Annotated in this window: 58 protein-coding genes, 1 tRNA gene, 1 other RNA gene and 2 pseudogenes (2 of these 62 cut by a window edge); 47 read left to right on the top strand and 15 right to left on the bottom strand. The window is 52.6% G+C overall.

Translation table 11 applies throughout. The features are described from left to right. From I2G69_RS03390 to I2G69_RS03400, 3 genes are all read left to right on the top strand, one after another. On the top strand, window positions 1–177 hold the 3' portion of the coding sequence (locus I2G69_RS03390; RefSeq protein ID WP_195560211.1) for a C39 family peptidase. Its footprint begins 348 nt before the window's first position; 177 of the gene's 525 nt are visible here — the last part of the coding sequence; its start codon lies beyond the left edge, outside the window; its stop codon occupies window positions 175–177. A gap of 185 nt (window positions 178–362) precedes the next feature. Beyond that, window positions 363–1262 (top strand): permease, encoded by a 900-nt coding sequence (locus I2G69_RS03395; RefSeq protein WP_195560212.1) that lies wholly within the window; start codon window positions 363–365, stop codon window positions 1260–1262. A gap of 80 nt (window positions 1263–1342) precedes the next feature. Then, window positions 1343–2326, top strand: a complete 984-nt coding sequence (locus I2G69_RS03400; protein WP_243254815.1) for an FAD:protein FMN transferase — start codon at window positions 1343–1345, stop codon at window positions 2324–2326. Window positions 2327–2570: 244 nt separating this feature from the next. On the opposite strand, the gene I2G69_RS03405 is transcribed toward I2G69_RS03400, so the two are convergent. The 5 genes from I2G69_RS03405 to smpB form a co-directional block, all read right to left on the bottom strand. Beyond that, window positions 2571–4304, bottom strand: a complete 1734-nt coding sequence (locus I2G69_RS03405) for an ABC transporter ATP-binding protein (protein WP_195560214.1) — start codon at window positions 4302–4304, stop codon at window positions 2571–2573. Beyond that, window positions 4301–6076 carry an ABC transporter ATP-binding protein gene (locus I2G69_RS03410; protein WP_087232182.1) on the bottom strand — a complete coding sequence of 592 codons (1776 nt, stop codon included), beginning with the start codon at window positions 6074–6076 and terminating at the stop codon, window positions 4301–4303. The genes I2G69_RS03405 and I2G69_RS03410 overlap by 4 nt, the downstream gene beginning before the upstream one ends. Before the next feature lie 108 nt (window positions 6077–6184). After that, window positions 6185–6799 carry a TetR/AcrR family transcriptional regulator gene (locus tag I2G69_RS03415; RefSeq protein WP_237966891.1) on the bottom strand — a complete coding sequence of 205 codons (615 nt, stop codon included), beginning with the start codon at window positions 6797–6799 and terminating at the stop codon, window positions 6185–6187. A 700-nt stretch (window positions 6800–7499) separates the two neighbouring features. Then, window positions 7500–7848, bottom strand: a transfer-messenger RNA (tmRNA) gene (gene ssrA, locus I2G69_RS03420). Between the two features lie 12 nt (window positions 7849–7860). Continuing rightward, window positions 7861–8328 (bottom strand): SsrA-binding protein SmpB, encoded by a 468-nt coding sequence (gene smpB, locus I2G69_RS03425; RefSeq protein ID WP_087232179.1) that lies wholly within the window; start codon window positions 8326–8328, stop codon window positions 7861–7863. 780 nt (window positions 8329–9108) lie between these two features. On the opposite strand from smpB, the gene I2G69_RS03430 reads away from it, so the two are divergent. The 23 genes from I2G69_RS03430 (at window position 9109) to I2G69_RS03540 (ending at window position 27580) form a co-directional block, all read left to right on the top strand. Beyond that, the gene (locus I2G69_RS03430) at window positions 9109–10695 is read left to right on the top strand and encodes a ParB/RepB/Spo0J family partition protein (RefSeq protein ID WP_195560215.1); all 1587 of its coding nucleotides are present in this window, start codon (window positions 9109–9111) and stop codon (window positions 10693–10695) included. Window positions 10696–10990: 295 nt separating this feature from the next. After that, window positions 10991–11332 carry a DUF7768 domain-containing protein gene (locus I2G69_RS03435; protein WP_148320086.1) on the top strand — a complete coding sequence of 114 codons (342 nt, stop codon included), beginning with the start codon at window positions 10991–10993 and terminating at the stop codon, window positions 11330–11332. 1 nt (window position 11333) lies between these two features. Next, complete coding sequence (locus I2G69_RS03440; protein ID WP_195560216.1) at window positions 11334–12047, top strand: antirestriction protein ArdA; 714 nt, start codon at window positions 11334–11336, stop codon at window positions 12045–12047. Window positions 12048–12074: 27 nt separating this feature from the next. Beyond that, window positions 12075–12581: a PcfB family protein gene (locus tag I2G69_RS03445; protein ID WP_195560217.1), complete on the top strand. Its 507-nt coding sequence runs from the start codon at window positions 12075–12077 to the stop codon at window positions 12579–12581. Then, a complete protein-coding gene (locus tag I2G69_RS03450; protein ID WP_195560218.1) occupies window positions 12568–14403 on the top strand; it encodes a VirD4-like conjugal transfer protein, CD1115 family in 1836 nt (611 codons plus the stop codon). The genes I2G69_RS03445 and I2G69_RS03450 overlap by 14 nt, the downstream gene beginning before the upstream one ends. A gap of 96 nt (window positions 14404–14499) precedes the next feature. After that, window positions 14500–14712: a Maff2 family protein gene (locus I2G69_RS03455; protein WP_002578752.1), complete on the top strand. Its 213-nt coding sequence runs from the start codon at window positions 14500–14502 to the stop codon at window positions 14710–14712. An 11-nt stretch (window positions 14713–14723) separates the two neighbouring features. Continuing rightward, a complete protein-coding gene (locus tag I2G69_RS03460; RefSeq protein WP_058966413.1) occupies window positions 14724–15590 on the top strand; it encodes a VirB6/TrbL-like conjugal transfer protein, CD1112 family in 867 nt (288 codons plus the stop codon). Window positions 15591–15604: 14 nt separating this feature from the next. Continuing rightward, on the top strand, window positions 15605–15856 hold the full coding sequence (locus tag I2G69_RS03465; RefSeq protein WP_021659237.1) for a hypothetical protein: 252 nt from the start codon (window positions 15605–15607) through the stop codon (window positions 15854–15856). Continuing rightward, complete coding sequence (locus tag I2G69_RS03470) at window positions 15846–16640, top strand: DNA-methyltransferase (RefSeq protein ID WP_087271439.1); 795 nt, start codon at window positions 15846–15848, stop codon at window positions 16638–16640. The genes I2G69_RS03465 and I2G69_RS03470 overlap by 11 nt, the downstream gene beginning before the upstream one ends. 17 nt (window positions 16641–16657) lie before the next feature. Continuing rightward, a complete protein-coding gene (locus tag I2G69_RS03475; protein WP_195560219.1) occupies window positions 16658–17206 on the top strand; it encodes an MT-A70 family methyltransferase in 549 nt (182 codons plus the stop codon). Beyond that, on the top strand, window positions 17203–18264 hold the full coding sequence (locus tag I2G69_RS03480; protein ID WP_195560220.1) for a DNA cytosine methyltransferase: 1062 nt from the start codon (window positions 17203–17205) through the stop codon (window positions 18262–18264). The genes I2G69_RS03475 and I2G69_RS03480 overlap by 4 nt, the downstream gene beginning before the upstream one ends. A 62-nt stretch (window positions 18265–18326) precedes the next feature. After that, entirely contained in the window at window positions 18327–18722 is a 396-nt protein-coding gene (locus I2G69_RS03485; protein ID WP_195560263.1) for a PrgI family protein, read from the top strand. Continuing rightward, window positions 18670–21039, top strand: a complete 2370-nt coding sequence (locus tag I2G69_RS03490) for a VirB4-like conjugal transfer ATPase, CD1110 family (RefSeq protein ID WP_442858881.1) — start codon at window positions 18670–18672, stop codon at window positions 21037–21039. The genes I2G69_RS03485 and I2G69_RS03490 overlap by 53 nt, the downstream gene beginning before the upstream one ends. Beyond that, a complete protein-coding gene (locus tag I2G69_RS03495; RefSeq protein ID WP_195560221.1) occupies window positions 21020–22765 on the top strand; it encodes a C40 family peptidase in 1746 nt (581 codons plus the stop codon). Before I2G69_RS03490 ends, I2G69_RS03495 begins: the two co-directional genes overlap by 20 nt. 13 nt (window positions 22766–22778) lie before the next feature. Further along, window positions 22779–23033, top strand: coding sequence for a DUF4315 family protein (locus I2G69_RS03500; protein WP_195560222.1), 255 nt, complete (start codon window positions 22779–22781; stop codon window positions 23031–23033). 2 nt (window positions 23034–23035) lie between these two features. Beyond that, window positions 23036–23809, top strand: a complete 774-nt coding sequence (locus I2G69_RS03505; protein WP_195560223.1) for a DUF4366 domain-containing protein — start codon at window positions 23036–23038, stop codon at window positions 23807–23809. Continuing rightward, the gene (locus I2G69_RS03510) at window positions 23806–23982 is read left to right on the top strand and encodes a hypothetical protein (protein WP_007491259.1); all 177 of its coding nucleotides are present in this window, start codon (window positions 23806–23808) and stop codon (window positions 23980–23982) included. Before I2G69_RS03505 ends, I2G69_RS03510 begins: the two co-directional genes overlap by 4 nt. 4 nt (window positions 23983–23986) lie before the next feature. Then, on the top strand, window positions 23987–24340 hold the full coding sequence (locus I2G69_RS03515; protein WP_195560224.1) for a cysteine-rich VLP domain-containing protein: 354 nt from the start codon (window positions 23987–23989) through the stop codon (window positions 24338–24340). A 177-nt stretch (window positions 24341–24517) separates the two neighbouring features. Next, entirely contained in the window at window positions 24518–25117 is a 600-nt protein-coding gene (locus I2G69_RS03520) for a hypothetical protein (protein ID WP_195560225.1), read from the top strand. Between the two features lie 10 nt (window positions 25118–25127). Next, entirely contained in the window at window positions 25128–25292 is a 165-nt protein-coding gene (locus I2G69_RS03525; RefSeq protein ID WP_195560226.1) for a hypothetical protein, read from the top strand. Beyond that, the gene (locus I2G69_RS03530; protein WP_195560227.1) at window positions 25289–25636 is read left to right on the top strand and encodes a plasmid mobilization protein; all 348 of its coding nucleotides are present in this window, start codon (window positions 25289–25291) and stop codon (window positions 25634–25636) included. Before I2G69_RS03525 ends, I2G69_RS03530 begins: the two co-directional genes overlap by 4 nt. Window positions 25637–25795: 159 nt before the next feature. After that, entirely contained in the window at window positions 25796–26086 is a 291-nt protein-coding gene (locus I2G69_RS03535) for a CD1845 family protein (protein WP_195560228.1), read from the top strand. Between the two features lie 147 nt (window positions 26087–26233). Further along, window positions 26234–27580, top strand: coding sequence for a relaxase/mobilization nuclease domain-containing protein (locus I2G69_RS03540; RefSeq protein ID WP_195560229.1), 1347 nt, complete (start codon window positions 26234–26236; stop codon window positions 27578–27580). Window positions 27581–27783: 203 nt separating this feature from the next. Here I2G69_RS03540 and I2G69_RS03545 read toward each other — a convergent pair whose 3' ends face one another. Beyond that, complete coding sequence (locus I2G69_RS03545; protein ID WP_195560230.1) at window positions 27784–28143, bottom strand: XRE family transcriptional regulator; 360 nt, start codon at window positions 28141–28143, stop codon at window positions 27784–27786. Window positions 28144–28338: 195 nt separating this feature from the next. Between I2G69_RS03545 and I2G69_RS03550 the strand changes: the two genes are divergently transcribed. From I2G69_RS03550 to I2G69_RS03610, 13 genes and pseudogenes are all read left to right on the top strand, one after another. After that, on the top strand, window positions 28339–28698 hold the full coding sequence (locus I2G69_RS03550; protein WP_130870228.1) for a BlaI/MecI/CopY family transcriptional regulator: 360 nt from the start codon (window positions 28339–28341) through the stop codon (window positions 28696–28698). A gap of 10 nt (window positions 28699–28708) precedes the next feature. Then, entirely contained in the window at window positions 28709–30163 is a 1455-nt protein-coding gene (locus I2G69_RS03555; protein WP_177364436.1) for a M56 family metallopeptidase, read from the top strand. A gap of 478 nt (window positions 30164–30641) precedes the next feature. After that, window positions 30642–31064, top strand: coding sequence for a sigma factor-like helix-turn-helix DNA-binding protein (locus I2G69_RS03560; RefSeq protein ID WP_006573372.1), 423 nt, complete (start codon window positions 30642–30644; stop codon window positions 31062–31064). 195 nt (window positions 31065–31259) lie between these two features. Beyond that, the gene (locus I2G69_RS03565; protein ID WP_130871112.1) at window positions 31260–31460 is read left to right on the top strand and encodes a hypothetical protein; all 201 of its coding nucleotides are present in this window, start codon (window positions 31260–31262) and stop codon (window positions 31458–31460) included. Between the two features lie 117 nt (window positions 31461–31577). Beyond that, on the top strand, window positions 31578–31844 hold the full coding sequence (locus I2G69_RS03570) for a DUF6870 family protein (RefSeq protein WP_006573369.1): 267 nt from the start codon (window positions 31578–31580) through the stop codon (window positions 31842–31844). Window positions 31845–31947: 103 nt separating this feature from the next. Next, window positions 31948–33645, top strand: a complete 1698-nt coding sequence (locus tag I2G69_RS03575; protein ID WP_195560231.1) for a recombinase family protein — start codon at window positions 31948–31950, stop codon at window positions 33643–33645. A gap of 284 nt (window positions 33646–33929) precedes the next feature. Then, window positions 33930–34113 (top strand): annotated as a pseudogene (locus I2G69_RS14505) (chloramphenicol acetyltransferase); the annotation flags it as partial. A gap of 603 nt (window positions 34114–34716) precedes the next feature. Further along, window positions 34717–36492 (top strand): efflux RND transporter periplasmic adaptor subunit, encoded by a 1776-nt coding sequence (locus I2G69_RS03585; RefSeq protein WP_195560232.1) that lies wholly within the window; start codon window positions 34717–34719, stop codon window positions 36490–36492. Further along, window positions 36485–37213: an ABC transporter ATP-binding protein gene (locus I2G69_RS03590; RefSeq protein ID WP_087232173.1), complete on the top strand. Its 729-nt coding sequence runs from the start codon at window positions 36485–36487 to the stop codon at window positions 37211–37213. The genes I2G69_RS03585 and I2G69_RS03590 overlap by 8 nt, the downstream gene beginning before the upstream one ends. Further along, window positions 37200–38453 carry an ABC transporter permease gene (locus I2G69_RS03595; RefSeq protein WP_087232170.1) on the top strand — a complete coding sequence of 418 codons (1254 nt, stop codon included), beginning with the start codon at window positions 37200–37202 and terminating at the stop codon, window positions 38451–38453. The genes I2G69_RS03590 and I2G69_RS03595 overlap by 14 nt, the downstream gene beginning before the upstream one ends. Before the next feature lie 244 nt (window positions 38454–38697). Continuing rightward, window positions 38698–39366, top strand: coding sequence for a response regulator transcription factor (locus I2G69_RS03600; protein ID WP_087232167.1), 669 nt, complete (start codon window positions 38698–38700; stop codon window positions 39364–39366). After that, on the top strand, window positions 39347–40873 hold the full coding sequence (locus I2G69_RS14145; protein WP_195560233.1) for a sensor histidine kinase: 1527 nt from the start codon (window positions 39347–39349) through the stop codon (window positions 40871–40873). The genes I2G69_RS03600 and I2G69_RS14145 overlap by 20 nt, the downstream gene beginning before the upstream one ends. A 336-nt stretch (window positions 40874–41209) precedes the next feature. Continuing rightward, window positions 41210–41452: a hypothetical protein gene (locus I2G69_RS03610; RefSeq protein ID WP_087232162.1), complete on the top strand. Its 243-nt coding sequence runs from the start codon at window positions 41210–41212 to the stop codon at window positions 41450–41452. Between the two features lie 173 nt (window positions 41453–41625). On the opposite strand, the gene I2G69_RS03615 is transcribed toward I2G69_RS03610, so the two are convergent. Both I2G69_RS03615 and I2G69_RS03620 read right to left on the bottom strand, forming a co-directional pair. After that, window positions 41626–42843 (bottom strand): MFS transporter, encoded by a 1218-nt coding sequence (locus I2G69_RS03615; protein ID WP_087232160.1) that lies wholly within the window; start codon window positions 42841–42843, stop codon window positions 41626–41628. Then, window positions 42833–43690, bottom strand: coding sequence for a helix-turn-helix domain-containing protein (locus I2G69_RS03620; protein ID WP_195560264.1), 858 nt, complete (start codon window positions 43688–43690; stop codon window positions 42833–42835). The genes I2G69_RS03615 and I2G69_RS03620 overlap by 11 nt, the downstream gene beginning before the upstream one ends. Before the next feature lie 428 nt (window positions 43691–44118). Here I2G69_RS03620 and I2G69_RS03625 point away from each other — a divergent pair, with 428 nt between their 5' ends. Next, a complete protein-coding gene (locus I2G69_RS03625; RefSeq protein ID WP_087232154.1) occupies window positions 44119–45009 on the top strand; it encodes a hypothetical protein in 891 nt (296 codons plus the stop codon). Between the two features lie 110 nt (window positions 45010–45119). On the opposite strand, the gene I2G69_RS03630 is transcribed toward I2G69_RS03625, so the two are convergent. Both I2G69_RS03630 and I2G69_RS03635 read right to left on the bottom strand, forming a co-directional pair. Next, the gene (locus I2G69_RS03630; protein WP_087232151.1) at window positions 45120–45911 is read right to left on the bottom strand and encodes a Cof-type HAD-IIB family hydrolase; all 792 of its coding nucleotides are present in this window, start codon (window positions 45909–45911) and stop codon (window positions 45120–45122) included. Window positions 45912–46370: 459 nt separating this feature from the next. Further along, window positions 46371–47216, bottom strand: a complete 846-nt coding sequence (locus I2G69_RS03635; protein ID WP_172749614.1) for a LysR family transcriptional regulator — start codon at window positions 47214–47216, stop codon at window positions 46371–46373. A gap of 166 nt (window positions 47217–47382) precedes the next feature. Between I2G69_RS03635 and I2G69_RS03640 the strand changes: the two genes are divergently transcribed. The 6 genes from I2G69_RS03640 (at window position 47383) to I2G69_RS03665 (ending at window position 52835) form a co-directional block, all read left to right on the top strand. After that, a complete protein-coding gene (locus tag I2G69_RS03640) occupies window positions 47383–48234 on the top strand; it encodes an aldo/keto reductase (protein ID WP_087232146.1) in 852 nt (283 codons plus the stop codon). 187 nt (window positions 48235–48421) lie between these two features. Beyond that, the gene (locus I2G69_RS03645) at window positions 48422–49273 is read left to right on the top strand and encodes an aldo/keto reductase (protein ID WP_195560265.1); all 852 of its coding nucleotides are present in this window, start codon (window positions 48422–48424) and stop codon (window positions 49271–49273) included. Window positions 49274–49390: 117 nt separating this feature from the next. Continuing rightward, window positions 49391–50155, top strand: a complete 765-nt coding sequence (locus I2G69_RS03650) for an EFR1 family ferrodoxin (protein ID WP_191362649.1) — start codon at window positions 49391–49393, stop codon at window positions 50153–50155. A gap of 15 nt (window positions 50156–50170) precedes the next feature. Then, window positions 50171–51022 (top strand): aldo/keto reductase, encoded by an 852-nt coding sequence (locus tag I2G69_RS03655; protein WP_195560234.1) that lies wholly within the window; start codon window positions 50171–50173, stop codon window positions 51020–51022. Between the two features lie 253 nt (window positions 51023–51275). Further along, window positions 51276–51416: a hypothetical protein gene (locus tag I2G69_RS03660; RefSeq protein ID WP_191362651.1), complete on the top strand. Its 141-nt coding sequence runs from the start codon at window positions 51276–51278 to the stop codon at window positions 51414–51416. A gap of 276 nt (window positions 51417–51692) precedes the next feature. Further along, window positions 51693–52835, top strand: a complete 1143-nt coding sequence (locus I2G69_RS03665) for an alpha/beta hydrolase (protein ID WP_191362652.1) — start codon at window positions 51693–51695, stop codon at window positions 52833–52835. Between the two features lie 286 nt (window positions 52836–53121). On the opposite strand, the pseudogene I2G69_RS14385 reads toward I2G69_RS03665, so the two are convergent. Further along, window positions 53122–53247: pseudogene (locus tag I2G69_RS14385) on the bottom strand (hypothetical protein); the annotation flags it as partial. A 657-nt stretch (window positions 53248–53904) separates the two neighbouring features. Continuing rightward, window positions 53905–53980, bottom strand: a tRNA-Ala gene (locus I2G69_RS03675). A gap of 344 nt (window positions 53981–54324) precedes the next feature. On the opposite strand from I2G69_RS03675, the gene I2G69_RS03680 reads away from it, so the two are divergent. After that, window positions 54325–54897, top strand: a complete 573-nt coding sequence (locus I2G69_RS03680; RefSeq protein WP_191362653.1) for a rhomboid family intramembrane serine protease — start codon at window positions 54325–54327, stop codon at window positions 54895–54897. Window positions 54898–54980: 83 nt separating this feature from the next. Here I2G69_RS03680 and I2G69_RS03685 read toward each other — a convergent pair whose 3' ends face one another. The 3 genes in view from I2G69_RS03685 to I2G69_RS03695 are tightly spaced (at most 18 nt apart) and all read right to left on the bottom strand, a layout consistent with a single transcriptional unit that may run on beyond the window. Next, window positions 54981–55727, bottom strand: a complete 747-nt coding sequence (locus I2G69_RS03685; RefSeq protein ID WP_191441947.1) for a DeoR/GlpR family DNA-binding transcription regulator — start codon at window positions 55725–55727, stop codon at window positions 54981–54983. Window positions 55728–55745: 18 nt separating this feature from the next. Beyond that, the gene (locus I2G69_RS03690) at window positions 55746–56642 is read right to left on the bottom strand and encodes a glycyl-radical enzyme activating protein (protein ID WP_191362654.1); all 897 of its coding nucleotides are present in this window, start codon (window positions 56640–56642) and stop codon (window positions 55746–55748) included. Window positions 56643–56654: 12 nt separating this feature from the next. Beyond that, window positions 56655–57671 carry the final stretch of a glycyl radical protein gene (locus I2G69_RS03695; protein ID WP_195560235.1) on the bottom strand. The gene runs 1371 nt beyond the window's last position, so 1017 of the gene's 2388 nt are visible here — the last part of the coding sequence; its start codon lies off the right edge, out of view — the gene reads right to left on this strand; its stop codon occupies window positions 56655–56657.

Genomic DNA, 57671 nt, shown 5'->3' on the forward strand with positions numbered 1-57671 from the left:
GCGGGGGAAGAAGGCGAGCAGTACCGGATTGCCGACCCGATGAATGGTTGGCAGTTGGTTGACAAAGATGTATTCTGGAGCAGCTTTGATGCCATGGGTTTACGGGCGGTGACAGTTGGGACAGAACCTTTTCATAATGCGAATCTTTGCAGAATCCATCATGTCGGAAGTCTATGAAGAAACTGGCTGCTAGATAAAAAATCCTGTCTCACGGATGTGAAATCAAGTAGTTCCAGATGGAAAATAGTGCGGGATATGTCTTTCTAATTATGGATCACGATATGGTGGCCATGATGGCAAGCGCGAATTTCTACGATTTACCTGACCATGAAGACAGGTCATATAGAGGAGGGAAGGCACAGATGGAAGTCCTTAGACGGGAATGGATCTATATTTGGTATTACTTTACTGTCCAGTTGGAGCAGATCTTCGGATGGTGGGTACTGGGAATGGTGATTGGTTCAGCCATTTCCGTTTTTGCCAAAGACTATATTCATCGTGCTTTTCGCTCACTTCATGGCAAGAAACTGGGATTTTTAGGGATTATAGCAGCCAGTGCATTGGGCGTTGCGTCTCCGCTGTGTATGTACGGCACAATCCCTATTGCCGCATCTTTTTCCCGAGGAGGCATGAAAGACAGTTGGTTAGCTGCGTTTATGATGTCCTCCATCCTGCTGAACCCGCAACTCATCATTTACAGTGCGGCACTAGGTGGAACGGTCTTAGCTGTGCGTATTGTTTCCTGCTTTCTCTGCGGTATTACTGCCGGGTGGCTCCTTCATTTTTTTTACAGGGATAAGCCCTTTTTTAACTTTTCTGGATTTGACGAACCGAAAAGCCGGGATACCGATCCAAATCTTTTGATTCGATATCTAAAAAATCTTTGGCGCAATATAAGATCCACTGGGCCTTATTTTTTCATCGGCGTGCTGCTTTCCGCTCTCTTTCAGAGATATGTTCCTGCGGAAACGATGACAATCCTGTTCGGCAAAAACGAAGCACTAGGCGTCCTGATGGCTGCCACCATCGGGGTCCCGCTCTATGCCTGTGGCGGTGGAACCATCCCTTTGCTACAGCAATGGCTGTGGGATGGTATGAGCGTGGGAAGCGCGGCTTCCTTCATGCTCACCGGGCCTTCCACTAAGATCACCAATTTAGGCGCTTTGAAAATTGTTTTAGGGATGAAGCGGTTTCTGTTGTACTTGGCCTATGTGATGGTATTTTCATTCATTACAGGACTGGTTGTAAATCTAATCGTATAAAATTGCCTTGTTACAAAATTGAATCTTAGCGGGAAGGGAAAATAACAATGAGACGATGGATATCTGGTGTGTTAACAGTGATGACGCTTGTGTTGTCGGGCTGTGCTACAGAGATAGAGCCAGTAGAAACCTCTCTTTTTGCGATGAATACATACATGACTTTTACAGTATACGGTGAAAACGCCCAAGATGCTTTAGACGAATCCGTGGAATTGATTCAAACTATGGAGTCCCGCTGGGCCGTTACCGATGATGAAAGTGAAATTTATAGGGCGAATCACAGCGATGGGCGACCGATTTCTGTGAGTGAGGAAACAGCAGCGCTAATTTCTTTTGCGCTAGATATGGCAGAAAAAACAGAGAGCGCATTGGATCCAACCATCTATCCCGTTTTATCGGCATGGGGATTTACTACAGATAGCAAACAGGTTCCCTCTCAAGAGCAGATTGACGCCTTGCTGGAGCGAGTGGACTATAGCGAAATTCAACTGGACGGAACAACCTTGACAATGCCGAAAGGGATGCAGTTGGATTTGGGAGCAGTAGGAAAAGGCTATACTGCGGACTTAGTGGCAGAAGTGCTTCAAACACATGGGGTTCAGTCTGCGCTTATTAATCTTGGCGGGAATATCCAGGCGGTTGGCCCCCGGCCTGATGGCAGCGACTGGCGCATCGGCATTCGTGCCCCTTGGGGGGAAGACAACTTGGGCGTGTTAGAAATCAGTGACGCAGCAGTGGTAACATCCGGTGGCTATGAAAACTATTTTGAAGATAAGGACGGGAATATTTACTGGCACATTCTCGATCCATCTACTGGTTATCCTGCAAACAGTGGTCTGCAGGCTGTTACCATTATTGGAGAAGAGGGCAGGCTGTGCGATGCGCTCTCTACAGCTCTGTTTGTTATGGGGACGGAACAAGCGGAAGCTTATTGGCGAGAAAATGGCGGGTTTGATATGCTGCTGGTCACCGATGAAAACGAGATTCTTTTGACGGAGGGGATCGCAGACAAATTTACTTTGAGCGATGGACGAAAAGAACCTGTTCAGGTATTGGTATCATGAAGAAAAGAGACCGTTTATCTTGGCTGGAAACCCTTGACAGACTGGCATCCTTAATAGCGCCCTGGCGTTACGGCAACCCGATAGGGGAAATCCCGTTTCGTAAACTGCCCGGCAGAACTCCACAGGAAGGCCGGGTTCCAAAAAATCCAGTGTAGCTAATTTCCCATATTGTCACCATCTCCTAACGATCGCTAAATACTGGTACAAATTCGGGCTGATCATCATCCAAGCGGGAGAATCCTTTTTACACCAGTCTCCAGTCCTGGCTTTCCGTCTGCAATTCCACCATACGGGCATAAAGACCATTTTTCTTCTGCAACTCTTTAGGCGCTCCTTCTTCTGCCACAGTGCCTTGTGAGAGTACCACGATCTTGTCTGCGCCTGCCACTGTGCGCATCCTGTGAGCAATCACCAGCACAGTCTTATCCGCAATCAGACGGGATAATGCCGCTTGAATCAAAGTTTCATTTTCTACATCCAGGGAAGCGGTTGCCTCATCCAAAAGAATAATCGGAGCATTTTTCAGAAAAGCTCGGGCGATGGAAATGCGCTGCCGTTCTCCACCGGAAAGTTCACAGCCGTTTTCCCCGATATTGGTGTTCCACCCATCAGGCAGTTTTTCTGCAAATTCGTCCACGTTGGCCAGTTTTGCCGCCGCTATCACCTGCGCATCGGTGGCTTCTTTGTTCCCAATACGGATATTTTCTAAAATCGTATTGTCAAATAAAGTCACATCCTGAAATACAATGGAGAACAGGGACAACAGTGTTTCCGGATCTGTTTTGGAAATGTCCATGCCGCCTACCGTAATTTTGCCGCGACTTACATCCCAAAACCTTGCCGCCAGACGGGAAACAGTTGTTTTACCACCGCCAGATGGCCCCACCAAAGCGGTAACCTCTCCTTGCTTTGCGGTAAAGGAAACGTCTTTCAAAACGGTTTCTCCTGTATTGTAGGCAAACCCTACATGGTCAAAGACAATGTCATAGCCTTTGTTGGAAAGCCGGTTATCGCCTTGTTGAATGGGATGGTCGAGGATTTCATTCATACGGGCGATATTGGTGCGTGTGCTGATCACCGCTGCAAGATTTTGAAGTGCGCCTTGTAGCGGGTCATAAAGTCGCGATACGACTAGTAAAAACAGAAAGAAAGTGATCACATCCAAACTGCCCTGGATCAGCAGTATGGAGCCAACCAGCGCAACCGTAGCAATCCCTAATTTCAATACTAATGATGCGGAGACCACAAAGGCGGCAAGTCCAAATTCGTTGAGAATGGATCGGCGTTCGACTGCGCGGATTTTCTTTTCCAGTCCTTTCAGGTATTCTGCTTCGGCATTGTTGGCTTTCAAGTCCCGTACTGTTTCGATGCACTCCTGAATCCCATCTGCACAGGCCATCTTAACATCCATGGCTTTTTGATTGAGCTTTTCTTGCACTTTTGAGGAAAAGCCTACAATCGCAAAGGCAACCGGCATAACCCACAGCGCCGCCAACGCCATGCGCCAGTCGAAAATAAGTAGGCTGATAGAGATAAGAATTGTGGAAATGATGGAGCCCGCCAGTTCGGGGATAAAATGGGAAAAACTCTGCTCCAAAAAGGTGCAGTCGGCCATAATCGTACTGGTAAGATCGGCCAAATCTTTTTTACCAAAAAAGGACAGCGGGATTTTCCGCAGCCGTTCGGCCAGTGTAATACGCCGTATGCCGCTTTCCGTATAAGTGGCAAAGTAGGTAGCGTTATACTGGATGTAAGTGGTAAGCAGAATAAAACCGATACACACCACACAGCCAATAGCATAAAACGCAATTTTTTCGCTGGAAACACCGCCGTTTAGCAGATCACTTACTAAAGAGAACAATAGTCCCACTGGGAACATAAAGGAAAGATTTTGTAAGACACAGGCCAGACAGCCTTTTACAAGATCTTTCGCTCCCTGTTCGGAAAGAGCGTATCGTTTTTGCAGCCGTTTTATCATTTTGCTACCTCCTTTGCAACTTTCCATTGAACGGAAGTCTGATAGTTCTGCCACATCCGGTTGAAAATGCCGTCCTTCGCCAACAGATTGCTGCTGGTACCGCTTTCAGCAATCTGTCCGTCGCAAATAACATAGATTTTATCCGCTCCTGCTACGGTAGAAAGACGGTGGGCAATCATGATGACTGTTTTGCCTTTAGACAATCTAGAGAAAGCAGCCTGTACCCGTGTTTCGTTGTCCGGATCGGCAAAAGCCGTGGCTTCATCTAAAATAATGATGGGCGCGTTTTTCAGCATGACGCGAGCGATAGCAATTCGTTGCTGCTCCCCGCCGGAAAGATAAACGCCCTTTGTACCGATCACGGTGTCCGCCCCTTGAGGCAGTTTTTCAAGGATATCATCGCACTGAGCATTGTGAAGCGCAGCAAGGATTTCTTCCCGGGTTGCGTCAGGCCTGCCCATGCGCACATTTTCCAGAATAGAAGCTTTGATAAGATGGCTGTTCTGGAATACGAAGGAAACCGTGTTCATCAGTTCCTCTTTGGAAATCTCTTTTACATCGACCCCACCAATCTTTATGCTACCACTCTGTGGATCAAAGAAACGCGAGATCAGATTGGCGAGCGTAGTTTTTCCACCGCCGGATGGGCCGACAAAAGCTACAGTTTGTCCTTGTGGGATGGTGAGGGAAATGCCTTTCAATACCTCTGTTTTTCCGTCATAGCTGAAACGAATATCGTTCAGTTCTACCGAAGCATCTTGTGGATGTTTTGGGCGCTTTGCTTCTTTCAGGGGTTTTAAATTCAAAACGCTGTCGATCCTCTGCAAGGCATCGTTTACAATCATGGCATTTTCACTTTGAAACATGATGCGCGTTAACGTGACCGAAATAATCGGTGTAATAATAATATAAAAAATCAGATCCAACAGGAATTCTGTTGTGATACCGTTTTGGATAAATAGCAGGCCGCCTGCGATCAATGTAGCAAAAACCCCGTTAATGGCCGCTGTATAAAACATCATGGGCGCTCGAAGCTGTTTGGTGTAGGCAATCACCCATACTTTATAGCGGTCAATGGAGTCTTTGAATTTTTTGAAAGAGAAGATGGTCTGTCCAAAGGTTTTGACTACTGGAATACCTCGAACATATTCTACTGCCTCGTTTGACATATCATCTAGTGCGTTTTGGTACTCTTTCATTTTTTCCTGCATCCGTTGTCCGGTCATCGCCATCATAATTAAAAATCCCAGAATCACAGGAACAAGGCTTAAGAGACCAAGTCGCCAGTCAAATACCAGCAGCAATACTAAAAGTCCGCAAGGCGTAGCAATCGCATTGGCCCGGTCGGGAAGTTGATGGGCAAGATAGGTTTCGGTGGCGGCGCTGGATTCGTTGACAATTTTGCGAAGTTTGCCGCTACCAAAGTTCTCTACAAACCCAAGCGGCAGCTTGACGATATGCTCCATAGTTTGCAGCCGTAGGTTGGTGGCAATACGAAACGCCCCCTTATGGGAGCACATCAGTCCCGCTATGTAGATAAGCACGGCGATGACCGAAAACAGAACCGCCATCCAGCCGTTATAAGTCAGATTTTGTGCCCGACTGAAATCCGGAGCAACCCCCAACACTTCCTGAATCACTTTCCAGATGTAATAGAAGGGTACCAAAGCGATGAAGGCACTGATAGCTGAAAGCATCCATGAAGCATAGAGCAGGTATTTGTGTCTGCCTGCAATTTGGAGCAGGCGCGACAGATTAGATTGCTTTTTCAAAAGAATTCCTCCTTTATTGATTTATGATATAGAGAACATATATTTTGTCCTTCTTATATCCATGTTTTAGTTAGTCGTAGCTAACTAAAGGGCAAAAATTACAGGGCTTTACTGCCCCATAATTTTCATCCATCCGGCTGTATAAAAGGCGCGCATTTCCTTTACATAATTTTCTGCGTTATTCAGTGGCATTTCATGGATCACCAGTTCAAAAAAAGTATGAAACATGCCAGTAATCAAAATATGCTCCAGTGTGGGATCAATCTTCGGGGAGGGCCGCCCAAGCTCCTGCAGGACCTTCTGATAGGAGTGCGTTGCTTCCACTTCAATTTCCACCATTTCGTCAATAAGGCCGGAAAATTTTGTTCCTTCCGAGCAGCAGAGAATGAGTTTGCATTCCTCCAGATGCGCATAGGCGTAACGGAGCATATCGTACATACAAAGTCCGGATACTTCGCTCATAACTTCTGGCTGCCGGTGAAGAGGCAAATTTGCAAATTCCTGCTGTGCCTCTTTAAAGCGATTAAGGATATATTCATAATGTTCACCGACCAGAACTTCAAACAGTTCTTCTTTGCTTTTGTAATACCCATAAAAGGCTCCAGTAGTCATGCCTACCGATTTGACAATGTTTCGTAGGGAAGCATCTTTATAGCCTTTTTCCAAAAACTCCGCTTTTGCAGCCTGATGGATGCGTTCTAAAGTTGTTAAGTTTCCGCTTATTGTATTTACCCTCCTTATAACAGCGTTATATATCACTGTTATATTATAACGTGTAAAAAATGATGTCAAGAAGAAAAGAGAATTTTGCGTATTTCACGGATTGATTATTAGAAGAATATTTTTGTAAGCAATAGAGTTAATAAAGATTAGAAATACAATCTTTTCAAAACCCTTGATATTTCAAGGCTTTTTGCCTACCTAATACTCAAATTTAATGGATTTTCCCTGTTTTTGCCCTTACGAGCCGAAACAAGGGGAAGTTTTTTGTTGTTAGGAACCCCCGGCAATGCGGGGGAGTTCACAAAAAGCTTTAGCGTTCCATAGTAAATAAAAACTCCTTTTGATACAAGAAAGATGCGGTCTGCCAACTGCACCAAAGTATCAAAAGGAGGACAAAAGGCATGAAGCCCAATGACAAAAATAGTTTAGCACCTACGATATGGAACTGCAAATATCATATGTAATAGTAAGATAAAACTTAGTGCTATCAATAGAAAGTATGGATTGTCTATGACAATGTGCTTTTTCAAGTGATAATAAGCCATGCAGTTGGATCTTAAACCAACGGATATCACATATGCCAAAACCCGAGGATTAAGGCACATAATACCTTAACCCTCGGGTTTCTGCGTTGCCATCACAACCACACCCTTACGGCAAAACCGTCTTTGAAAAAGCAGGTGTTCGTGTAATGTCCATTTGGTGGAGCTGAGGAGAATCGAACTCCTGTCCGAAAATCACTTGCCCTGGCTTTCTACGAGTATAGCCGATGTTTTGACATTCCCTCTATAGGGCGCCCAAAGGCAGGCTTCCTACGTTAGTAGCCTTTGCGTCATGACGGAGGTAAAGGCGTTCCTTCGTTCACGTTCACCGCTCATCGACGCCTTTATCCGAGCCGCGGTACTCCCGGTAAAGACGGCAGCCTAATTAGGCTGCGTACGCAACAGTATTGTTGTCGTTTAATTTTAAAGTTTGCGGAGTTTTAAGCGTGTCCGCACCGCTACTCGCTTACCAGGGTTCACAACCTCCGTCGAAACCATTGCAGCCCCATATCTACTACTTTATGATCGGTTTTTTTCTTTGAGTGCGCGATCAATGTCACGCTTTGCTGCACGTGCTGCAAGATCTGCGCGTTTATCGTAGAGCTTCTTACCACGACAAAGCCCCACTTGTACTTTGACTAGGGAACCTTTTAAATAGACAGAGAGAGGAATGAGAGAATATCCGTCCTGCTTCACAAGGCCAAACAGCCGCATGATCTCCCGCTTGTGCATCAGAAGTCGGCGCACGCGCATCGGATCTTTGTTAAAAATATTGCCCTGCTCATAAGCACTGATATGCATTCCGTTGACTAGAAGCTCCCCATTAACAACGGAGCACCAAGCGTCTTTGAGATTGCACTGCCCTTTGCGCAGAGACTTTACCTCTGTGCCACACAACTCAATGCCCGCTTCTAAACTTTCTTCCACAAAGTAGTCGTGAAAGGCCTTTTTATTTTGTGCGATGGTTTTCAAAGAAGTATGCGGCATAAAAAAGCCCTCCTTTCCGCTGCCTCCGTGGTCTTATAGCATATCATATTTTTGTTTTGCTGTCAAACAAAAACCTCACTAGAGGCCAAAAGAAAAAGAGAACCCATAGGCAGAATTTCGGCTTTTCAAGCATTGAAATCCGGCGGGAGATCCCATAGAATATTATTTAGATCAGAGTTACCCGTGTTGAAGCTGAAGTGCTTCAGAGGCAATATATAGGAATTCATGCTGTAGTTCTTTGATGAGGCCGCTCCAGGAAGGCTCCTAAAGGACAGGGGAGTCTCTCAGACAGCGACCTAATCACATTAAAGAAAAGTTCAGCAAGACAGCCTTTGAACTCTAATAACATAAGGGGGAACGATTATGCGAGAAATTCGGAAAAAGAGGGCTGTAGCGACGGCATCTGCAAGGGGAAAGGAAGTGAAAATACAGCCATAAGGAGGATTTTTCGTGATACAAAGGATACCAGACCCTAATGTAGTATTTCCAAATTCCTATGGAACAACTTGTTTTTTAAAAAATGTGATTACCGCACCTAATATTTTGGTTGGGGATTACACTTACTAAGGGCCATATAAAATAGGAAAACTGCAAATATAAGGCTTTTCGGAGCCTACAATCCGAAAAATAAAATAAAAGTCTATCACATTACGCTGAAAGCCGTCCGGGTAAAATCTGGGCGGCTTTTTTGCGTGGTGGACTTGGAAAGGAGGAAAATTTTTCGATAGAAAATCAACGCTCATTTTTGTGCAATACACCAAAACTGAAGGAGGTTAGTGAATGGCAGATGACAAACTCAAAACCGGCCCGGAGCCCCCTGGCCCGGATCGTCCCGGTGACGCTCCTGTGAAAGACGCTCTGCCAATCCAGGAGCCCCCGGTTCAGGAAACCGACGCGCCGGGGAAAACGCAAGAGCCCGCCGCGCCTGGTACGGGCCCGGCACTCCAGGCAGAACAGTCTGTTATTCCCGGTATGGGTGAGGACAATCCGGCCCGCTCTGCACTTGGGGAAGTAGTGGTTGATTTTGACAAGATCAACGAGCTTATGTCCCAGCGGCGGGCAGCGGCGCATGGAGCCGTAGACAAATTAAAGGCTCCGGCTACTGATAAGGATGGTAAAGAGGCTCCTATCCTGGAGGAAAAAGCGCCGGAGGCGGATCAGCCGAAAAAGCGCCGGGGCCGTCCCCCGAAAGAGCAGGCTGCGGTGTCTGCGGGAAAAAAGGAGAAAGCGGCGGAGCCCCGCACAGGCCGCCCGTCTAAGGTTGACAAGGCGGCCCGTGAGGAGGCCCCGCCCGCTGTTCGGGACAAAGTGTCCAGAGGTAAGAAAGCCGACAAGGGCAAGGAAACGGGCTCCGGCGGTGCGCCTGCGTCTAAATCCGCTAAGGCGGTAAAGCCGGGCAAGGCCGCTCCCGTCAAGGAGGCGGCAGTCCCGCCGCCGGAGATCAATCTGCCGCCCACGCCTGACGTGCCGCCCCGCCCGGTGGAAGAGGGAAAAATCGTCTATCTGAAAATGGCGGAGCTTCATCCGTTCCATACGTTCCGGGAGCATCCCTACAAGGTGCAGGACGATAAGGCGATGGACGATCTGGTGGGGACGATCAAGGAACACGGCATTATGACACCCGCCACTGTCCGCCCGGAAAAGGATGGCAAGGGCTATGAGATTATCGCGGGCCACCGCCGCCATCATGGTGGTGAGCGGGCCGGGCTGGAGGAAATGCCCTGTATTGTCCGCGAAATGACTGACCTTGAAGCTGTCCGGGAAATGCGTAACAGCAATAAACAGCGCGGTGATCCCCTCCCCAGCGAGCTGGCAAAGCTCCTGGATTTGGAGGTGGAGGCCATCAAGCGCCAGGGGGCCCGCCCGAAAAATGAGAAAGAGGCCGAGGCCCTGGGTAAGCTCTCGGTGGAGATCGTGGGTAAGGATCACGACATGAACTATAAAAAGGTCATGCGGTATATCCGCCTTAATTCCCTGGTGCCGGAGCTTCTGGACAAGGTGGACACAAAGCAGATGGGCTTTATGCCTGCGGTGGAGATCTCGTATATCAGGCCGGAAAACCAGCGGCTGATTGCCGTTTCCATTGATGGGGAGCAGTCCTCCCCCTCGGTGGCCCAGGCGAAGCGGCTCCACGAGCTGGACAAGGAGGGCAAGCTCAACGGCGATGTGATTGACGGTATTTTGAGTGAAGAAAAAAAGGAGGATCGCGGTGTGATTATTTCGACTGCTGAACTGTCTAAGTATTTCGGCAAGGAGGTCACTCCTGCCAAAATGAAGGAGCAGATCATGGCCCTGCTGGACGAGTGGAAAGAGAAACAGCCGCCCGAATTGGCAAAGCCGGACAAGAAAAAGGACTTGGAGAAGTAACCAGGCCCCACTTCTGGACACTTTGTCCAGAGGTAAGCGCCCCGCGCTTGGGATGGGCTCTGTGGTGATATATCCCCCGTCGCCGCCTATATTCCTGCACAGCCGGGAGTGGGCCGTCAAGGGTGCAACGCACCGCCGCTCGCGGCGGCTTGCCCTTGACGGTCTGCCCCGGCTGTGCTACTTCCAGCGGCGCGGCGGGGGTATATATCCTCCAGAGCCGCCCCCTTTCCCTGGATAGGGAAAGGGCGGGGGGATAGGGTCGAACTACCTATTATAAATATCGGAGGTGTTGAAGATGAAACGATCCCTTGCTTATATTACCGCCGCATGGCGCGGCGATCCTGCGGTGGACATGGAGCAGGCGGCGCATTACTGCCGTGTGGTCTACGATGCGGGCTATTCCCCCATCTGCCCCATGCTCTATCTGCCGCTGTTCCTCAATGACGCGGTGCCGGAGGAGCACAAGAACGGCATCGACATGGGCCGTGACCTGCTCCGGCGTTCCCGTGTGCTGGTGGTGTGCGGCCATACCGTCACCGAGTCCATGAAAAATGATATTGCTGTGGCCCAGCGGCTGGGGATCACCGCTACCACCCTTGAGGGCATCCTGACCGTCAAGGGACAGGGCCGCCGCTGATATGGCATCCCTGTTTGAAGCCTACATCACCAACCTGGGAAAATACAACGAGGGAGAGCTGGCCGGTGAAACCTTGAAATTTCCCACTACCACGGAGGAGGTGCAGGCGCTCCTAAAACGCATCGGCGTGGACGGGGTGCGGTACGAGGAATTTTTCATCACCAGCTTTGACGGTGATGTGCTGGGGCTCTATGACTACTTAGGCGAATATGAGAACCTGGACGAGCTCAACCATCTGGCCTGCCTGCTTTCCGAGCTGGATCAAGGCGATTTGGAAAAGTTTGAGGCGGTCATTGACAGCGGCGAACATACTTCCAGCGTGGCTGACCTGATCAATCTGGCGCAAAATCTGGATTGCTACGAGTTTTATCCCGGTGTGGAGAACGATGAAACCCTGGGCCGCATTTATGTGGAGGATATGGAGGCTATTGACATTCCCGATCACCTGCTCCCTTACTTCGACTATGAAGCATACGGACGGGACGTGCGGATCAACGAGGACGGCCACTTTGCCCCCGGCGGCTATGTGCTGAACAACGGCGGCAAATTTATCGAGCACTACCACGGGATCGAGGACATTCCCGCCGAGCACAAGGTTTTCGCGTTCCCGCAGCTCTCGGTGCGGGAGCAGATGGCGGCCTATAAAGAAATTGTTGACGGCTCCTCCCTGGAGGGCTATCGGAAGATTGCCAAAAAGGAGCATGAGGAGCGATAGCGGCACTTCTGGACACTTTGTCCAGAGGTGCTTTTTTCAAGGAAGGGAGGGATACGGCTGATTGATGAGGACGTTTCCAGACGTACCATAGCAGTTTCCATTAAGGCAACAAAGCTCACGGGCCGGGTGCTGGCCCAGGCGTGTCTGGCGGTGGGCCGGAAGATCAAGAAAGCTCACCGGGCCCGCCAGACACCCCACGGCAAACAGACGGTGCGCCAGCTCATGGGCCACGGGGCCGCCACGAACAGCATCGAGGTGGAGTCCCCAAAGGACTTTGACCGGGTGGCCCGGCGCTGGAATGTGGACTATGCCTTTTATAAGACCGGGCCGGACAAATACCTGTTGTTCTTTAAGAGCGGGCAGGCCGACGCCATCACCGCTTGCTTTTCGGAATATTCCCGGCGCGTGTTGAAGCGTTCCAAGTCCCAGCGTGTTCCCATTCGGGAACAGCTCAAAGGGGCTGCCGCTGAACTGGCCCGCCAGCCGTCCCACAAGAAAGAACGTGCAAGGGAGGCGGTGCATGAGGACAGATAGCGTCAAAAAGTATGTGATACCCAATATCCCGTACCTGTTTATTCTGTGGGCCTGCCTAAAGCTGGGGACGGCCTACCGCCTGGCCCCTGGAGCAGACTTTGCTCACAAGCTCATGGGCCTGGGGCAGAGCATCGGCCCGGCCTTTGCCGATTTTGCGCCGGGGCAGGCCCCCTTTGACTGGCTCATCGGTATTGTGGGCGCGGTGGGCTTTCGCCTGCTGATCTACTTCAAAAGCAAGAACGCAAAGAAATTTCGGCGGGATGAGGAATACGGATCGGCCCGTTGGGGCACCGAAAAAGACATCAAGCCCTTTGTCGATCCGAAGTTTGAGAACAACGTCATTTTGACAAAGACGGAGTTTCTCACCATGAATACCCGGCCCAAAAATCCTGCCAACGCCCGCAACCTCAACGCCTGCATCATCGGCTCGTCCGGGTCAGGCAAAACCCGCTTCTGGCTCACGCCCCAGCTACTCCAGGCGCACAGCTCCTATGTGTGCGTCGATCCAAAAGGCGGGGTGCTCTCCCAGGTGGGGGCTTTCCTGCAACGCCGGGGCTATAAGGTCAAGGTGTTCAACAGCATCGACTTTTCAAAATCCATGCACTACAATCCGCTGTCCTACATCCACAATGAGGCGGACATCCTAAAATTCGTGGATACCCTCATAGCGAACACCAAAGGCGAGGGCAAGGAGGGCGATCCGTTCTGGACAAAGGCAGAAACGCTCCTTTATTGTGCGTTGATTGCCTATATCATTTTCGAGGCTCCTGCCGAGGATCGGAACATCAATACCCTGGTGGACATGATTTCCGGCATGGACGTGAAAGAGGATGACGAGTCCTATATGAACGCGGTGGACTATATGTTCAAGGGCCTGGAAAAGCGCAAGCCGGATTGCTTTGCCGTGAAGCAGTACAAGAAATATAAGCTGGCCAGCGGCAAGACCGCGAAAAGCATTTTGATTTCCTGCGGCTCCCGGCTGGCCCCCTTTGACATCCCCCAGCTCCGGGAGATCATGAGCTATGACGAGCTGGAGCTTGACCGCATCGGGGATCGGAAAACGGCGGTTTTCTTCACAATTTCCGACACAACCCCCACTTATAACTTCATTGTTGCCCTGGCCTTTTCGCAGATGTTCAATCTCCTGTGTGAACGGGCCGACAATGTTCACGGGGGCCGCCTGCCCCATCATGTGCGGGTGCTGTGGGACGAGGCGGCCAACACGGGCCAGGTGCCCTCGCTGGAGAAGCTGGTGGCCGTCATCCGTTCCCGTGAGGTAAGCCTGTGCCTGTTCTACCAGCAGTACGCCCAATGCAAGGCCATATACAAGGACAACGCCGAAACGATCCTGGGAAACATGGACAGCGTAATTTTTCTGGGCGGGCGGGAAAGCTCCACCATCAAGGAGATTTCCGAGAACTGGCTGGGAAAGGCCACGATCTCCATGCAGACCGAGGGCCGCTCCCGTGGGCAGTCGGAAAGCTACAACCAAAACACCCAGCGGCTGGGCCGGGAGCTGATGACCCCCAGCGAGCTGGCTACCATGCCGGGCGATAAGTGCATTTTGCAGCTGCGGGGCCTGCCCCCGTTCTTTTCGCCCAAATACGATTTGAAGCAGCACCCGAACTACAAATATACATCGGAGGCTGACAAACAAAAAAACGCCTTTGACCTTGATAAGCTCATCAACCGCCGCAGGCGGCCTGGGCTGAACGAGGCTTGTGAGGTGTACGAGGTAGACGTATCGGACACAGGGCCCGTAAGCGAGGACGAGGACATCCTCAACTACGATGATGTGGACGATCCGGATGCCTATGTATAAAGCACTTCTGGACAAAGTGTCCAGAGGTCGTAACCTGCCGCCTGTATGGGCGGCTTTTTTCATGGCCGGGGAAAACCCCGGAGAAATGGAGGCTATATGCAGTTCTTTTCTTCCGCTATTGATACTTTGCAGACCCTTGTTGTGGCTCTCGGCGCTGGCCTGGGCGTGTGGGGCGTTGTCAATCTCCTGGAGGGGTACGGCTCGGACAATCCTGGTTCCAAAAGCCAGGGCATGAAGCAGCTCATGGCGGGCGGCGGCATCATCCTGCTGGGCACCACCCTGATCCCTCTGCTGTCCGGCCTGTTTTAAGGTAGCGGCTTATGGATTTTCTCACCGACTGGCTCACGGACTGGCTCAAAGAGCTGCTGATTGGCGGGATCATGGGGAACCTGGAGGGGCTCTTTGATTACGTCAATACCCAAGTCGGAGAGATTGCGGTACAGGTGGGGACTACCCCGGCGGCGTGGAACGCCGGGGTATTTTCCCTCATCCGCCAGCTTTCCGAAACGGTGATCTTGCCGATTGCCGGGCTGGTGCTGACCTTTGTTGCCACCTATGAGCTCATTCAGATGCTTTTGGAAAAAAACAATATGCACGAGTTTGACGTGGCGAATATCTACAAATGGATATTCAAAACGGCTTGTGCCATCTTCATTCTCTCAAACACCTTTAACATTGTGATGGCCGTCTTTGACGTGTCGCAGACGGTGATCGCCCAGGCGGGCGGCCTGATCCAGGGCTCCACGGACATCACGCCGGATATGATGACGGAGCTGGAAACCACCCTGGAGGGGATGGATTTAGGGCCGCTTTTGGGCCTGTGGCTCCAGTCCTCTATTATTGGCGTTACCATGTGGGCGCTGGGCATCGTCATTTTTGTTTTGGTGTATGGCAGAATGTTGGAAATTTATTTGCTTACCAGTTTGGCCCCCATCCCTATGGCAACGATCTCCCACCGGGAGGTGGGACAGATCGGGCAGAACTATCTGCGCTCCCTGTTTGCCGTGGGCTTCCAAGGATTGCTCATTCTGGTGTGTGTTGCGATTTATGCGGTGCTGATCCAGGGAATTGCCACAGGCGGAGATCCCATTGGGGCGATTTGGGGCACCGTGGGCTATACGGTTTTGCTCTGCTTCATGCTGTTCAAAACCGGGACGATTGCGCGAAGTATCTTTAGCGCACATTGATAAAGGGGTGTTATATGCCGAGAAGATATGGGCCCGACGGGTCGCGCCTGTGGAACGGGAAAGCGCCGGAGGACTTCAACCAGGCCGATGTTTACCGTTTTATGGCGGAAACGGAGGCCGTTTTGCAAAAGCAGGAATTGCTGGGCGGCAGGGATGACGCGAAGAAAATTGCCCAGCAGTTAGCCGAGGGGCGGGCGCAGGCCGCCCGTGAAAACGCCGCCCGGCCCGCCCCGGCAAAGGGCAAGGAGGCCAGGGATGACCGATAAGGGCACCTCTGGACAAAGTGTCCAGAAGTCCCCGGAGCTCCCGGAGGGCCTGTTCCTTATGGATGGCATTGAGGGGCTGCGCTCCCTGCCCCGTCATTCTGTGGATATGCTCTTGACCGATCCGCCCTATGGCACCACCCGGAACTTTTGGGATGTGCCCCTGCCGCTCCCGGAGCTGTGGGAGGCGGTCAAGTGGGCGGTCAAGCCGGACGGCGCTGTACTGTTCTTTGCACAATGCCCCTATGACAAGGTGCTGGGGGCATCCAACCTGTCCATGCTCCGCTATGAGTGGGTGTGGTACAAAAGCCGCTGCACAGGCTTTCTCAATGCCCGCCGTGCTCCGCTGAAAAAGACGGAGAATATTTTGGTGTTCTATCAGAAGCTCCCGCTTTACAATCCGCAGTTTGAGCAGGGCAAGCCCTACAAGAAAATTGCGGGCAATAACGGGAACAGCACCAACTACGGGAAATTTACCCGTTCCGGCAGCGGATCGGAGGACGGCCTGCGTTTTCCCGGAAACGTGCTGACCTTTCCAGCCGTCCAGCGCACCGTCCACCCCACGCAGAAGCCGGTGGCCCTGTGCGAGTATTTTATCAAAACCTACACCCGGCCCGGCGAGGTGGTGGCGGACATCTGCGCGGGCTCTGCCACAACAGCGGTTGCCGCCCTCAATACGGGCCGCCGCTTCATCTGTTTTGAAACCGTCCCCGCCTACTACGCCGCCGCCACAGAGCGCATCCGTCTGGCGCGGGCAGCGTTGGAGGCCGGGGAGAAAGGAGTGTAACTATCGGACAGTATTCTGTGATCTATGCCGATCCCCCCTGGCGCTACACGCAAAAGGGCTTGCAGGGTGCGGCGGAGAAGCATTACCCCACAATGGGGATTGACGAGATATGCGCGCTCCCGGTGGCCGATCTTGCGGCCCCGAACAGCGCGCTTTTTTTGTGGGCCACATTCCCGCAGCTCCCGGAAGCCCTGCGGCTGATCCAGGCGTGGGGCTTTACCTACAAAAGCGTGGCGTTTGTGTGGCTCAAGAAAAACCGAAAGGCCGACAGTTGGTTCTATGGCCTGGGCTTTTGGACGAGGGGAAACGCGGAGATCTGCCTGCTGGCAACGCGAGGACACCCGAAACGGCAGGCGGCGAATATCCATCAATTTATCATTTCCCCCATTGAAGCCCACAGCAAAAAGCCGGACGAGGCCCGTGATAAGATCGTTGCCCTCATGGGCGATGTGCCCAGGGTGGAGCTGTTCGCCCGGCAGTCCCCGCCTGGCTGGGATGTGTGGGGGAACGAGGTGGAAAGCACCGTCCCGGACTTCTGGACAAAGTGTCCAGAGGTGGGCCTGTGAGCGCGATTACTCTGGGGAGCCTGTTCGATGGGATCGGCGTTTTCCCCCTGGCAGCGTCGCGGTGCGGTATCCGCCCACTGTGGGCCAGCGAGATCGAGGCTGCCCCTATCTCCATCACCCGGCGGCACTTCCCGGACATGGCCCACTTGGGGGACATCACCAAACTGGACGGCGGGGCCGTCCCGCCTGTCCATGTGCTGACCTTTGGCTCACCCTGCCAAAATCTTTCACAGATCGGCAGGCGGGAGGGGCTGGATGGGGCCAAATCCGGCCTGTTCTTTCACGCAATCCGTATCATTCAAGAAATGAGAAAGGCCACCAATGATCTATATCCAGTTATCACTATTTGGGAAAACGTCATGGGAGCGTTTTCTTCAAATGACCGGATGGACTTTAGAGCCGTGTTATCCGCTTTCACAGACGCCGAAATTCCAATGCCTGCTTCGGGAAGATGGGCAAACGCCGGAATGGTGCGAGGGGGATGTCCCGATCTCGCATGGCGGCTCATGGATGCCCAACACTGGGCAAGGCCCCGGCTGGCCCGGCGGCAGCGCGTCTTTCTCGTGGCAGATTTTAGAGGGCGGCGTGCTCCCGAAATATTGTTTAAGCCCCGGTCAATGCAGCCACTTTCTCCGTCTGGCGGAGAAAGCCGGGTGCCCGCCCCCGGCGGAGATCGAGGCCCTTTTCTTGAAGCAGGGGGGCGAATACCCATCGTCCGACCCTTTCAAGGATTCCGTATGCGGGGAGCCGCAAAAGGCGGGCAGCACACCGCGTTCCGAAACAGCTTTGGACTGCCAACTGACCCTTTTCCCACCCTGCTGGCTGGAACAGTAACGCCCTTTGCCTTTTGGTATGAGGACGATCCGGCAGGCGGCTGTGTGCGTTTTCCCACAGAATTGGAGTGTGAGCGGCTGATGGGCTTGCCGGAGGGCTGGACAAAATACGGCGCGGACGGCAAAGAGATCAGCGCCGCCAGCCGCTATAAAGCCCTGGGCAACGCCATCGCCTTACCCTGTGCGGAGTACATTATGGCAGGGATCGCGGAAGTGCTGCGCTGAGATACCCCGGACTTCTGGACACTTTGTCCAGAAGTGGCCGGGCTGGAAAGGAAGTGAGCAAAATTCCCTATGTAAATGTCCCAAACGATTTGTCAAAGGTCAAGACAAAACTGGCCTTTAACCTGACGAAACGCCAGCTTGTGTGCTTCGGGATCGCGGCGGCGGTGGGCGTCCCCACCTATCTGCTGGCCCGGAGCACCATCGGCAATACCGGGGCCATGTTCCTGATGATGGCCGTGGCGCTCCCGGCGTTTTTGCTGGCGATGTATGAAAAAGACGGGCTCCCGCTGGAAAAGGTGGTGGGAAACATTATCCGGGCCCGTTTCCTGCGGCCTGGGATCAGGCCCTATCAGACGCAGAATATTTACGCCCCGTTTACCCAGCGAGGCGCTGCGGGAAAGGAGGATGCGATTGAAAACGGCAAAAGACCAAAAGCGCGGCCCCGGAAAGGCCGCTAAACGGAAAGTTGCGTTGTCTGCCCAGCAGACGATCCCCTATCTGGTGATGCACCCGGACGGGGTGTGCCAGCTCCCCGGTGGGCTCTACACAAAGACGGTGGAATACGAGGACATCAATTATTCCGTGGCTTCTACCGAGGATCAGACGGCCATTTTCGGAGGCTGGAGCTCATTCCTCAACTACTTTGATACCTCGTTGCCGTTCCAGCTTTCCTTTATTAACCGGCGTTCCCGTTCCCGGAGTAAGTACCGGGTGAACATCCCCCCGGCCCAGGACAATTTCAACAGCGTCCGGGCCGAGTTTACCGGGATGCTGAAAAATCAGATCGCCAAAAGCAACAACGGCATTGAGCGTTCCAAGTATATCACATTCGGCCTGCCCGCCGAGGGGATCGCGGAGGCCCGGCCCCGCCTGGAACGGGTGGAGGCCGATGTGACCGGCAATCTGAAACGGCTGGGGGTGCCCTCGGAGGCTATGGATGGGCAGGCGCGGCTGGCCCTGCTCCATGGGCAGATGCACCCCGGCAGCCGGGAGCCGTTCCGTTTCTCCTGGCAGGACATTCCCAAAACGGGCATGGGCACAAAGGACTATATCGCCCCGGACAGCTTCGACTTCCGGCAGTCCCGGACGTTCCGTGTGGGCCAGTATTGGGGCGCTGCGTCCTATTTGCAGATTTTGGCGTCCGAGCTCTCTGATAAGCTGCTGGCGGAAATTCTGGAGCTGGATGCGGAACTGACCGTTACCATGCACGTTCAGACGGTGGATCAGCTCAAAGCCATCAAGACCGTCAAGGGAAAACTCTCCGACATCGGCAAAATGAAAGTGGAGGAACAGCGAAAGGCGGTACGGGCCGGGTACGATCCCGACATTCTCCCGCCTGACCTCATCACATTCAGCAAGGACGCGGCGGAGCTCCTGGCTGATCTCCAGTCCCGCAATGAGCGGATGTTCCTGCTGACCTTTACGGTAGTAAACCTTGCCCCCACCCGGCAGCGGCTGGAAAACGATGTGTTTACCGTGGGCGGTATCGCGCAGAAATATAACTGTGCCTTGAAGCGGCTGGATTGGCAGCAGGAGCAGGGCTTCGTTTCTTCCCTGGCCCTGGGCTATAATGAGGTGGAGATCCAGCGGGGCATGACAACCAGCTCCACGGCCATCTTCATTCCCTTTATGACCCGGGAGCTCCGCATGGCCGGGCCGTCCCTCTACTACGGCATGAACGCCCTTTCCCATAACGTCATCATGGCTGACCGCAAAAAGCTGAAATCAGCCAACGGTCTGTATCTTGGCTCAACCGGATCGGGAAAATCCTTTGCGGCAAAACGGGAGCTCTTAAACGTGTTCCTCACCATTCCCAAGGATCGGATTCTGATTGTCGATCCCATGGGCGAATATGCGCCGCTGGTGCGGCGGCTGGGCGGGCAGGTGATCGAGATCGCCCCCGGCTCTCCCAGCCATATCAACCCCATGGACATCCAGCTTGATCTGGACGAGGACGAAAGCCCGCTTTCCATGAAAGCGGATTTTTTGTTGTCCCTGTGTGAGCTGGTGGTAGGCGGCAAGGACGGCTTGCAGCCCATCGAAAAAACCGTGATTGACCGCTGTGTGCGGCTCATTTACCGGGATATGGCCCTGGGGATCGGGGACGGCAAGCCGCCCTTGCTCCAGGACTTGTACGAGGAGCTTTTGAAGCAGCCGGAGCCGGAGGCCCGCCGTGTGGCAACCGCCCTGGAGCTCTACTGCACCGGCTCCCTCAACCTCTTTAACCACCCCACCAACGTGGACTTGACCGCCCGTGTGGTGTGTATCGTGTTGAAAGGGCTGGGGGAAAACCTGCGGAAGATTGCCATGCACATCACCAACGATTTTGTCACTTCGGCGGTCAATGTGAACTTCCATAACGGCATTTCTACCTGGTGCTATTTTGACGAGTTTCATATTCTGCTCCGGGACGCGCTTACCGCCAGCTACTTTGTGGCCGTGTGGAAGATGCTCCGCAAAAAGGGTTGCGTCCCCTCGGCCCTGACGCAGAACGTCAAAGACCTTTTGGCCAGCCGGGAGATCGAGGCCATTCTGGACAACACGGATTTTATGATCCTGCTGTCCCAGGCCCAAAGTGACCGGGCAATTCTGGCAAAGCAGCTCGGCATTTCGGAGCACCAGCTCTCCTACATTACCCACAGCAATTCCGGCGAGGGCCTGCTGTTCTATGGGGATGTGACCATCCCCTTTGTGGATCGGTTCCCCAAAGGTGAGATTTATAACCTGCTGACTACCCGCCCGGAGGATTTGAAGAATGAAGCGAAAACCGAATAAGCCCAAACAGGAGCCCAGGGAGCGCCCCGGCTCCTGGGAGAGCGCCGCCGATCCTGGCGGGGCCGCTGGGGGCGGCTCCCCAGGCGGTGCCGGGGCTGCGAACAACGACACTTCTGGACAAAGTGTCCATAAGTCAAAGTTCCGGCAGAAAAGCAAACAGGAGCAGGCCGCTGCGTCCAAGCTCCGCATGGAAAAGCGCGGGGAAAAGCTGGAACGGGCAAAGGATAAGCTGGCAAAACAGAAGCCCCCCAAAAAGCCCGGCCCCGTCCGGCGGGTGGGCCGCGCCGCTGGCGGCACCGTTCACGGCTTTGTGCATGGCAAGATTTATGAGAATGAACAGGAAAACGTGGGGGTCGAGGGGGCCCACCGCTCCGAGCTGGTGGGCGAGTCCGGCCTGCGGCATGGCAAGCGGTTTGTGCAAAAGAAAATCCGGCAGCGCCCGGCAAAGGCTGTCCAGCGGGCCGAGTCCAAATATGTCAAGGCCACGGCGGACTATCATTTCCGCATGGCCGCCCAGGAGCACCCGGAAATGTCCGGCAATTCTGTTTCCCAAATGTGGCGCAAGCACCGCCTAAAAAAGCAGTACCAAAAGCGGGCGCGGGAGGCGGCAAAGACGGGAGCGGCAAGCGCCGCCAAAAAGACCGCCGCCGCCACGGAAAAGGCCGGGGTAAAGATCGCGGGCTTTGTGAAGCGGCATCCCGTGGGGGTGTTGCTGGCCCTGGCCTGTGTGCTCCTGCTCTTTATGATGCAGTCCTGTTCGTCCTCTCTGGTGACGCTTGGCAACGCCGGGGCAGGCGCAGTGGGAGCGACCACCTACCCGTCCCAGGACGAGGAAATGCTGGCGGCGGAGGCGGCCTATTCCGGCATGGAGGCCGAGCTGCAAAACTATCTGGACAGCTACGAAAGCACCCACGACTATGACGAGTACCATTTTGACCTGGACGAAATTGAGCACGATCCCTATGTGCTGATCTCCATTCTGTCGGTGCTCCATGAGGGGGCGTGGACGGTGGACGAGGTACAGGGCACCCTGGAAACCCTCTTTGACCGCCAGTACATTCTCACCGAGGATGTGGTGGTGGAGGTTCGGTATCGGACAGAAAGCCGGACGGACAGCGAGGGCAATTCCTACACAGTGGAGGTGCCCTACAATTACTACATCTGCTATGTCACGCTGGAAAACAAAAACCTTTCCCATCTGCCCCTGGAAATAATGGGCGAGGAACAGATGGCCCGGTACTCCCTCTATATGTCCACCCTGGGGAACAGACCCGATCTGTTCCCGGAGTCAGCCTATGTGGGAAAATACATCACAAACCCGCCCGCTGACTATGACGTGCCGAAGGAATATCTGGACGATGAAACCTTTGCGGCCATTTTGGGCGAGGCGGAGAAATACCTGGGCTATCCCTATGTGTGGGGCGGCAGCTCTCCGGCCACGTCCTTTGACTGCTCCGGCTTTGTGTCCTGGGTGATCAATCATTCCGGCTGGAATGTAGGCCGCCTGGGAGCCCAGGGGCTCTATAACATCTGCACCCCCACCAGCGCACCTCGCCCCGGCGATCTGGTGTTCTTTGTCGGCACCTATGACACGGCGGGCGTGTCCCACTGTGGCATCTATGTGGGGGACGGGATGATGATCCACTGTGGCGATCCCATCCAATATGCAAATTTGAATACAAGTTACTGGCAATCCCATTTCTACGCCTACGGGCGTTTACCCTGATAAGGAGGTATCTATGGCGGTAAGCAAAAGCCAGAAAATCCAGGCCGAGATTGATAAGGTCAAGGTCAAAATCAGCGAACAGCAGGCCCGGCTGAAAGAGCTGGAACAAAAGCACCGGGAGGCGGAAAACGAGGAGATCGTGGACATTGTGCGGGGCATGAGCGTTTCCCTGGAGGAGCTGCCCCTGGTACTCCAGCGGCTCCGGGACGGCGGCACCTCTGGACAAAGTGTCCAGAAGTCCGAGGACGGCGGAAAGGAGGAAAATTGAAGATGAAACGCTTTCGGGTGATGGCGGCGGCGCTTTGCGCCGTCGTTCTTTTATGCGGCTTTAGTGTCCCGGCGTATGCCTACGCGGACGGCGGCGAGGGCGCGGACTACGGCGATCCCACCATGACGGAGGAAGCTCCCGCCCCGGAGCCCACCATTGAGCCCGGCGAGGGCTTTTCCGAAGAGGGCAGCCTTGTGACCCGCGATCTGCTCTATGACGAGCACACCAACAAGCAGTTTATTACCGTCCAGACCAGCGGCGGCAATATGTTCTATATCGTCATTGACTATGACAAGCCCGTGGACGAAGAGGGCGAACAGTACGAAACCTACTTTTTCAGCGTGGTGGATGAGGCTGATCTGCTGGCTGCGGCGGAGGCCGCTGGCGTGGAACAGGCGGTGTGCTCCTGCTCTGAAAAATGCGAGGCGGGGGCCGTCAATACGGATTGCGCCGTCTGCTCTGTCAATATGAGCAAGTGCGTGGGCGTTGAGCCGGAGCCGGAGCCCACGGAAACCCAGGAGCCCGCCCCGGAGGCGGCCGAGCCGGAAACGGGCGGCAATACAGGGATGCTCCTGGCGGTGCTGGTCGTGGCCCTGTTGGGCGGCGGAGCGGTGTTCTATTTCAAGGTGCTGCGCCCCAAACAGCAGAAAGCCGCCGCGCCCCAGGAGGACTACGGCGACGAGCTCACGGACTATGACGAGCCGGACGGCTACGGGGACGAGGACGGCCCGCCCTGGGACGAGGAGGACGATGACGGAGAGGAGGCGGACAAGTGAGGTTTACCAACAGCCCCTATGAAAAGATGATGCAGCAGAAGCCCCGCCCCCAGGCTCCGGCCCCGGCAAAGCCGCCCAGGGGCTCCCGGTGCTCCGGGTGTCCCTACTGGCGCGGGATCGGCTGCGTGTCCTGCTACCGGGAGCTTATGCGGGCCCCGGCTGGCGGGAGGTGAAGCCGTGTCCCGTGAACTGACACGCGAGGAAAAAAGGAAAATCCGCGTCCTGGTGACAAAGTGGTGCGCCAACTATGACAAGGAATATGGCTGCCTGCCCCTGGACTGTGAGTGCTATATGCTGGGGAAATGCTGGACGGGGGCGCTGTGCCGCTATTTCCGGGAGGCGGTGCTGCCCCTCGATCCGGCGCTGGAGGCCGCCCTTTTGACCGAGGGGCCCAGGCCGGAGTTTAAGCTCTGTCCCATCTGCGGCGGGCCCGTCCCTCTGGATGGGCGGCTGGCCTACTGCTCCGAGTCCTGTGCCCGGATCGCCCTGCGGCGGCAAAAGCGGGAGTATATGCGAAAAAAACGGAGGTGATGTGTGGAAAATTAGGCCCCGGAAAACGCCCATATTACAAGGCTCTCCGGGGCCGCTTTCGGGGTAGGCCGTATGTTTCTATGGCCTGCCCCGTTTTGCCCAAATGCTTTCCACATCTTAAACCGTCACTTCTGGACATTTTGCCCAGAAGTGGCCCGATCCCGGAAAGGAGGTACAATGGACAAAAATCAAGGCTATTCCATTCTGAAAGCTGTTATGCTGGAAAATGGCCGGGGCTTTGCCCTGGGGCATCATCCCACAGCCCCATCCCCCTATGTAACATGGGCCTGCTACGATGACGAAAAGGGCCAACGGCAATATGAATGGGGACACTATGGCAACGATCTGAACGCTATGGAAAAGGACTTTGCAGGCCGGGTGCAGGACTACCAGCGGCTTTTCAAGGTCAAGGTGGTGCAGGTCGAGGCTCCCGGCCTTTACAAGTATTATTCCACCCAGCGCCCGGTGGACATCGGAACATTCCCCAAACCGCCCCACAACGCCCCGGATGAAATCGTCAACTACGATCAGCGAGTCCCGGTGGAGGGCGGCGCGTTCCTGGCCTGGGGCCATCTGACCTACACCAAACCGCTGACTGAAAAGCAAGCGGCGGACTATGAGCTCCAGCCCGCCCCGGTTATTTCCGAGCTGCGCCGGGAAAGCGGCGGCAGGCCCCGCCCGATTGCCGAACAACTGAAAGCAGCCCAACGGGAGGCCCAGGAGCAGCGGGCCCCGGACGCACCCAAAAAGAAAGCCCCTGACCGGGGCGACAGATAGGAGGATGATTATGGACAAGAAGCGTGAACAGGATTTTGCCGATCTGGAAGTAAAGCGGCTTTGCGGGGTGTTCGGTACGCCGATCCCCGCGCTGTCCCCGGAGCGTGACAAGGCGCTGGACAAGGTAAAGGAGCCGCCCCGTACCAGCCGGAGCCTGGAACGGGAGGAGCGGTGACAAAGAAACGCCGCCGCCCCATCCATCTTCATGTGATGGTGTCCGAGGAGGAGCTGGTGCTGATCCAGGAGCGCATGGCCGAGGCGGGCATCCGCAATATGGGGGCCTATATGCGGAAAATGGCCCTCAATGGCTATGTACTCCATGTTGACCTGTCACCCGTCCAGGAGCTGGTGTCGCTCCAGCGTCGGTGCTCCAACAACTTAAACCAGGTGGCGATCCAGGCGAACACCTACGGCGGTATTTACCCGGAGGAGATCAAGACGTTGCAGCGGGACTATGAAAAGCTGTGGCGGCCCCTGTCCGATCTTCTGGAAAAGCTCTCCGCCATTGTGCGGCTCTGACCTGCCGGGGAGCGGCCCTGCGCCGTTCCCCGGCTATCTCGACTTCTGGACACTTTGTCCAGAGGTGGGGATAGCCGAGGCATCCTTGTTGGCCCCCTCTTACGGAGTTATAATATACATATAGAGGCAAATATCAAACTTTTGTAGGAGGTATGAACCATGCGGACGATCTTAAAAATTATCGTGGCTCCTTTTATTCTGGCCTTGATCCTCGCCGTGGCGGTGCTCTCGTTCCTGTCCTGCGTGGCGGGCGCTGTGTGCGTTGTGGCGTGTGTGGGCCTGTCCCTGCTGGCGATCCTTTGCCTGCTGGCCGGGCAGACCACAGGCTGCATCGCCATGTTCGTGCTGGCGTTCCTGGTTTCTCCCTTTGGGCTCCCGGCCCTGGGCGGCTGGCTGGTGGAGCGCCTTTATGGTGTGAAGTATGCGGCGATGGATTTTATGGCAAGCTGATACTTCTGGACACTTTGTCCAGAAGTTCCGGGCGGCGGGTGGAACAGACCGCCGCCCGTTTTTTCTGCTGGGAAAGGAGGTGCGGCTATCGCTACAACCTACATCCGGCCCTACAAGGTAGCGGCTGGGAAAACGGCCATCCAGACGATGGAGGAGCGGTTTGCCTATGGGCTCAATCCGAAAAAGCTGGGGGCCGTGTCTGCCTATCTCTGTGATCCTGCATCCGCCCCCGCCGAGTTTCTGCTGCTGAAAAGCCAGTACCAGGCGGAAACGGGCCGGGCCGTGGAGCGCGGGGCCCTGTTCTTTCAGATCCGGCAGGCGTTCCCGCCCGGCGAGGTCACGCCGGAGGAGGCAAACAAAATCGGCTATGAAACAGCCATGCGCTGGACAAAGGGCAAGTACCAGTTCTTTGTCTGTACCCACATTGACAAAGGGCACATTCACAATCACATTTATTACAACTCCACCGCCCAGGACTGTTCCCGGAAATTCCATAACTTCATCGGCTCCAGCTTTGCGGTGCGGAGGCTCTCTGACCGGGTGTGCATTGAGCACGAGCTGTCTGTCATTCAAAATCCGAAGCAGCACAGCAAAGGTCGCTTTCTCCACTATGGACAATGGATCGGGGAAAAGCCGCCCTCGGCCCAGCAGCGGGTGCGGCTGGGGATCGTGGCGGCCCTGGAGCAAAAGCCCGCCGACTTTCTAGCGTTCCTACGGCATATGGAGGAGTCCGGCTTTCAAGTGAAGCATGGGCGGGGCGGCGCGATCTCATTCCTGGCCCCTGGGCAGGATAAGTACACCCGCCTGCGGGCTTCTACCCTGGGCCCCGGTTTTGATCCCGATGACATCCGGGCGGCGATTGCCGGGGAGCGGCCCATCCCGGAGCTTCCCCAGGACAGCCCGGCCCCGGCCCGGCGCGTCAATCTGATCATCGACATTCAAGAACGCATGGCCCAGGGCAAGGGCCCGGCCTATGAGCGGTGGGCCAAAGTCTATAACATAAAGCAGATGGCCGCCGCGCTCCTGTATCTCCGGGAGCATGGGCTTGCCGATTACGAGGCTCTTGCGGCAAGCACCGAGGCGGCGGTGGATCGGGCTCACAAGCTGGCCGAGGAGCTGCGGGACACGGAGGCCGCCCTTTCCAAAACCTCCGAGCTCATGGGCGCGGTGGTGCAGTATGCAAAGACGCGGCCTGTGTTTGACGGCTACAAGGCGGCCCGGTATAGCAGAAAATATCTGGCCCAGCACGAGGTGGAGCTGGCAGACTACCGGGCGGCAAAGACGGCCATGAGTGAGCTTTTGGGCGGGGCAAAGCTCCCCAAAATGGACACGCTGAAAAAGCAGCGCCGGGAGTTCTCCGAAAAGAAAAAGGCCCTCTATGCGGAATACCGCAAAGCGCAGTCGGATATGCGGCAGGCTGTGGCGGTCAAGGCGAATATCGATCATCTGCTCGGCCACACGGACGAGCAAAAAAATAAGGCCCAGGAGCGTTAGCTCCGGGCCGCCGACAACAGGCGCTTGCGCCGGGACTTCTGGACACTTTGTCCAGAAGTTCAGCGGGTTTGGGGAGCTCCCCAACAAGCATTTTCACGGGCCTGCGGCCTGTGAAAAATTCGGAGTGTGGCCACACCCGAATTGCTTGCCGAAACCGCGCAACCCCGCAACGTGGCATGAAAAAACGGAGGCGCGTGCTTCTCTTACGCATCCTCCGCTTCTTTAGCCGCTATCATCGCTTGGATCGTGGCTTCTACAATTTTCAATTCCTTTTCGTCCAGAGCGTTGAGCATGGCGTCAATCCGCTTTCTGCACTCACTACCCTTATTCTTGGACGGATAGAAATATTGATCTACCGATATATCAAACATTGTCACCATCTGATAAAAGGTGTTAAGGCTGGGGTGCTGGCCGTCATTCTCGTTATACATGATAGTGCGCGGAGCCCGGTCAACAATATAGCCCAGTTGCTCCTGTGTCATCCCGCTGGCTTCCCGCGCTCTCTTGATGGCGAGCCCAATATCGTGAAAATCAAATCGTCGTTCATCTCTCTCAATCTTCATAACATCACCTAATGTAATTCTACATTTCAGGTGTTATTATTTGAACGACTGTATATTTCATGTTACCGACTAAATAATTTCATGTTCACAGAATGTTTTCATCTACACTATTGGAGTAGTGTTGACAGTTGGAAACTATTGTGATAGTATTGTAGCATAAACTATTGCAATAGTTCAAAGAAAGGATTTGATGATATGGCAATTAAGCTCTTTGATTCCGAGCTAAAAGTCATGGATGTGCTATGGAAAGAAGGTGACAAGACCGCAAAGCAAATTTCCGATATTCTCAAAGAGGAAATCGGCTGGAACATGAACACCACCTACACCGTGATCAAAAAGTGCATCGCGAAAGGTGCCATTGAGCGTAGCGAACCAAACTTCATGTGCCATGCGCTAATTACAAAAGAGGTTGTGCAAGAGGCGGAGGCAGAGGAGCTGATTGGCAAGCTGTTTGACGGCTCCCCCGACAAACTGTTTGCCGCCTTGCTGGACAATCAAAAGCTATCCAGGGAGCAAATTGAAAATCTGCGCCGGATGGTGGCTGAATTGGAATAGGAGGTAACGCATGAGCCTATTTCAAATGAGCGTGGCCGGAGGAGTATTGATCTTATTCATTGTGGTTATCCGCGCATTGGCAATCCATCGTTTGCCTAAAACAACCTTTTTAGCGTTGTGGATGATCGCGGCTCTGCGCTTGCTCCTGCCATTCTCCATCCCGCTGCCTTTCAACATCCATATCGGCCTTGATGTTTTTTCAGATGTGGTTCAAGAATTACCCTCTGGAAATATCGCTTCTACTTTACCGGGGGATAGTCCGCCGTCTTATGATATAGGTACGGCTGTTCCAAGTCCTGTAACAGAACGCATTTCCATCTTTGTGATGCTTTGGCTGGTTGGTGCGCTGTTGTTAGTGCTCTACTTCTCCATCTCTTATCTGCGGAGTATGCGGAAATTTAGAATGTCTATCCCCGACAACACACCGTATATCCAAAATTGGTTGACCGCACACCAAATTTCCAGACCCCTTGTGGTGCGGAGTTCAGATTTGATTTCCTCTCCGCTGACCTATGGCATCCTGCATCCGGTGATCCTATTGCCCAAAAAACTTGATCGAAATGACCAGGCGGCATTGAAGTATGTACTGACCCATGAATATGTCCACATTCGGCGCTTTGACGCAATCACAAAAATTCTCTTTGCTGCTGTACTCTGCATCCATTGGTTTAATCCGTTGGTTTGGGTCATGTATGTTCTCGCCAACCGGGATATAGAGTTGTCGTGTGATGCCTGGGTTATCCGAATGATGGGTGAAAAAAATCGTTCCTCCTATGCGCTGATGTTAATTAAAATGGAGGAAAAGAGAAGCGGTATGTCCGCTTTATACAGCCATTTTGGCAAAAATGCAATTTCAGAAAGGATTGAAGCAATTATGAAATTCAAAAAGACATCTATTTTGGCGTGTACTTTGGCACTTGCCTTGATTGCTGGTGCAACAACGGCATTTGCCGCAACAAATTCCGATGCTACTGCCGACACTTCTAAGGAGAAATTGTTCGGCCAGTTGTCTGCTACCGATGATAATGTAAAGAGTGATGGAACGGTCGCTGTTCAAAAAGTAGATCAAAGTCCGTTTGCCGAGGTAGACCAGGAAAGCAACAATTCCGGCAATGATGCAACTGCGGAACAAGATGGGATTGCTAATTTCCCCACACAAGGCACAAAAACCTCGATTGCCGCCAAGTCGTCTATCTACTACAATTTCGGTACAGGAGCAAACAATACCTTCTATGAAGCTGATACTGTAATTGAGTTTTCCATTCAGTGTGTTTATGCGGACATTCCAGTTCAAGTTAGCTTGGTTACTGCTGATAAAACAGAGGTAATTTCATCTCAGGTAGTTGAGAGCAATGAGGTGACACCCATTTCCTTTACAATTCCAGAAGATGGTGATTATTTAATCTGCATTACAAACGAGAGTGCATCAAGAACGCAAGAATATAGTCATATGATCGCGCGATAAAGCGATATGCTGCGAAACACGGGATAATAAAAAAACCGTTGTTTCGGCGGCTGGTCATCCATGCGCCCTGACATAATACAGTAGCCTGACGGCGGTTTTGAGAAATCAAGGCCGCCGTTTTCTTTTTGAAAAATAAGAATACGGGGGGTGTGTTAAAGTCGCCCTTTTTTAAGGATACGGCGGTGTCCGGGAGGTATCGCTGTGTCCTTTTTCTTTTTTCATCCCTCTAACTTGTCAAAAAAAGTCCACCCGCTCAGCAGGATCAGTCCGGCGGTGGATATGCAGTTTGGCAGTACATAAATGAATTTATCATTTCGTGCGCTTGCGTGACTTTGTGTCGCGCAGGCGCATTTTGTTTGTCCGACTTCTGGACACTTTGTCCAGAAGTGCGGGGCGGCTCCCCAGGGTGCCGCTCCCCGCCAGCTCCCCATTTTGTTTCCGCTCAACCCATCAACCGAAACAAAATGGAGGACACGCTATGACAACGATCAATCTGAAAGATTTTTATTACTGGTACTTAACGGACGAGCTGGTGGAGGTGCCTGACGAGGTAGCCGAGGAACTCATGGCCAGCAAGCGGCGCGAGGCCGCCCATGCGGAACGGGTGCGCTACAACAAGGCTTATTATTCCCTGGACTGTGACGATGGGATCGAATACTCCGCCTGCCTGCACGAGCCCAGCCCCCAGGAGCTCATGGATCGCAAGGAGCTGTTCTTCCGGCTGTGGAACGCTCTCAATTCCCTGCCGGAAATCCAGGGCCGCCGCGTGGACGCTCATTTGATCCTGGGAAAGAGTTACCGTCAGATCGCCCGCGAGGAGGGCGTGGACAAGAGCGCCGTCCGCTGCTCCGTGAAATGCGGGATTGAGCGCATGAAAAAATATTTGCAGGAAAATTTCTAAGTTACCATCTCCATTCACCCCTCTTTTTCTGGTGGTATGTGAGAGGAGGTTTTCTCTCCGCAAAGGAGGCGCGGGGGCCACAGGCCGCCGCCCCCCTTTGTGGGGGAGCGCCGCTGCCGAGTATGGCTGTCTTATGACGGGGCAAGAAAATGAGCGCGGCGCTCCCCGCCATTTATGAAAGTGAGGGATTACAGAATGGACTATGATCCTATGTTGGCTGCTATGCTGTCCCAGCCGTGGAGCAACAACGCTTGCCGTGGCTATGTCATCTATGCCATGGAGAACTGCGGGTTTTCTCCCAACGACATCCGGCGCGTGGTGGCGGAGCTCTATGAGGTTTTCGACATCCGAAGTCTGGAAGAGGCTCAGCAGCACTTTGAGGAAAGCCCTTACTGACTTCTGGACACTTTGTCCAGAGGTAGCCATTTAGCCGGACGGCCAGCACTTTCGTGGTGCTGGCCGTTTCTGCTCATCATTGGAAATACTGGCGAATAACTGCAAAGGAGGTTTTCTGTGAAGCTAAACGCACAAGTGATTGAAAAGATGCAGAGCGTCAATCTTGACGCGGTGGATAAGGAAACGCTTGTTGACGCAAGCGGTTTTGTTTTTGATAATTCGTTGCCGCTGGAAAAGCGAGCTGCTCGTATGCTGGAACAGTTGAAAAACCCCTATTGTTTCCGCTATGGCGATATGGCCATCAAGCTGGAATTTGCCGAGGACGGCCCCTCTCTCCAGGAACTGCTGACGGGCTTTTTCCTGCGGCAGAAAAGCGGACTGTAACGATCCGCTACTTCCAGACACTTTGTCCAGAGGTGGAGTCATCCTTGTTGTACCCCCGGTGCAGAGGTATAATATAGATGTAATGTGATAGGAAGGAGGACACATGGCAAGAACAGCAAACCGGGGGACAATGAGCGCCAGTTCCCCAACTTCATACAATGTGATGCGCTGGAGATTAGGGAAATACATTCGCCTTTCTAAAGAAGATTTGCTCCGTGGCCGCGATGAAAGCAACAGCGTGGTAAACCAGCGGCGGCTCCTGGAACAATACCACCAGGCCCACCTGGATGAGTTCTATGAGGGCGCGGAAGCGGACGTATATGTGGATGACGGAAAAACAGGTACGGACACCAACCGCGAGGACTTTCAGCGGCTCCTGTCCGATATATCCAGCGGCAGAATTAACTGCGTGATTGTAAAAGACCTGTCCCGGCTTTCCCGAAACTATACCGATGCCGGAAACCTGATTGAAAATCTTTTCGTCCGGCTCAACGTCCGTTTTATCAGCTTGGCGGAGGGCGTGGACAGCTACCGCAACCCCGACAGCGTATCAAATATAATCGTCCCCATTACCAACGTAATGAACGATCAATACTGCTACCAGACCTCAAAGAAAATCCGTCAGGTGTTTGATATGAAGCGCCGCAATGGTGAGTTTATCGGCTCGTATGCTCCGTATGGATATGTGAAAGACCCCGGCGATAAACACGCTCTGCTGGTTGACCCGGAGGCCGCCGAAGTAGTCAAAAGCATTTTTTCCATGTTTCTGTCTGGCATGAATAAGCGCGGGATTACCTATTATCTGAACGATCATGGTGTCCTTTGTCCCACGGCCTACAAGAAACAGCAGGGGCTCAAATACAATGCTCCCAACGCCCAAAGCAATCCTATGTGGAGCACGATTACCATAGACACGATCTTGAAAAACCGCGTCTATGTGGGGGATATGGTACAGGGCCGTCAACGGGTGAAAAGCTATAAAATCCATATCCAGGAGCGGGTGCCGGAGGAAGATTGGTTTATCGTAGAAAATACCCACGAGGCCATAATTGACCGGGAAACCTTTGATAAGGTGCAGGGCCTGCTCAAACGCGACACGCGCACAGCTCCAAAGGCAAAGCAGCTTTACCTGTTCAGCGGCTTTCTGAAATGCGCCGACTGCGGCAGGGCGATGTCCCGTATCGCTTCAAAAGGCATTTATATCTATTACCAGTGCGGAACATATAAAAGCCTTTCAAAAAAGGCTTGCACCATGCACTCCATCAAGAGTGACCGCCTGGAGGCGGGCGTCCTGTTTGCAATTCAACAACAGGTACATTTGGCTGTTGCCTATTCAGAGTTGGTGTCCCGTATCAATTCCGCGCCCCTCAAAAAAAGCAAGTCAAAGCGGCTGGAGGATGCCATCGCCGCAAAAGAAAAAGAGCTTGCTAAAATCATGCGATATAAGCAAACCCTTTATCAAGACTGGAAAGACGGGGAAATCACCCGCAACGACTACCGCCACATGAGCGAGGACTATGAACGGCAAGCCGAGGCCCTAAATAATGTCCTGCGGACGCTGACAGACGAGCAGGAACAACTGGAAAACGGCGTGGATGCAGAAAGTCCTTTCCTGGCAGCATTTCTCAAATATCAGAACATCGACAAACTGACACGGGAAATTCTGGCCGAGCTCATTGATTATATCAAAGTTTACGAGGGCGGCAATATTAGCGTGAAATTCAAATACGCTGACGAGTTCCGCCGCATGGCTGAATATATCGAGCTCAACGCCCCTATGGTTCAAGAGGCCGCGGGCTGATATATGGCCCTATTACCTAATCCGTTTGCTGGTTTTCCTAATATATATTGCCCATATGATGATCCAGTAGATCCCACGGGATTCGAAAAAAATAATGTGCTGTTTAACTGGCCAGAATTTGGTGACCGATTGATTATTGGAAAGTTCTGTTCTATAGCAAGTGGAACGCAGTTCCTTATGAACACGGCCAACCACCGGATCAGCAGCGTCACAACGTATCCCTTCCATGTTTTGGTGGAGCTTGGGAGGAGCATACACCGCCCCACCTGGAGCAACTGCCCTTTAAGGGGGACACAGTGGTAGGAAACGACGTATGGATTGGCCGGGAGAGTCTTATCATGCCCGGCGTCAAAATTGGAGATGGCGCAATCATCGCTGCGCGTTCGGTGGTGACGAAAGACGTTGGAGCTTATCATGTAGTCGGTGGAAATCCAGCAAAATTCCTCAAGAAACGGTTTTCCGAGGATCTCATCGATTTGCTTTTACAAGTAAAATGGTGGGATTTTGCACCGGAAAAGTTGGTAGGGATTCTTCCACTATTGTGCAGTTCCGATTTAGAACAAGTAAAAAAGCGATTGCAGGATATAGTAGCGACCCTTTAAATTGCTGTTAAACCTGCGACCTAAAAAATCCCCGCTCTTTTTGAGAGGGGATTTTTCATATCGGTACTAATTTAAGAGGTTTTATGGGAGTGTTCAATCGTTTCGTTATCGGCCGGCATTGAAATTGTAACAATTTTCTTTTTGCCTAATGGAAAATAAATGGAAGGATTCCCGTTGATTTTCCAAAAGGTTTTAGGTATTATATCTAATAAACGGCTTATATATTTTACGAAAAGGTGAAGAAACTTAAATAAATCTTAATTATATGATAGATGTATTGACTTTTTGAAAAACCGAGTGTACCATTGTATTAATTTATTGGTACAATATAACTGTATCAGCGGGATTTTCCAAAAGGCTTACTTTTTCTAGGAATAAACAGCCCGCTTTTACAGCATATTTTGGCGCTGTGAGATTTACTGGTTGGTGAACCTATGGCGCATGGAACATGTGATGGAGGCTGAATAGCGTGAAAAGAAAGAAAAAGGTTTTGATCATCATTGGCGTTTTGGCTGCTGTGGCTGTGGGCGTTATGGTCTTCCGTCCGCGTGATACGGGCACAGCTGCATTTCCAGTGGAGCTCTCACCGCTGCAAAAGACAACGCTGCGCAGCACAATCAGCACCAATGGCAATGTTGAAAGCACGGACTCTGTAAACGTTTATACCAACTTGACTTATCCGGTGAAGGAGATCTTAGTCGAGGTGGGGGACCATGTCAACGAAGGGGATGTCTTGTGCGTGTTGGATTCTGAGGACCTGCAGCAGCAAATTAAGCAGCAGCAGATTTCCATCTCAACAGCCAGTGCAAACAACCAACAGCAGATTGAAACAAACCAAAAACGATACGACGATGCGATGGAAACCTTAAATGCGGGGCTAAACACCGATTTGAACACCGCTCAGCAGAATGTAGACGATGCCAAGCGCAGAATGGACAATGCGCAGAAAGATCTAGATGACGCCAAGGCCAAGTTAGACAGCAATCTCAATACGGAGTTGATTTCTGCGCAATCTGCTTATGACACCGCTTCGACAGAACTCGGCCGAGCAGAAAAAGCTTTGAAAGACCGCCGCAATGAACTTGGCAGCTACTATACTGACTTGGAGAGGGACTATCGAGAAGCCTTGAAGAAATATGAACGCGCTGTCAAAAACGACGACGATGATGTGGAGGAGCTCAAAGCCGATGTGCTTGAATTAAAGCAATCCTTGGCGGAGGCTGAAGATGAGGCGGATGCGCTTTATATGAGCGGCACGCAGACACTTAGCATCGAACAGCTGCGTCGGAACGTCACCGATGCACAGCAGGCATACAATACAGCGAAGCAGAGTTTGGATGCCGCAAAAAAAGCGGTGAATGACCAGCTTGGTACATATGAAACAGAGTTCACAGCTGCAAAGGATGCCTATAACAACGCCTTAAAAGCGCAGAAGGCTACCCAGGCCGCTGTGACGCACGGCTTAGAGGACGATCTCCAAGCGATCGAGACCAGCAAGCTTTCTGCTGATGACCGCGCACAGCGCGAGGAGCTCAAAAATATGCAGGATCGTTTGAGCAAGTGTACAGTGACTGCGCCGGCCTCCGGTACCATTACTGCAGTTTATGCGACAGAGGGGGCGGCCCCGAACGGTGTCCTGTTCCAGATTGAAAATACCGACGCGCTTCAGGTCGATGTAAAGATCAAAGAGTATGATGTCAATTCCCTCAAGCCGAATATGGCGGCCATCATCAAGGCAGATGCCACCGGGGATGAAGAATATGATGGCTATTTGGAGAAGATTTCCCCTTCAGCGGTCCGTACACCGGAAACAGCGGAGGCCGCCAACACAGCAAATACCAAAGATGTGGAGTTCGATGCCACAGTGGTTGTATCCTCCAAAGAAACGAACCTGCGCATTGGTATGACAGCCCGCGCCGATATTATCACTGAGCAGAAGGACAATGTTTTCGCAGTTCCATATGATGCTATTTCTACAGCGGCGGATGGCAGCTCGGTTGTGTATACGGTCAAAGCGCAGGAGGATGGAAGTATGGTTGCGGAAGCAGTTCCAGTCACACTGGGGTTAGAGACCGACTATGAGGTGGAAATTTCCGGCACAGGCCTCGTTGAAGGGATGCAAATTATTTCGGACGGCAAGCAGATTCAGCCGGGAATGCCGGTATCCACCATGCCAGGAGCTGGCGTACTGCCGCAGGATGCGGCGGGTAGTACGGCTGGAGAGGAAGTTGTGGCGGATGAGTAAGACAGTTATCGAAATGCACGATATTGTAAAAACCTACTACATCGGGACGCCCAACGAACTGGAGGTCCTGCACGGAATCAGCCTGGAAATCCACGAGGGGGAATTTGTTTCCATTGTAGGTGCGTCTGGTTCTGGCAAATCCACACTGATGAATATCATCGGCGCTTTGGATCACCAGACTTCCGGTGAATATACGCTCGACGGCGTCCCCATGACGGAGATGAACAGTCGGAAGCTTTCCCAGATACGCAACCGCAAGATCGGTTTCGTATTCCAAACATTCAACCTTATTCCGCGTTCTACCGCCCAAGGCAATGTAGAACTGCCGATGTTGTACGCGGGGATTCCGAAACGAGAACGGAGCAAACGTGCGAAAGAACTTTTGGCGATGGTGGAAATGTCGGAGCGTGCCAAGCATATGCCCAACGAACTTTCTGGCGGCCAGAAGCAGCGTGTGGCGATTGCGCGCGCTATGGCCAACGACCCGGCGATCATCCTCGCTGACGAACCAACCGGCGCTCTGGACAGCAATACCGGCCGCCTGGTGATGGACATTTTTCATGAACTGCATAAGAAGCAAGGGAAGACCATCATCTTGATCACCCATAACAACGAACTTGCGGAGGAAACAGAGCGGATTATCACCATCCACGACGGCCGGATCGTTCAGGAACGCGACAAGCGCACCGGAAAGCAGGAGGTGCAGCATGAATCTGTTTGAAAATATTTCCCTCGCTGTCGCGGGCTTGATCTCCAATAAGATGCGCGCCTTGCTCACCATGCTGGGCATTATCATCGGTATTGGTTCGGTGATCGCGATTACGTCCGTAGGCGATGCTATGACCGGTGTGGTCAGTTCCTCTATGGAAAGCATGGGCGTAAACAACGTTGCAATCCAGGTTACTCCTCGCGACTACACCAGTTCCTATACTTATACGGAAGACGACCTCATCACGGACGAGATGATCGAGCAGTACCAGAACAAATATAGAAATGAAATTGTCGGCATTGGCTTGATGGAGAGTGCCGGAAGCGGCGTGATCACCAAATTCCATGAGGACAACAAGGTGAGCTTGGAAGGAGTTAACGAAGGGTTTGCGACGGGTGCGACCGGGACACAGGTGGATATGCTTCGCGGCCGCTTCATCAACGAATCCGACACGCAACGCGGAAAATATGTAGCTGTGATCGCGAAATCTTTGGCAGACACGCTCTTTCCTGGCAATCAAGAGATCCTAGGGCAGGAGATCAAGATCCAGATGGACAGTGGTGGGCGTCAGACCTTCACGATCGTTGGAGTCTATGAGGATCAGGCGAACAGTTTCTTGATGGGTTCGGCGGGGATGAGCAGCACCATCTATATCCCAATTTCGACGGCCTACCGTGTGTTGGATTATACCCCCGACGGATACTATTACTTTTACATTGCTGTCCAGCCGGGCCTGGACTATCAGGCGTTTGCGGAAGAATCTGCGGGATTTTTCAACGACCGCTTCTATGTAAAAAATGAAACGATGCACTGCGAGGCGCAGAGTCTGGAATCTATGGTCAAACAGGTCAACGACATGTTAGGCACGATCTCCACTGCGATTGCTGTCATTGCTGGCATTTCGCTTCTAGTCGGCGGCATTGGCGTGATGAACATCATGTTGGTGTCTGTAACAGAACGTACCCGTGAAATCGGCATCCGCAAAGCGCTTGGCGCGCCAGATAGTGCGATACGGACGCAGTTCATCGTGGAATCCATGATCATCTGTGTCATCGGCGGTGCGTTGGGAATCCTGTTGGGCGCCTTGCTCGGCTATGCGGGCGGTGTCCTGTTGGGAATGCCTGCAGTGCCTTCTATCGTCTCCATTGTGATTGCGGTTGGGTTCTCCATGTTGATCGGTGTGTTCTTTGGTTATTACCCGGCGAATAAAGCGGCAAAACTCGATCCAATTGATGCCCTGCGGTATGAATAAAGCCCGTCTGTCTTTCAAGCACCCGGTGCTGTAAAGAGACAATGGCGATTGCCCCCGGATGTAAGCCAAAAGCTTCATCCGGGGGCATTTTATGTCCAGCGCAAAGGAGACCTTTTATAATTCCCTGGGCGGCCTGCCGGCCAATCGGTTTTTATGGCCTTTACGAGGGAAAATCTGGGATCGGTAAAAAATCCATACAAATTTCAAATTTCCATGTTATACTTCCAAACAGGAGTTGATGAAAATGAAACGAATTCTCGTGGTGGAGGACGATCCGGATATCCAGGAGATGCTCTGCGCGTACCTGCGCGATGCAGGATATGAAACCGGTACGGCAGGAGATGGGCTTGCCGCTCTGGATCGTTTTCACAGCGGTGTTTGGAACCTAATCCTCTTGGATATCATGCTTCCCAAGGTGGACGGGTACGGCGTCTGCGAGTTGATCCGCCGGGAATCCAGCGTGCCCGTCATCATGCTCACCGCCCTGGATGCGGAGGAAAACCAGCTCAAGGGCTTTGATCTGGATGTCGATGATTATGTGACAAAGCCATTTTCTATGCCGGTCCTGTTGCGGAAAATTGCCGCTGTACTTCGCCGCGCGGGAAATGGCGAAGTGGAAAATAGCCTGTTGCTTTATCAGGATCTGATTCTTGACCTGGATGCCTACCGGGTGACGGAGGGTGGCCAACCGGTCGACCTGACCAGCCGGGAATTTGAATTACTGCGGGAGCTTCTGCAAAATCAGGGGCGTGTCCTGACGCGGTCTGTCTTGTTGGGAAAACTCTGGAATTACGATTTTTTGGGTGATGAACGCATCGTAGACAGCCACATCAAAAACTTGCGTAAGAAGCTCAAAGGAGATTACATTGAGACGGTCCGGGGGGTGGGGTATCGTGTGGAAAAAGTGCATTAAGCGGGTTGGCGGCAGCTTGACGCTCCGCATCTTCCTAATCACCTTTTCGATTTTGGCGGCGGCTTGCGCATTGACCTATGGGTTTGTTGCTTGGGCGACGCCGATTTCCTACAGCACAATTGTGAACAGCGACCTGGCAGAAAAGGCGACGGCGCTGACGCAAGCGTTGGAAAAAACCACGCTGGCTGAGTGCGGCCCTTTAGTAGACCGTTTTATCCTTGACACTGGCGTGAGTATCTTGGTAAGCGATGCAGAGGGAAATCCGGTTGAGCTACCAAACTCGATTGCGATTGCAACTGCTAGCGATTGCTTGGAAGAGGAGGACAACGTCATGGTTTTCCAGGACGGTTCGGAAAGCGCGCCTGTGGAAGAGAGCAAGACAGACGCTGGAAGCCCTTCGGAGGACACATTCCAAGTCTCCGACGAGCTGGTGACCGTGACGAGCGACGCAGCCCAATATTCCTTTTCGTTTCAGGGAAGCGACATGCCCTATACGATGACGGTGCTCAGCAGTGTCACCGCTACCAACCAGACAGTCGAAGCATTGGGCCAGGTGCTGCCTTTTTTATTGATTGTCGCCCTGGTGATCTCCCTATTAGGGGCGATTATCTATTCCCGTTATATCACCCGTCCAATCGTGCAGCTCAGCGGTATTTCGCAACGGATGGCAAATTTGGATTTCAGCTATAAATGTCAGGAAAAGCGCGGTGACGAAATCGGCGTATTGGGCCGGAACCTCAATGAACTCTCTGAGCGCCTTTCCACCTCTCTGAACGATTTGCGAGAGGCCAACTGTGCGCTGCGCCAGGACATCGACCGCGAACGGGAGCTGGAGAAGCAGCGGACAACCTTTTTCTCCGCCGCCTCTCACGAGCTAAAGACGCCAATTACCGTATTGAAGGGACAGCTTTCAGGGATGCTTGCCGGGGTGGATATCTACAAGGATCGAGAAAAATATCTCGCGCGTTCCCTTGCGGTCGCTAGCCGGATGGAAGCGCTGGTACAGGAAATTCTGATGGTTTCACGCATGGAGCGTGCAGACGTGCCGTTAAAGCGCGAATCCTTGGATCTCACTCGTTTGGTAGAACAGCAGGTGCAGCAAATGGAAGAGCTGGCCATGCTACGGGGACAGGCGTTATATGTCGAGGCTGTGTCAAATTTGATTGTCGAAGGCGATCGTGTGCTGTTGCAGCGCGCCGTAGGGAATCTGCTGTCTAATGCGTTACTTTATTCGCCAGAGGGGGAGACAGTACAGGTTTGCCTCTTTGAGCAAGAGGAAAAAATAATTCTCACCATCTCTAACAGCGGAGTCCAAATCCCGATAGAGGATCTTCCGCATCTCTTTGAAGCATTTTACCGTGTAGAGGCCTCCCGTAGCCGCGGAACCGGTGGCAGCGGCCTGGGTTTGTACATTGTCAAGATGGTTTTAGACCGGCACAGGGCGGCGTATCGGGTGGAAAACGTCCCGGATGGGGTCCGCGCTACGGTAGTTTTCCCAAAGGCGTAACCAGCTGCCGAGAGGGCGAGCTATTTTGAGGGCGACCTACAGTCTCTTTCTGGCAGGCACGCGGCTGGCCCTATCCAAACGGAATGATGATAATATGGGAACATAACGGGTTTACTACAGCCGGAATTCCCTTTCCGGTTGGCAGTAAACCCGTTTCCTTGTGTCCTACGGACTCAACGAAGGTAGATACAGCTATATTTTTACGTTTCGTAAACAAATCTTCAGCATTTTCAAAATATTTGGATGATACAATGCAGGCATTCGCAAAAGAGCATAAAGCCACGGGCCCGAGGATGTTTTAAAAGCAGACGGTTGTGACATAAAGGAGGGAAAACCATGGCCAATTTTCTAAAGAGTGTATTTCAGGATAGGAGAGAATGCGCTAAGGTTCAACAAAATGAGGGCCAGCGCGTACTCCAAACGGCAAAAGTGGAAGCAAAAACCAAGAGCGGAGCCCCGGATTGCACGGCAGCACAGCAGGCGAAACACGGCGTACAAGCGGTAAGAATCAACGAACGGATTGCACAAGCTCAAAATCGCTTCCGAGTTGTACAAAGAAAAAATGAATCCCCAAATTAGTATGGAAAGGAACCTGATGTGGAACGAGATCTGCCAGGGCAATGATCCTGCAAAGGTGTTCCATCCTTTTAAAGGGAACTTTTGAATGCAAAGTATAGTCCTATGAAAAATAACAGCGGTTTGAGATCGGATCTCAAACCGCTGCGGAGCAATTACAGTTTGTGTAGGAGTAGCTATTTTTGAACCGTCCTGAGCTGCCGGGCTTGGGTGACGATGCCGCCAAGGAGGATAAGCGCGATTCCAGTTCCAATGATAATCCATTGCAGTGGGACCATATCGGCCAATGGGCCGAAGATTGCCATACCAACCGGCAAGAATCCAGCGTACATTGTACTGAATAATCCAAAAACACGCCCTTGCATGGAAGGGATAGCTTTTTCCTGTAACATGGTGGTAATAGCTGTTTGTACGATTGTCAGCGCCACTCCGTAAAAAAGCATGAAGCACAAATAGAGGATAAAGTTTTTTGCAAAGCCCATGCTGGCTGCAAAGAATCCAAAAAGCAAAAGGCCCATCGCCAAAGTCGTTTCTCCGCGCTGATAGCCGCCCCATATGCTCATTATAACACCCCCGGCCATCATGCCTGCAAAGCCGGCCAATTCCACTGCGGTGAGACACCAATAAGTATCTCCAAAAGTGCGCCGGACGAGAAGCCCTGCGAGATAACCAGCTGGGACACAAAAGAACGTGAACAGTCCATATACAATCAACAGTACTCCGATCGGTTTATCTGCGAAAACATATTTTACGCTGGTTTTTATGTCGGAACAAAGGGAATCCTTTTGGGCAATAGGGTTTTGCTTCGGGAGAACAAGGAAAGACAAAAGGCCTGTTCCAAGGAGTGCTGTTACAACATCAATCATCAGAGTCGCAGGTAGTGTGCTGATGGAAAAGACAGCCCCCGCAGCAGCTGGCGCAGCAAAATTGACAATGGACTGCATGGTTGCATAGATACCGTTATACCGCATGAGTTGGCCTTTTGGGACGAGTTGCGGGATCACAGCTTGCACTGCCGGGGTTTGAATTCCTGCACCGAGAGAACGAATGGCCGACATAACAAGCAGGCTGGACAATAGAGCCGTATTGGATGAAATGAGTGGAATTGCAAATATCATCAAAAGGGTAACAAAAGCAATCAAAGAATCTGCGCTGGCAATTAGTATTTTTCGATTATACCGGTCTGCCCATATGCCACCCAAAAATGAAATAAAAAATTGCGGCAAATAAGAGCAAATGGTAAAGGATGCCACCCATGCACCGCTGGATGTTTGCATGGTTGCATACCATACGAGCGCCATCTGGACAAGCGTTGAGCCAAAAAGTGTGATGCATTGGCTGATTAGGAAGAGGATGGCGCGTTTTTTCCAGCTGATGCGTTGCCTATTTTTCATGGATGTGTCCCTCTTCCTTTTTAGGGGGAGTAAAGACAAAGCGCTGTGTCGGATATCCGAACTCAGTCAGCCGTTCTTTTTCTACAAAGCCAAGTTGTATCAATCTCTTGCGATGGCCTAAATCGGCTTTATCATTTACACGAAAGGTTGTTGTACTAATTTCTTGCCGGGGCAGATAGGTTTCTAATAAAGTGTTTAAAAATAGCTTTTGGATACCGCAACTGTGATACTGAGGGTGTATACCAAAGAATTCAATGCTGCCCGGGGCATAAGTAAACGCCATTGCAGCGATCAGAATGTTTCCATCTTTTAGCACAAGCGCGCGTTTTTCGAGTATACTTCCCTTGAGCTTTTTTAAATAAACGGTTTCATCCATCATTGGATATCCATCGATAGAGAGCCGCATTAAGTCCATCCAAGCAGGGATGTCCGCAAGTTCAGCTTGGCGGATGTTTTGCTTTGCGGGTTCTAGGATGGATATATTTCTGCACAAAGGAAATCGCAACTGCAAAGGATAAAAGTTTTGATTGTTCCGGTACGCCGCAGGAGGCAATTTATACATGGATTTAAAGGCTGCCGAGAACGACTGCTGACTCTCATATCCGCATTGAAAGGCAATCTCAAGGATTGGTTTATCAGAGAAGATCAATAATTTTGCCGCCTCGGTCAGTTGACGGCGTTGCACATAATCATGCACGGTCATTCCTACTGTTTCCGCAAAAAGGCGGTGCAAATGATACTTTGAATAGTGAATAGCCCCTGCAATCATTTCCAATTCGATTTTGCCATCAAGATGACTTTCGACATAGTCGATAACGGCATTGACACAGATAGTTTTGTTTTCCAGTTATATCTCCTCCTTTCTATGACACATCATAACAGAACCAGCGGAAAATATTTTCATCATTATTGCGGAGATTGTGGTCCATCCATAAATAGGTAAGGAGATTAGAAATAGGCGTTCTGAACCGATCGTTGGATGGATTGCAAAGGTAACCTTTGCGCATAAAATTTTAGATGTAAACAAAACTTTAACATCTCTTTGGTAGTATAATAAAAATTAGAGGGACGTTCTACTTGCGCTGATGAAAAGACATTCATGCGTCTTTTCTCATAAAACGGTAGCACAACCGATAGATGACTTGAAATGGCAAATCCGTCCCTCCCGGAATGGAAGGATTTGGCTTAGAAAATAGAGATATCAAAAGCGATATCACCATCGAAGAAAAAGAGGAGAGAGGCAATGTCTTTTAAGAGAAGAGCTGGAGGAAACCAATGGAACCGTTAAAAAAAGCCCTTCATAAACTCCTATTCCCAGGAAAGGCCGTTGTCCTTTTAAGTGTCCTTCTGTCGGCCTTTCTGCTGGCATATACTTTCTCATCCGATACGCAGCATGCCAGCCCAGTTGCATATATAGCCTATCTTGTTTCGGCCTACTCGTTAACGGTTGTATGTACGAATGGGTTCCTGCTCTTTCGGAAGGGTGCCGGTTTTGCCCGCCAGAATGTCTGGGTCAACCGTTATATCACAGATGTCCCGTTTCGTGTACACATTTCCCTCTATCTATCATTGGCAATCAATATCCTTTATGCTGTTATCAAATTTATTTCCGGCGTTCACTACCGCTCTCTTTGGCTGGTTTCTATCGCAGTTTACTATGGGTTATTGGCGCTGATGCGTTTCCTATTGCTGTGGCGCGAAAGCCCCCAGAGCATTGAGAAAAATAGAAGGTCTGCGCTTCGCCGGTATCGTTTCTGCGGGATCATATTGCTGCTGATGAATCAAGCGCTCGCCGTGATCGTCCTTTTGATCGTTCAGCAGAACCGCCGTTACGAATATCCAGGGACGTTGATCTATCTTATGGCGGCCTATGCGTTCTATTCCATTATCATTGCCACTAAGAACTTTATAAAGTACCGAAAGCATCATAGTCCCATTTTGGCTGCGGCAAAGGCAATCAACCTAGCGGCAGCCCTTGTATCGATTCTATCTTTGGAGACCGCCATGTTGGCACGGTTCGGCAGCCCTAAAGATGCTGCCTTCCAGCAACAGATGGTTGCAGCTACTGGTGGATTTATCTGCGTGGTGATCTTGGGTATGGCTGTTTCTATGATTGTGCGGTCGTCAAAAGAGATCAAAAACAGCCGGAGTTCTTATACCGTATGAGGGCAAAAGGAAGACCGTCCCTTGGAGATGTTCCAAGAGAACGGTCTTTTTCATAGCTCCTATTATAAGGATGGCGTGGGTTATCCATTGAAAAACGCAAGGGAAGACGGTTATAAGATGTGATGGTCCTTGCAATAGTAGTAAATTCCATCGTCCGCTACATTGCCGCACAAATCGTCTGCGGCAGCCTTCACATTGTCTGTCGCATTTCCCATTGCGACCCCGATGCCAACCGCTTGCAGCATTTCAATATCGTTGGTACCGTCCCCAAATGCAATCGCTTGCTCCTTTGTTAAATGGTAGTAGGCGAGCACTTTTTCAATACCCATCCCTTTTCCGCCGTTTGCAGGGATGATGTCCACAGCGCGGGACCACCAGGCTGTGATCTTCGCACCCTTCACACCGTTTAAAACGCTGGCATACTCGTTTTCATAGCATCCCATCATAATTTGGTAAATCTCTTCTTTCGCTAGAGCTTCGAAATCCTCTGCGATTTCTACCTCTTGTTTGGAAAAAGCATAATACTCCACCAAATCCTGGTCCTTGCCGTTTGCCCCCAATCTGGTCGCGCTGGCAAGCGAAACCGGCCGGTGGATGCGCGTTGCATTTTCGATAATTGTCTGCACATCAGAAGTGGGGATCGGATTGCGGAAAATATCGGTATCCTTTGTATAACAATAGGAGGCGTTAAATGCCAGATATGCGTCGAAGTCCACACCTGGAAAGTGGGGGATTGTCATCGGTGCTCTCCCCGTTGCAATACAAATCCGCAGGCCTTTTTGCTTCAGTTGAATCAATGTGTCCAACATTCTGGGGGTTATCACTTTTTTATTCATATCAACCAAAGTGCCATCAATGTCAAAGAAAGCGATCTTGATTGCACCAAAATTTTGTTGATTCATAGTTTACCTCCAAAGAAATTTATCCGGTCACAAGCGGATGTGTTTTTACAGTAACTTACGGATAAAACCTGCAATATGCGAATGATTTATCGGTGGAAAGGATCGTATTGCAAAACATATTGTGCCAGCTCAAATGTGGATAAAGAAAATTAAATAAAGAAAGAGACTTCAATGCAAAGGATACGTTTGTATCATTTTTAATTGTTTATAACGCTTTCCGCTCGGTTTCACTCGCTTTCCGCCACTTTTTAGGACGCTAATCTCCATGTGTTACGCCGCCGTCTGTGGTGTGTTCTGTGGTAAAATTGCTCCCTTCTCTTTGCCGGCGCCTTTCGCCGGTAGGAGCGGGGAGCGTTTTTCGTGCCTTTAACTGCCTGCATGATCACTCTGAGGGCGAGATTCAGCAAAGCTTTTTGCGTCGGCCGTACCTCAGAAATTGGGGGCTGTAAACAATGGAAGTCAATCGGTTGGAAGTGTTTTGAGAAAAGCATTCAAATCATTCAGCCCGTGTGGCTTATATAGACAATAATAAGTCACATTTGCCTCATCATCCAGAATCGGGATATTGACCCGATTCACGGGATTTCCCTCCCGGTGGAGAACCACATCTGTTGTAAAGCTGGGAAGCGCGGAGAATTTTACCAGTTCTTCAAAGGCTACATCCTCCTGCTCCAGAAAACGAGTATCCGGCATTTTTTGATCGGTCACATTGCGCCAAAAGCCGAGACGATTCCGCAGAAGCATCGTCTCGCCATTGAGATCCTTCATATATAATTCCTTGCTGCCAGAGAGCGGATGTGCCGGCGGCAGGGAGAAATACAGGTGCTCCTCCCCATATTTTACACAGGAAATTCCAGGCTCCTCTACCGGGTACGGCAGGATGATCAGCTGATAGAAGTTATCCCGCAGACCCTGAAGGAGCACATCGTTTTCCCGCATCTCCGAGGAGATCGTCCGGTCCGGATAAAGATCAGAGAGAACCGGAGGGATCTCCCACAAAGGGGCCGGTGCGCAGGAACCCAGCAGGATCGTACGCTGGCTGCGGTCGAAGGCTTGGACACGGCCGATCATGTCCTGGCACTTCTCCATGACCTGCCGCGCGTATTCCGCCGCCATGCGGCCGTTTTCGTTGAACTTGATTTTGTTTTTCTGTCGGTCGAACAGAGAGACCTGAAGCTCCGCTTCCAGCCGTTGCATGGACCGGCTGAGGGCTGGCTGGGACAGGTGCAGGCGCTCCGCCGCGCCGGACAGGGTCCCACACTCCGCGAAGGCCAAAAGCTGCTCCAGCTGGTAGAGCTCAAACACAATCATCACCGCCTTGTAACTATTGTAACAGCCGCCCCAGCGGATTGCAAGGGGGAGTATGCGTTTCAGTTAGAGCGCTCTGCATAATCGGCACTGTACTTTGCGGAAAAACGGGCCTACAATGTGTTCATCCGAAAGAAATCGAGGAAAAGGGAGGCTTGACACCATGCAGTACAGGACGCTCTCCAACGGTGTAGAGTTGCCAATGATTGGCTATGGCACATTCCAAATCAAAGACGCAGCACAGTGCGAGAACTGTGTTTCGGAGGCGCTGGAGACCGGCTATCGTCTGTTCGATACCGCCGCATCCTATGAAAATGAAGCGGCCATCGGCATGGCGCTCCGCAGTTCCGGGCTGCCCCGGGAGGAGCTGTTCATCACTACCAAGCTGTGGGTCCAGGACGCCGGGTACGACGGAACCCTGCGGGCTTTCGACGCATCCTTGAAACGGCTCGGGCTGGACATTCTGGATCTGTACCTGATCCATCAGCCCTTTGGCGACTACTACGGCGCTTGGCGGGCCATGGAGCGGCTGTACCATGAGGGAGCGGTCCGAGCCATCGGGGTGAGCAACTTCACCCCGGAGCGGCTGGTAGACCTATGCATGAACCAGGAAATCAAGCCTATGGTGAATCAAATCGAGATCCACCCGTTTTTCCAGCAGAACACCACCTTGCGGGTCATGGAGGACTATGGGGTTCTTCCCCAGGCGTGGGGCCCCTTCTCCGAGGCACAGAAAGATATTTTCAACCATAAGATGCTGGCCAAGATCGCCGGCAGGCACAGCAAAACCACAGCCCAAGTCATCCTCCGCTGGCATATCCAGAGGAATATCCCCACCGTTCCCAAGACAGTCCACAAGGAGCGGATGATAGAAAATTTGGATGTCTTTGATTTTGAACTATCGGAGAAAGAGATGGAGAGCATCACCAGCATGGACATCGGCCACAGCGAGATCATCGACCACCACAGCTTCTGCACGGCCCGGCAGCTCAACAGTGTGAAGATCCATGGATAATTTGAATTCTTGGAGCGACTTTTCGTGATATAAAGAGGTTTTTGCATGTTTACATTTTCTGTTCCCACGATTGTTCTGTCCAACGAGGCAAGCTATGTCAGCGGCGCTGTATACAATATCGCCCGCGGCTAAAGCACACAACTTAAAACGGATTAATACGAACAGGAGGACTTCTATCATGAACAAAATCGAGACCATCAAGCTGAATAACGGCGTGGAAATGCCTCTGGAGGGCTTCGGCGTGTTCCAGGTGCCGAACCTGGCCGTCTGCGAACAGGCGGTACTGGACGCCATCGCCACCGGCTACCGCCTCATCGACACGGCGGCAGCCTATATGAATGAGGAGGCCGTGAGCAAGGCCATCGCCAAGTGCGGTGTGCCCCGGGAGGAACTGTTCATTACCACCAAGCTGTGGGTTCAGGACGCCAGCTACGAGGGTGCCAAGCAGGCCATTGAGACCTCTATGAAGAAGCTGGGGCTGGACTACATCGATCTGTACCTGATCCACCAGCCTATGGGCGACTATATCGGCGCCTATCGGGCCATGGAGGAGGCCAACGAAGAGGGCAAGCTGAAGGCCATCGGCGTTTGTAACTGCTATCCCCAGATTCTGGCCGATATCTGTGAGACCGTGGAGATCAAACCCGCTGTCAACCAGGTGGAGCTCCATCCCTTCTTCCAGCAGGAAAGCGCCCTGGCGCTGATGAAGGAGTACGGTGTTCATCCCGAAGCCTGGGGACCCTTCGCGGAGGGAAACCATGGTATCTTCACCCACCCCGTCCTAACCAGAATCGGCCAGAAGTACGGCAAGAGTGCTGCCCAGGTAGCCCTGCGCTGGAACGTCCAGCGAGGCGTCACCGTCATCCCCAAATCTGTCCACAAGGAGCGCATGGAACAGAATATGGATATCTGGGATTTCCAGCTCAGCGGCGAGGATATGGCGGAGATTGCGGGGCTCGACATCGGCCGCAGCGAGATTGTAGACCACAGCGACCCCAAATTTGTCCAGATGCTCCATCAGATGAGAATCCACGAATAAAAATATCCTTTTGACACGGCTGGCATGGTCCGACACCATGCCGGTTCCTGCCAGCCGGTTATTTTACGAGGCATAAGCGGACTCTGATTTACACCGAGATATGGGAGGATATCCAGTATGATCTTCTATTTTTCAGCCACAGGCAACAGTCTGTATGCGGCCAAGCGCTTTTCGGACACGCCCGTCAGCATCCCGCAAATTATGCGGGGGACTGAGCGCCAATTCTCCGATGATGCCATCGGGATCGTCTGCCCGGTCTACGCAGGGGAACCGCCCAAGATGGTGAAACGCTTCCTTCGGGAGTCCAGCTTTCAGGCGGATTATTTCTACTTCGTCCTGACCTACGGCTTTGACCAGACCGACGCGCCGGAATTCACGGCCAAGCTGGCGGCAGAGGCGGGGGTCCATGTGGATTACATCGCCTCCATCCAGATGGTGGATAACTATCTGCCGGTTTTCGACATGGATGAACAGATGTCCATGAACAAGCATGTGGAGGAACAACTGTCCGCCGCCGTACGGGCAGTATCCCGGCGGGAACGCGGCATTCCGGAGGCCACCGAGGAAGGGCGGAAGCTCCACGCCCAGGTGTCGGCCATGAACCGCGAGCGGCCGGCCTTTAACGACGGCAGTCAAATTACGGTGCAGGACAGCTGCATCGGCTGCGGGGTCTGCCAGTCGGTGTGTCCTGTGGATAATTTCTACCTGGAGGGTGGAAAGGCAAAGCGGAAGCAAAGCACCTGCGAGTTCTGCCTGGCCTGCGCCCACAACTGTCCGCAGAAGGCCATCGGATTGAGTATAGCGGATAAAAATCCCAATGCGCGCTACCGCAATCCGCATATCTCTCTGCAAGAGATCATCGACGCAAACAGAAATCCATAAAAGGAGTGTTTTATCATGACGACCATCACACTGAACGACGGCAACAAGATCCCCGCCATCGGCTTTGGGGTGTTCCTGATCCCCGCCGACGGTCCCACCTACGACGCGGTGCGGACCGCCCTCAAGGCCGGTTACCGGCACATCGATACCGCTGCCGCCTACTTCAATGAGGCGGATGTGGGCAGGGCGGTCAAGGACAGCGGCATCCCCCGCGAGGAAATCTTTATCACCAGCAAGCTATGGCTCCAGGACTACGGCTACGAGCCGGCCAAGAAGGGTCTGGACACCTCTCTGGAGAAGCTGGGGATGGATTATGTGGACCTCTACTTGCTCCACCAGCCATACGGCGATGTGGCGGGCGCATGGAAGGCCCTGGAGGAGGCCAAGGCCGAGGGAAAGATCCGGTCTATCGGTGTCAGCAACATGACCCCGAAGATCTGGAAGGAATTCGTCCCCCAGTTCAAGATCCTCCCGGCGGTGAACCAGGTGGAGTGCAACCCCTTCTTCCAGCAGCGGGAGCTGCGGGAACTGCTGGCGGGGGACGATGTAAAGATCGAGGCTTATCAGCCTCTGGGCCACGGGGACAGCAGCCTGCTCTCCCACCCGGTTATCGCCAAGTTGGCAGAGAAGTATGGCAAGAATGCTGGCCAGATCATCCTTCGATTTGAAGTACAGAGCGGCCTGATCGTGCTGCCCAAGTCCACCAACCCGATGCGAATTGCCGGCAACCTCCGTATTTTCGATTTTGAACTGACAGAAGATGAAATGAATGAGATGTACGCGCTGGACACCGGCAAGGGCCACCACGATCCAGAGGCCCCTGGCGTGGCGGAGATGCTGCTCCAGAACTATAAGATCCACGATTGATCCAGGAGGAGAAATTACTAAGAGAAAGGACTTTTGTGTGAAGCCCTTTTTATACCCATAGCTGGTGATGGTCATCGCCAGCTATGGCAAAGATGGAACGCCAGACACCATAAACGCCGCCTGGGGAAGCATCGCGGGAGGCAACCAGATCTTTCTGTGTCTCAGCTCCAACCACAAGACCGTGGAGAACACCTGGGGCGAAAGGCCTTTACTGTCAGCGTGGCGGACGAGGCGTATCTGGTGGAGGCCAACTATGTGGGGCTGGTTTCCGGAAACGATGTTCCCGACAAACTGGAGCGGGCTCCATGTGACCCGCAGCGAATTTGTGGACGCGCCTGTGATCGGCGGACTGTCGTTGGTGCTGGAGTGCGGGCTGGCGAGTTATGATCCTTAACTACCTGCATGGCTAACCGGGAGATCCTGACCGCGGTGGGAAGATCATCGTGGAAACGATCCAGAGGGAGGGCTATCCCCGCACTCTGCTGCTGGGCAGCGGTGCCGTCCAGTTTGTCCGAGATGTCCTCCACAAGAAAGTTGGATGAAATTGAAAAATGTGCCGAGTTAAGCGCCCGGTCTGACTTCGGTTAAAAAGATAGCAAAATACTCCTGTAGCAACTTTATCAGGCGAGTCCGTTATAAAAATTAAAAAAAACAGAAAGGACGAACGACCATGAAACATACTCACAAATGGCTGGCTCTGGCCCTGGCTGGGGTCTTGACCCTCTCTTTGCTGGCCGGATGCACTGGGAATGATACGCCCAGCGCATCTGCCAGTAGCTCAACCCCCGAGAAAACGCAGGAAACTGTCACGCAGACAAATTCCGACGCTCTGGTGATTGCGGAGCAAGGCATCTTCTCCGCCGGCGGCACGGTCATTTCCTCGGACGGCACCTTCGATGTGGCCAACTATTACACCTCTCGGGAAGGTTCTACCGCCCATGTGGACCACGCCAATGTACTTTACCAGATCCCTGAAGATGCCACCGGGCTGCCCATGGTGTTTCTCCACGGCTATGGACAGTCCCGTATGGGATGGATGACCACTCCTGATGGACGGGAGGGTTGGTCCAATATGTTCTTGCGGATGGGCCACAGTGTTTGGCTCATCGACCAGCCCCGCCGGGGCGAGGCCGGACAGACCTCGGTGGCAGGCACCATGACCACCACCCCCTCCGACCAGACATGGTACACCCAGTTCCGTATCGGCACCTATTTAAACGATGAATTCACTTACAACGAAGGCTCCCAATTCCCCCAAGGCGAGGATGTCCTGGATCAGTTCTTCCGGCAGATGACTCCTGATACCGGCATGGACAATGCCGCAGGAGATCAGGCCATTGACTTCGCAGTTGTGGCCCAAGCTGTTGCGGCGACGATTGACGAAGTTTATGAGCGTACCGGCCAGGACTCCATTCTGGTAACCCATTCACAGGGCGGTATGCCTGGCTGGGAGGTTCCCCTGTATACGGATCATGTGGCTGCCATCGTGGCCATTGAGCCGGGTATGGCCCCAGAGGTAGGCAGTGACTCTTACAATGCTATGGTGGAGCAGAATATCCCTGTTACTTTCTACTATGGGGATTACATCGGTGAGGAGTTTGCAGATGTTCCTGCCGCCTCCATGTGGTCTATGATGGCCGCCAGCGCGGATACCTTTACCGATGCCTATACTGCTGCCGGCGGCAACAGCACAGTGGTCCATCTGCCCGACGAGGGTATCACCGGCAACGACCACTTTATGTTCCAGGATCTGAACAATGATGTAATTGCCGACCACATCGAAGCCTGGATTCAAGAAAATGTGACGGAATAACTGATGTAAAAAATTACAAAAAGCTATGCGCTTCATAGTGCGGAAGATGTGATAGAAATCGTTTGTGGCGCTGGATATCTCTCTGTCTCGGAAAGTATATCTCATTTCGTTAGATCTACTTTTGGTGGAGAAACGGTACTCAAATCCTGCGGGGGAATAAAACAATAAAACCCTCCGTGATTTACAGGAGCCTCGTGCTCCGCTATACTAAAAGCAGAGAGGTGCAGTGAAGGCGCGCTCGCATAAGGAAGTAATTTTATTGCCGCAGGGTGGCATGGCTGAAAGGTCATGCTGTCCTGCCTTTCCTTTGCCGTTCGACGGTCTGATCGTCACCCGGCAGATTGACTTCTCCGATGAAGTTCCAGACCAGTTCAATCTTCTGCCTGCGGTGGCCGCTGGACTTGTCCGGCGCATGGACGCGGACCCATTCGTATCATTTCCCGCGCCGCCGTATTTCGGGCAGCGGCCGGAAGTTACCGGTCAGCCCCTGCGCCTTCAGGGGGGCGCCTGTTCCATCAGGGTCATATATTCCCGCACCATACAGGCTCGTTCCCGTTCGGGGGGGCTGCATCTTCGTAAACGTACCGGATGCTAGCGCCATCGCTGATTTTGCACAGAGGAAGACCCATCTATTCCACAGGGAGCAGGCCATCCTGCTCCGGCTGTGCCGTGAAGTCTTTTCGGCGAAGAGTGATGCAAAGTTCCCGAAAAAACGGATTGCGATCCATTTCGTTTCCCTCCTAAATCTTAGTGCCCTTTTTGAGATTGCCTGAAAATGAAAAAGGGTGCCAACTCATTGGCCCGTCGTGACCAACAAATTGACGCCTCAAATTTTGTGTATTCGATTGATAGAAAAATAGCGCCCTTTTTGAAAATTGATGCTTCAAAAAGGGCGCTACATGGTTTCTGGTTTTGCCAACCTCCGAGAAGAGGGGGTTCGAATCCCACCAGTTAGGGGGAAACAGCGGTTGGCATCTATGGAATCATCCGTGAATTTTTGAGCTGAAAAAGCCCGGAAACGGTTGATGCCACTGGCTTTTCGCCAGTGGCATCTACTGTTTTGATTTTATGGTGGACCTGAAGGGATTCGAACCCACGACCTCTCGGATGCGAACCGAACGCTCTCCCAGCTGAGCTACAGGCCCATATTTCTGCCGCCAAAGGCATCTCCCTTGACGGCGAGATTTATTATAGCATGTTCTTTCAAACAATGCAAGTCCTAAAACAAATTTTTTGACAAAAAGATTCTAGCTTTTCCCGCAAATAGGGGATGTTTGCATGAATGCGGGTTTCTTTTTACCCATGTCCATACAATCCATAGAGACATACCGTCCATCTTTATGGTACAATACTCCTGGAAGACAAGCGTGTTTCTCAAATACCATCAGAAAAAGAGCCTCTACTAAGGGTTCATGTGATCTGGCCACACAGCCGTTACAGGCATTCTTACACCGGAAGCATTTTTCCATTTATATAAGGAGGAGTTTGTATGGCGGTTTTGAAACGGATTCATTACAATACACCGGTCGTTTTGACCTTTTTCTTTCTCTCTCTGGCGGCGCTGCTGTTGGGCGCTCTGACCGGCGGATGGACAACGCAGGCTTTCTTCTCCGTCTACCGGTCACCGTTGACTGACCCGCTCGGATACGTCCGTCTGTTTGGCCATGTTCTAGGACATGCGGGATACGAGCATTTTGCGGGAAATATGCTCCTTTTCTTGGTGATCGGCCCACCTATGGAAGAGAAATATGGAAGCAAAGTCCTCCTGACTGGCATTCTGTTGACCGCGCTGATCTCGGGCCTGCTGCAATGCATCTTTTTTCCAGTCACCGCGCTGTTGGGAGCAAGCGGTATTGTATTTATGCTCGTTATGCTTTCCTCCTTGGCGGGGATGAAAGAGGGGAGAGTCCCCCTGACGCTGATCCTGGTTGCCATCCTATATCTAGGACAGGAGGTGTACGCCGCTCTCTTTGTTCAGGACAATGTAGCGCATTTTATGCATCTGGTGGGTGGCGCTTGCGGCACCGTTTTTGGATTCGCCGCCGCGCGAAAGAAGCTATAAAGAAAAGACAGGTATTTGATTCCCGAAAAAAGTCCTCAGGCAAACCGTTGCGTTTCCCTGAGGACTCTTCTTTTTGATTGAGATCAGACAACTGTCACCTGTACATTCCGTTTGCGTAGGCCTTCGCAGATTTCAGAATCTGCGCTGGCATCGGTAATCAACTCGGAAACGCTGGAGGTACTCAAAAAAGATACCGTCCCACTTTTTCCCAACTTGGAACCGTCCAGCAGCATACAGATGCGATCTGCACAATGGACCATCTCGCGCAGCGCCTCTGCGCGCTCCATATCTACGCCGAAGAATCCACCCGCAACAGTAAACCCGTCCGCGCCGACAAACGCGGTGTTTACGTGGAAATCTTGCAAGCACCGCTTGACCAACGGCCCCACCATGCATTGGGAGTGCTTCTGATAACTGCCGCCCAGCAGAATGATCCGTCCATCCGGCTCCTTGCAGAGGTTCGCCGCAACATAGGCGGAGTTGGTCAAGATTGTGACATTGCGCCGAGTTTCGGCCACCTGTGCGGCAAACATGGCACAGGTGCTTCCGGTGCCGACAATGATTGTCTCGCCGTCCCGCACCCTCTGGGCTGCGGCCGCCGCGATCTTCAGCTTTGCCTCATAGTGCAGAGCCATATGATAATTCGTGTCGTCCGGGTTGGGGAGGGTCGCATAGCCGCGCCGCCGGGCCAGGATTCCCTTTTTAGACAGGGTGTTTAAATCATTGCGCACAGTCACTTCGCTGGTATTCAGCAGGCGGGCAAGCTGCCCTGTCTCAATTTCGCCGCGTTCCGCGACCAGTTCAATCATCTTTACATGGCGTTCGATCATGTCCATTCTCCAATCCGGCTATCGTTCGTTTACTTCCACAGCAAGCCCGCCCGCGTCCAGCGTATCGACTATCGCCTGCACCGCGGCGACGGACAAAGGTTCGCTGCCCAGGGTATAAGGCATGCTGAGATTGGTGTATTTGCTGATGCCAAATGTATGATAGGGGAGCAGGGTTACCTTTTTGGCACCGGACTCCCGTGCGAAGCGGAGAATATCCTGCAATTCGTCCGCCGTGTCGTTGAAAGTGGGGATAACGGGGACCCGCAAATCGGTGGCATTATGTGCCAGGTAATACTGGGCAGAAGCGAGCGACTGCCGGTTGGATACCCCTGTGAACCGGCGGTGCTTTTCGTCGTCCGTGTGCTTGACGTCCACCATCACATAGTCGAGCAAAGGGGAAAGGCGCGCGGTCAGCTCTAACGGATAGTTGCCGTTGGTCTCAATAGCGGTCTGAATTCCCTGTTCCCGGCAGGCTTCCAGGCATTGCAGAAGAAATTCACTCTGAACAGCCGGTTCCCCTCCGGAGAACGTGACCCCACCCCCGGTGCGCTGGTAGAAATCCCGGTCCTTACAGACCAGCTTGACGACTTCCTCCACCGTTTTGTCATAGCCTACCAGCATCAGCGCGTCGCTCGGACACAGGTCGATGCAGTGGCCGCAGCGCACGCATTTGGTATGGTCGGTGAGGAAGCCCGCATCGTTGTGGGAAACCGCCCCGTGCGGGCAGACCTCCTCGCACCGGCCGCATCTCGTACACAGGCTGTCTTTGCGCAAAACCTGCGGCGCCGGGAGGAGCGATTCCGGATTGTGACACCAGAGACAAACCTGGTTGCAGCCTTTGAGAAAGACAACCGTGCGGATACCGGGACCGTCGTCCAGACTAAACCGCTGGATATTGAACAAATGACCTGTCATAAAAACCTCCGATTAAGCGAATGCATCGTATTCTGTGCGGGCGATCAGGTGATCCTGCCATTTCTTTTCCAGCTCGCAGTAGAAGCAGCTAAAGCCGGCCACCTTAACCACCAAGGAGCGATAATTTTCCGGATGCTGCTGTGCGTCGAGCAGCACTTCGCGGCCGACCACATTGAACTGTACCTGGAATCCGCCCTTCTCAAAATAGACCGCGATGGCTTGGGCGATCTTTTCGATCTTCTCCGGGCTGTTCAGCGCCGAAGGATGGAAACGGATGTTTAAGATGGAGCCGTTGTCCATCAGGGCGTGGTCGATCTTGGCGAGGCTGTTGAAGACGCCGGTGATCCCCTGCAAATCCGTGCCAGGGGTGGGGGACATATTGTCGGCCAGGCTTTCGCCTGCGCGCCGTCCATCGGGCGTAGCGCCGACCACTGCACCGTCGGTCACGTTCATAACGACCGTTTGGGCCGTGCAGCCGAACTGCCCGCCGCGCAGCGGGGTAAACTGGCGCATCTTCGCCGGCAAAATGGTAAAGAGGTCGCGGCAGAGATCGTCCACCTCGTCGTCGTCGTTGCCGAATTTTGGCGCATTCAACAGGGCCTTGCGGATCGCCATTCCCTTGTCGCTGGCGAAGTTCTCGTCGATGGCCTCCATAACCTCTTTCAGGGTATATTTCTGATCTTTAAAGCACACGCGTTCCAGCGCTTCCAAGGCGTTGGCGGCATTTGGGTAGCCGTGCGCATGCACGATGGTGTCGTTGTAATTGGGTCCGCGTCCCCAGGAGATGTCTTTGCCCATCTCAATGCGGTAATCCACCACGCCGGAGAGGAATGGCGTCGGGGTCAGCGTATAGTAGCTCTCCGCGATGGCCCGTTCGATCCGCGGGATAAAGGGGAGATAGAAGTCGAGCTGTTCCTCCCAAAGAGCGATAACCTCCTTGAGATTGCGGCACTCAACAAAGGGACGGCTGGACGGGCACAAACATTTGCCCGTATTGGGGTTGTATCCGTCGTGGAGCGCCAACTCCAA

The sequence above is a fragment of the Anaeromassilibacillus sp. D41t1_190614_C2 genome, assembly GCF_015558525.1.
Lineage (GTDB): Bacteria > Bacillota > Clostridia > Oscillospirales > Acutalibacteraceae > Anaeromassilibacillus > Anaeromassilibacillus stercoravium.

Excerpts from the sequence above, each read along its gene's own strand:
- I2G69_RS03550 (WP_130870228.1), top strand. The coding sequence starts at position 28,339 with ATGGCAATTAAGCTCTTTGATTCCGAGCTAAAAGTCATGGATGTGCTA.
- I2G69_RS03495 (WP_195560221.1), top strand. The coding sequence starts at position 21,020 with ATGAAGCGAAAACCGAATAAGCCCAAACAGGAGCCCAGGGAGCGCCCC.
- I2G69_RS03575 (WP_195560231.1), top strand. The coding sequence starts at position 31,948 with ATGGCAAGAACAGCAAACCGGGGGACAATGAGCGCCAGTTCCCCAACT.
- I2G69_RS03680 (WP_191362653.1), top strand. The coding sequence starts at position 54,325 with ATGGCGGTTTTGAAACGGATTCATTACAATACACCGGTCGTTTTGACC.
- I2G69_RS03625 (WP_087232154.1), top strand. The coding sequence starts at position 44,119 with ATGGAACCGTTAAAAAAAGCCCTTCATAAACTCCTATTCCCAGGAAAG.
- I2G69_RS03470 (WP_087271439.1), top strand. The coding sequence starts at position 15,846 with ATGACCGATAAGGGCACCTCTGGACAAAGTGTCCAGAAGTCCCCGGAG.
- I2G69_RS03540 (WP_195560229.1), top strand. The coding sequence starts at position 26,234 with ATGGAGGAGCGGTTTGCCTATGGGCTCAATCCGAAAAAGCTGGGGGCC.
- I2G69_RS03545 (WP_195560230.1), bottom strand. The coding sequence starts at position 28,143 with ATGAAGATTGAGAGAGATGAACGACGATTTGATTTTCACGATATTGGG.
- I2G69_RS03535 (WP_195560228.1), top strand. The coding sequence starts at position 25,796 with ATGCGGACGATCTTAAAAATTATCGTGGCTCCTTTTATTCTGGCCTTG.
- I2G69_RS03660 (WP_191362651.1), top strand. The coding sequence starts at position 51,276 with ATGTGGGGCTGGTTTCCGGAAACGATGTTCCCGACAAACTGGAGCGGG.
- I2G69_RS03630 (WP_087232151.1), bottom strand. The coding sequence starts at position 45,911 with ATGAATCAACAAAATTTTGGTGCAATCAAGATCGCTTTCTTTGACATT.
- I2G69_RS03465 (WP_021659237.1), top strand. The coding sequence starts at position 15,605 with ATGCCGAGAAGATATGGGCCCGACGGGTCGCGCCTGTGGAACGGGAAA.
- I2G69_RS03525 (WP_195560226.1), top strand. The coding sequence starts at position 25,128 with ATGGACAAGAAGCGTGAACAGGATTTTGCCGATCTGGAAGTAAAGCGG.
- I2G69_RS03440 (WP_195560216.1), top strand. The coding sequence starts at position 11,334 with ATGGCATCCCTGTTTGAAGCCTACATCACCAACCTGGGAAAATACAAC.
- I2G69_RS03560 (WP_006573372.1), top strand. The coding sequence starts at position 30,642 with ATGACAACGATCAATCTGAAAGATTTTTATTACTGGTACTTAACGGAC.
- I2G69_RS03555 (WP_177364436.1), top strand. The coding sequence starts at position 28,709 with ATGAGCCTATTTCAAATGAGCGTGGCCGGAGGAGTATTGATCTTATTC.
- I2G69_RS03450 (WP_195560218.1), top strand. The coding sequence starts at position 12,568 with ATGAGGACAGATAGCGTCAAAAAGTATGTGATACCCAATATCCCGTAC.
- I2G69_RS03595 (WP_087232170.1), top strand. The coding sequence starts at position 37,200 with ATGAATCTGTTTGAAAATATTTCCCTCGCTGTCGCGGGCTTGATCTCC.
- I2G69_RS03600 (WP_087232167.1), top strand. The coding sequence starts at position 38,698 with ATGAAACGAATTCTCGTGGTGGAGGACGATCCGGATATCCAGGAGATG.
- I2G69_RS03395 (WP_195560212.1), top strand. The coding sequence starts at position 363 with ATGGAAGTCCTTAGACGGGAATGGATCTATATTTGGTATTACTTTACT.
- I2G69_RS03455 (WP_002578752.1), top strand. The coding sequence starts at position 14,500 with ATGCAGTTCTTTTCTTCCGCTATTGATACTTTGCAGACCCTTGTTGTG.
- I2G69_RS03610 (WP_087232162.1), top strand. The coding sequence starts at position 41,210 with ATGGCCAATTTTCTAAAGAGTGTATTTCAGGATAGGAGAGAATGCGCT.
- I2G69_RS03615 (WP_087232160.1), bottom strand. The coding sequence starts at position 42,843 with ATGAAAAATAGGCAACGCATCAGCTGGAAAAAACGCGCCATCCTCTTC.
- I2G69_RS03565 (WP_130871112.1), top strand. The coding sequence starts at position 31,260 with ATGGACTATGATCCTATGTTGGCTGCTATGCTGTCCCAGCCGTGGAGC.
- I2G69_RS03690 (WP_191362654.1), bottom strand. The coding sequence starts at position 56,642 with ATGACAGGTCATTTGTTCAATATCCAGCGGTTTAGTCTGGACGACGGT.
- I2G69_RS03650 (WP_191362649.1), top strand. The coding sequence starts at position 49,391 with ATGATCTTCTATTTTTCAGCCACAGGCAACAGTCTGTATGCGGCCAAG.
- I2G69_RS03640 (WP_087232146.1), top strand. The coding sequence starts at position 47,383 with ATGCAGTACAGGACGCTCTCCAACGGTGTAGAGTTGCCAATGATTGGC.
- I2G69_RS03400 (WP_243254815.1), top strand. The coding sequence starts at position 1,343 with ATGACGCTTGTGTTGTCGGGCTGTGCTACAGAGATAGAGCCAGTAGAA.
- I2G69_RS03655 (WP_195560234.1), top strand. The coding sequence starts at position 50,171 with ATGACGACCATCACACTGAACGACGGCAACAAGATCCCCGCCATCGGC.
- I2G69_RS03665 (WP_191362652.1), top strand. The coding sequence starts at position 51,693 with ATGAAACATACTCACAAATGGCTGGCTCTGGCCCTGGCTGGGGTCTTG.
- I2G69_RS03505 (WP_195560223.1), top strand. The coding sequence starts at position 23,036 with ATGAAACGCTTTCGGGTGATGGCGGCGGCGCTTTGCGCCGTCGTTCTT.
- I2G69_RS03435 (WP_148320086.1), top strand. The coding sequence starts at position 10,991 with ATGAAACGATCCCTTGCTTATATTACCGCCGCATGGCGCGGCGATCCT.
- I2G69_RS03490 (WP_442858881.1), top strand. The coding sequence starts at position 18,670 with ATGCGATTGAAAACGGCAAAAGACCAAAAGCGCGGCCCCGGAAAGGCC.
- I2G69_RS03500 (WP_195560222.1), top strand. The coding sequence starts at position 22,779 with ATGGCGGTAAGCAAAAGCCAGAAAATCCAGGCCGAGATTGATAAGGTC.
- I2G69_RS03460 (WP_058966413.1), top strand. The coding sequence starts at position 14,724 with ATGGATTTTCTCACCGACTGGCTCACGGACTGGCTCAAAGAGCTGCTG.
- smpB (WP_087232179.1), bottom strand. The coding sequence starts at position 8,328 with ATGCCGCATACTTCTTTGAAAACCATCGCACAAAATAAAAAGGCCTTT.
- I2G69_RS03590 (WP_087232173.1), top strand. The coding sequence starts at position 36,485 with ATGAGTAAGACAGTTATCGAAATGCACGATATTGTAAAAACCTACTAC.
- I2G69_RS03520 (WP_195560225.1), top strand. The coding sequence starts at position 24,518 with ATGGACAAAAATCAAGGCTATTCCATTCTGAAAGCTGTTATGCTGGAA.
- I2G69_RS03685 (WP_191441947.1), bottom strand. The coding sequence starts at position 55,727 with ATGATCGAACGCCATGTAAAGATGATTGAACTGGTCGCGGAACGCGGC.
- I2G69_RS03430 (WP_195560215.1), top strand. The coding sequence starts at position 9,109 with ATGGCAGATGACAAACTCAAAACCGGCCCGGAGCCCCCTGGCCCGGAT.
- I2G69_RS03405 (WP_195560214.1), bottom strand. The coding sequence starts at position 4,304 with ATGATAAAACGGCTGCAAAAACGATACGCTCTTTCCGAACAGGGAGCG.